The organism is Kluyvera sp. 1366, from assembly GCF_054823405.1.
Window position 1 is genome coordinate 401,533 of sequence record NZ_JBTRDW010000003.1, and the last position, 57,671, is coordinate 459,203.

General features: G+C 56.2%; 50 protein-coding genes (2 of these 50 only partly in view). 10 read left to right on the forward strand and 40 right to left on the reverse strand.

All coding sequences use genetic code 11. From position 1 onward, the window contains the following. From ACVLVH_RS08675 to ACVLVH_RS08685, 3 genes are all read left to right on the forward strand, one after another. A protein-coding gene (locus ACVLVH_RS08675; RefSeq protein ID WP_192233017.1) for a M4 family metallopeptidase crosses the window boundary here: on the forward strand, positions 1-452 show its 3' portion. It extends 574 nt beyond the left edge of the window; the window shows 452 of its 1,026 coding nt (coding positions 575-1,026); the start codon falls outside the window, past its left edge; it ends in the stop codon at positions 450-452. Continuing rightward, positions 437-763, forward strand: a complete 327-nt coding sequence (locus tag ACVLVH_RS08680; protein WP_192411393.1) for a protealysin inhibitor emfourin — start codon at positions 437-439, stop codon at positions 761-763. Before ACVLVH_RS08675 ends, ACVLVH_RS08680 begins: the two co-directional genes overlap by 16 nt. A 103-nt stretch (positions 764-866) precedes the next feature. Further along, positions 867-1,049: a con-10 family general stress protein gene (locus ACVLVH_RS08685; protein WP_045814915.1), complete on the forward strand. Its 183-nt coding sequence runs from the start codon at positions 867-869 to the stop codon at positions 1,047-1,049. An 86-nt stretch (positions 1,050-1,135) separates the two neighbouring features. Here the strand turns inward: ACVLVH_RS08685 and ACVLVH_RS08690 are convergent, their stop codons facing one another. From ACVLVH_RS08690 to ACVLVH_RS08750, 13 genes are all read right to left on the reverse strand, one after another. Continuing rightward, the gene (locus ACVLVH_RS08690; protein WP_192411392.1) at positions 1,136-3,574 is read right to left on the reverse strand and encodes a glucose/quinate/shikimate family membrane-bound PQQ-dependent dehydrogenase; all 2,439 of its coding nucleotides are present in this window, start codon (positions 3,572-3,574) and stop codon (positions 1,136-1,138) included. 327 nt (positions 3,575-3,901) lie between these two features. After that, positions 3,902-4,129: a zinc ribbon domain-containing protein gene (locus ACVLVH_RS08695; RefSeq protein ID WP_101763492.1), complete on the reverse strand. Its 228-nt coding sequence runs from the start codon at positions 4,127-4,129 to the stop codon at positions 3,902-3,904. Between the two features lie 93 nt (positions 4,130-4,222). After that, positions 4,223-5,713 (reverse strand): ribosome biogenesis GTPase Der, encoded by a 1,491-nt coding sequence (gene der, locus ACVLVH_RS08700; RefSeq protein WP_101763491.1) that lies wholly within the window; start codon positions 5,711-5,713, stop codon positions 4,223-4,225. Positions 5,714-5,891: 178 nt separating this feature from the next. Beyond that, a complete protein-coding gene (gene bamB, locus ACVLVH_RS08705; protein ID WP_192411391.1) occupies positions 5,892-7,073 on the reverse strand; it encodes an outer membrane protein assembly factor BamB in 1,182 nt (393 codons plus the stop codon). A gap of 19 nt (positions 7,074-7,092) precedes the next feature. Then, positions 7,093-7,710: a YfgM family protein gene (locus ACVLVH_RS08710; protein ID WP_101763489.1), complete on the reverse strand. Its 618-nt coding sequence runs from the start codon at positions 7,708-7,710 to the stop codon at positions 7,093-7,095. Positions 7,711-7,749: 39 nt separating this feature from the next. Next, positions 7,750-9,024 (reverse strand): histidine--tRNA ligase, encoded by a 1,275-nt coding sequence (gene hisS / locus ACVLVH_RS08715; protein WP_192233011.1) that lies wholly within the window; start codon positions 9,022-9,024, stop codon positions 7,750-7,752. 105 nt (positions 9,025-9,129) lie between these two features. Beyond that, entirely contained in the window at positions 9,130-10,251 is a 1,122-nt protein-coding gene (gene ispG, locus ACVLVH_RS08720) for a flavodoxin-dependent (E)-4-hydroxy-3-methylbut-2-enyl-diphosphate synthase (RefSeq protein WP_101763487.1), read from the reverse strand. A gap of 38 nt (positions 10,252-10,289) precedes the next feature. Beyond that, the gene (gene rodZ / locus ACVLVH_RS08725) at positions 10,290-11,306 is read right to left on the reverse strand and encodes a cytoskeleton protein RodZ (protein ID WP_192411389.1); all 1,017 of its coding nucleotides are present in this window, start codon (positions 11,304-11,306) and stop codon (positions 10,290-10,292) included. Next, on the reverse strand, positions 11,296-12,030 hold the full coding sequence (gene pilW, locus ACVLVH_RS08730) for a type IV pilus biogenesis/stability protein PilW (protein WP_192411388.1): 735 nt from the start codon (positions 12,028-12,030) through the stop codon (positions 11,296-11,298). Before pilW ends, rodZ begins: the two co-directional genes overlap by 11 nt. A gap of 75 nt (positions 12,031-12,105) precedes the next feature. After that, entirely contained in the window at positions 12,106-13,275 is a 1,170-nt protein-coding gene (rlmN, locus tag ACVLVH_RS08735; RefSeq protein WP_007884898.1) for a dual-specificity RNA methyltransferase RlmN, read from the reverse strand. Positions 13,276-13,463: 188 nt separating this feature from the next. After that, positions 13,464-13,895, reverse strand: coding sequence for a nucleoside-diphosphate kinase (gene ndk / locus ACVLVH_RS08740; protein WP_007884899.1), 432 nt, complete (start codon positions 13,893-13,895; stop codon positions 13,464-13,466). 168 nt (positions 13,896-14,063) lie between these two features. Further along, a complete protein-coding gene (gene pbpC, locus ACVLVH_RS08745) occupies positions 14,064-16,388 on the reverse strand; it encodes a peptidoglycan glycosyltransferase PbpC (RefSeq protein WP_192411387.1) in 2,325 nt (774 codons plus the stop codon). Between the two features lie 6 nt (positions 16,389-16,394). Then, the gene (locus ACVLVH_RS08750; protein ID WP_498949203.1) at positions 16,395-21,281 is read right to left on the reverse strand and encodes an alpha-2-macroglobulin family protein; all 4,887 of its coding nucleotides are present in this window, start codon (positions 21,279-21,281) and stop codon (positions 16,395-16,397) included. 147 nt (positions 21,282-21,428) lie between these two features. Between ACVLVH_RS08750 and sseA the strand changes: the two genes are divergently transcribed. Continuing rightward, positions 21,429-22,268, forward strand: a complete 840-nt coding sequence (gene sseA / locus ACVLVH_RS08755) for a 3-mercaptopyruvate sulfurtransferase (RefSeq protein WP_192411385.1) — start codon at positions 21,429-21,431, stop codon at positions 22,266-22,268. 30 nt (positions 22,269-22,298) lie between these two features. Here the strand turns inward: sseA and sseB are convergent, their stop codons facing one another. From sseB to trmJ, 5 genes are all read right to left on the reverse strand, one after another. After that, complete coding sequence (gene sseB / locus ACVLVH_RS08760) at positions 22,299-23,066, reverse strand: enhanced serine sensitivity protein SseB (RefSeq protein WP_192411384.1); 768 nt, start codon at positions 23,064-23,066, stop codon at positions 22,299-22,301. 49 nt (positions 23,067-23,115) lie between these two features. After that, on the reverse strand, positions 23,116-24,402 hold the full coding sequence (pepB, locus tag ACVLVH_RS08765) for an aminopeptidase PepB (protein WP_101763480.1): 1,287 nt from the start codon (positions 24,400-24,402) through the stop codon (positions 23,116-23,118). A 62-nt stretch (positions 24,403-24,464) separates the two neighbouring features. Beyond that, entirely contained in the window at positions 24,465-25,637 is a 1,173-nt protein-coding gene (locus tag ACVLVH_RS08770; protein WP_110868265.1) for an IscS subfamily cysteine desulfurase, read from the reverse strand. A gap of 88 nt (positions 25,638-25,725) precedes the next feature. Next, positions 25,726-26,223, reverse strand: a complete 498-nt coding sequence (gene iscR, locus ACVLVH_RS08775) for a Fe-S cluster assembly transcriptional regulator IscR (RefSeq protein WP_008108287.1) — start codon at positions 26,221-26,223, stop codon at positions 25,726-25,728. 135 nt (positions 26,224-26,358) lie between these two features. Beyond that, positions 26,359-27,102: a tRNA (cytosine(32)/uridine(32)-2'-O)-methyltransferase TrmJ gene (gene trmJ, locus ACVLVH_RS08780; protein ID WP_110868266.1), complete on the reverse strand. Its 744-nt coding sequence runs from the start codon at positions 27,100-27,102 to the stop codon at positions 26,359-26,361. A 121-nt stretch (positions 27,103-27,223) separates the two neighbouring features. On the opposite strand from trmJ, the gene suhB reads away from it, so the two are divergent. Beyond that, positions 27,224-28,027, forward strand: coding sequence for an inositol-1-monophosphatase (gene suhB, locus ACVLVH_RS08785; RefSeq protein WP_008108283.1), 804 nt, complete (start codon positions 27,224-27,226; stop codon positions 28,025-28,027). 35 nt (positions 28,028-28,062) lie between these two features. Here suhB and ACVLVH_RS08790 read toward each other — a convergent pair whose 3' ends face one another. The 3 genes from ACVLVH_RS08790 to ACVLVH_RS08800 form a co-directional block, all read right to left on the reverse strand. Further along, a complete protein-coding gene (locus ACVLVH_RS08790) occupies positions 28,063-29,076 on the reverse strand; it encodes an MFS transporter (protein ID WP_101763476.1) in 1,014 nt (337 codons plus the stop codon). 191 nt (positions 29,077-29,267) lie between these two features. Then, positions 29,268-30,248: a nickel/cobalt transporter gene (locus tag ACVLVH_RS08795; protein WP_498949205.1), complete on the reverse strand. Its 981-nt coding sequence runs from the start codon at positions 30,246-30,248 to the stop codon at positions 29,268-29,270. After that, on the reverse strand, positions 30,239-30,865 hold the full coding sequence (locus tag ACVLVH_RS08800; RefSeq protein WP_137386294.1) for a DUF1007 family protein: 627 nt from the start codon (positions 30,863-30,865) through the stop codon (positions 30,239-30,241). Before ACVLVH_RS08800 ends, ACVLVH_RS08795 begins: the two co-directional genes overlap by 10 nt. 155 nt (positions 30,866-31,020) lie before the next feature. Between ACVLVH_RS08800 and csiE the strand changes: the two genes are divergently transcribed. Continuing rightward, positions 31,021-32,289 carry a stationary phase inducible protein CsiE gene (csiE, locus tag ACVLVH_RS08805; protein ID WP_110868270.1) on the forward strand — a complete coding sequence of 423 codons (1,269 nt, stop codon included), beginning with the start codon at positions 31,021-31,023 and terminating at the stop codon, positions 32,287-32,289. On the opposite strand, the gene ACVLVH_RS08810 is transcribed toward csiE, so the two are convergent. Both ACVLVH_RS08810 and glyA read right to left on the reverse strand, forming a co-directional pair. Next, positions 32,286-33,425 carry a 3-phenylpropionate MFS transporter gene (locus ACVLVH_RS08810; RefSeq protein WP_192411383.1) on the reverse strand — a complete coding sequence of 380 codons (1,140 nt, stop codon included), beginning with the start codon at positions 33,423-33,425 and terminating at the stop codon, positions 32,286-32,288. The genes csiE and ACVLVH_RS08810 overlap by 4 nt on opposite strands. A 128-nt stretch (positions 33,426-33,553) precedes the next feature. Next, positions 33,554-34,807, reverse strand: coding sequence for a serine hydroxymethyltransferase (gene glyA, locus ACVLVH_RS08815; protein WP_101763471.1), 1,254 nt, complete (start codon positions 34,805-34,807; stop codon positions 33,554-33,556). A gap of 339 nt (positions 34,808-35,146) precedes the next feature. Between glyA and hmpA the strand changes: the two genes are divergently transcribed. After that, positions 35,147-36,331, forward strand: a complete 1,185-nt coding sequence (hmpA, locus tag ACVLVH_RS08820; RefSeq protein ID WP_498949207.1) for an NO-inducible flavohemoprotein — start codon at positions 35,147-35,149, stop codon at positions 36,329-36,331. 51 nt (positions 36,332-36,382) lie between these two features. Here hmpA and glnB read toward each other — a convergent pair whose 3' ends face one another. The 5 genes from glnB to purL form a co-directional block, all read right to left on the reverse strand. Next, on the reverse strand, positions 36,383-36,721 hold the full coding sequence (glnB, locus tag ACVLVH_RS08825) for a nitrogen regulatory protein P-II (RefSeq protein ID WP_007886217.1): 339 nt from the start codon (positions 36,719-36,721) through the stop codon (positions 36,383-36,385). 75 nt (positions 36,722-36,796) lie between these two features. Next, positions 36,797-38,128: a two-component system response regulator GlrR gene (gene glrR / locus ACVLVH_RS08830; protein ID WP_101763469.1), complete on the reverse strand. Its 1,332-nt coding sequence runs from the start codon at positions 38,126-38,128 to the stop codon at positions 36,797-36,799. A 2-nt stretch (positions 38,129-38,130) separates the two neighbouring features. Next, positions 38,131-38,802, reverse strand: a complete 672-nt coding sequence (gene qseG, locus ACVLVH_RS08835) for a two-component system QseEF-associated lipoprotein QseG (RefSeq protein ID WP_101763468.1) — start codon at positions 38,800-38,802, stop codon at positions 38,131-38,133. A gap of 3 nt (positions 38,803-38,805) precedes the next feature. Beyond that, a complete protein-coding gene (locus ACVLVH_RS08840) occupies positions 38,806-40,233 on the reverse strand; it encodes a sensor histidine kinase (protein WP_101763467.1) in 1,428 nt (475 codons plus the stop codon). A 610-nt stretch (positions 40,234-40,843) separates the two neighbouring features. After that, positions 40,844-44,734, reverse strand: coding sequence for a phosphoribosylformylglycinamidine synthase (gene purL / locus ACVLVH_RS08845; protein WP_498949209.1), 3,891 nt, complete (start codon positions 44,732-44,734; stop codon positions 40,844-40,846). Between the two features lie 270 nt (positions 44,735-45,004). Between purL and mltF the strand changes: the two genes are divergently transcribed. Then, positions 45,005-46,462, forward strand: coding sequence for a membrane-bound lytic murein transglycosylase MltF (gene mltF, locus ACVLVH_RS08850; protein ID WP_110868275.1), 1,458 nt, complete (start codon positions 45,005-45,007; stop codon positions 46,460-46,462). Here the strand turns inward: mltF and tadA are convergent. Further along, positions 46,459-46,953: a tRNA adenosine(34) deaminase TadA gene (gene tadA / locus ACVLVH_RS08855; protein WP_192411380.1), complete on the reverse strand. Its 495-nt coding sequence runs from the start codon at positions 46,951-46,953 to the stop codon at positions 46,459-46,461. The two genes, mltF and tadA, sit on opposite strands and share 4 nt — an antisense overlap. Before the next feature lie 64 nt (positions 46,954-47,017). Further along, a complete protein-coding gene (gene yfhb, locus ACVLVH_RS08860) occupies positions 47,018-47,656 on the reverse strand; it encodes a phosphatidylglycerophosphatase C (RefSeq protein ID WP_192232985.1) in 639 nt (212 codons plus the stop codon). Positions 47,657-47,823: 167 nt separating this feature from the next. Here yfhb and ACVLVH_RS08865 point away from each other — a divergent pair, with 167 nt between their 5' ends. Then, the gene (locus ACVLVH_RS08865) at positions 47,824-48,663 is read left to right on the forward strand and encodes a MurR/RpiR family transcriptional regulator (protein ID WP_101763462.1); all 840 of its coding nucleotides are present in this window, start codon (positions 47,824-47,826) and stop codon (positions 48,661-48,663) included. A gap of 55 nt (positions 48,664-48,718) precedes the next feature. Then, positions 48,719-48,979 (forward strand): YfhL family 4Fe-4S dicluster ferredoxin, encoded by a 261-nt coding sequence (locus ACVLVH_RS08870; protein WP_312464131.1) that lies wholly within the window; start codon positions 48,719-48,721, stop codon positions 48,977-48,979. On the opposite strand, the gene acpS is transcribed toward ACVLVH_RS08870, so the two are convergent. The 10 genes from acpS to rseA form a co-directional block, all read right to left on the reverse strand. Further along, complete coding sequence (acpS, locus tag ACVLVH_RS08875; RefSeq protein ID WP_101763460.1) at positions 48,966-49,346, reverse strand: holo-ACP synthase; 381 nt, start codon at positions 49,344-49,346, stop codon at positions 48,966-48,968. The genes ACVLVH_RS08870 and acpS overlap by 14 nt on opposite strands. After that, complete coding sequence (gene pdxJ / locus ACVLVH_RS08880; protein ID WP_210081456.1) at positions 49,346-50,077, reverse strand: pyridoxine 5'-phosphate synthase; 732 nt, start codon at positions 50,075-50,077, stop codon at positions 49,346-49,348. The genes acpS and pdxJ overlap by 1 nt, the downstream gene beginning before the upstream one ends. 70 nt (positions 50,078-50,147) lie before the next feature. After that, positions 50,148-50,876: a DNA repair protein RecO gene (gene recO / locus ACVLVH_RS08885; protein ID WP_008101510.1), complete on the reverse strand. Its 729-nt coding sequence runs from the start codon at positions 50,874-50,876 to the stop codon at positions 50,148-50,150. Between the two features lie 3 nt (positions 50,877-50,879). Further along, complete coding sequence (gene era / locus ACVLVH_RS08890; protein ID WP_008101512.1) at positions 50,880-51,785, reverse strand: GTPase Era; 906 nt, start codon at positions 51,783-51,785, stop codon at positions 50,880-50,882. Positions 51,786-51,834: 49 nt separating this feature from the next. After that, a complete protein-coding gene (gene rnc / locus ACVLVH_RS08895; protein ID WP_036620136.1) occupies positions 51,835-52,515 on the reverse strand; it encodes a ribonuclease III in 681 nt (226 codons plus the stop codon). A 118-nt stretch (positions 52,516-52,633) separates the two neighbouring features. After that, the gene (gene lepB, locus ACVLVH_RS08900; protein WP_101763459.1) at positions 52,634-53,605 is read right to left on the reverse strand and encodes a signal peptidase I; all 972 of its coding nucleotides are present in this window, start codon (positions 53,603-53,605) and stop codon (positions 52,634-52,636) included. A 9-nt stretch (positions 53,606-53,614) separates the two neighbouring features. Then, positions 53,615-55,414: a translation elongation factor 4 gene (lepA, locus tag ACVLVH_RS08905; protein WP_101763458.1), complete on the reverse strand. Its 1,800-nt coding sequence runs from the start codon at positions 55,412-55,414 to the stop codon at positions 53,615-53,617. A gap of 218 nt (positions 55,415-55,632) precedes the next feature. Beyond that, positions 55,633-56,097, reverse strand: coding sequence for a SoxR-reducing system protein RseC (rseC, locus tag ACVLVH_RS08910; protein WP_061718009.1), 465 nt, complete (start codon positions 56,095-56,097; stop codon positions 55,633-55,635). Then, positions 56,094-57,050 (reverse strand): sigma-E factor regulatory protein RseB, encoded by a 957-nt coding sequence (gene rseB / locus ACVLVH_RS08915; protein ID WP_110868278.1) that lies wholly within the window; start codon positions 57,048-57,050, stop codon positions 56,094-56,096. Before rseB ends, rseC begins: the two co-directional genes overlap by 4 nt. Then, on the reverse strand, positions 57,050-57,671 hold the 3' portion of the coding sequence (gene rseA / locus ACVLVH_RS08920) for an anti-sigma-E factor RseA (protein WP_101763456.1). Its footprint extends 35 nt past the window's final position; only the last 622 of its 657 coding nucleotides appear in the window; its start codon lies off the right edge, out of view; it ends in the stop codon at positions 57,050-57,052. The genes rseB and rseA overlap by 1 nt, the downstream gene beginning before the upstream one ends.

Genomic DNA, 57,671 nt, shown 5'->3' on the forward strand with positions numbered 1-57,671 from the left:
TGAAGCAATTTCACCTCAAGCAGAGCGCCGATCAGGCCGACTGGATTATCGGCGAAGGTTTACTGGCGCAGGGCATCAACGGGCGCGGATTGCGCTCGATGTCGTCACCGGGAACGGCTTACGATGATCCGGTGCTGGGTAAAGATCCGCAACCGGCCGATATGGCGCACTACATCGAAACGCGTGACGACAACGGCGGCGTGCACCTCAATTCCGGCATTCCCAATCGCGCCTTTTACCTCGCCGCTAAAGCGCTGGGCGGCTTTGCGTGGGAACAGGCCGGTCAAGCCTGGTACGACACGCTGTGCGACAAAACGCTGCCGCAGGATGCCGATTTCAGCACCTTTGCGCGCTTTACCGTGCAGCACGCCAATCAACGATTCAACAGCTCAGTGGCGGAAAAGATTCAATCCGCCTGGCAGCAGGTAGGCGTAACATGGACATCCAACTGACCGATGACGCAATCATCGAGCTGGCGCGGGAAGGCGGAATCGCTTTTATCCCTAAACTGCGCGGCGAACGGCGCTTTGCGCTGGGGGAACTGCCGGAACCGCAAAAGCAGCGCGTCTGCGAAGTACTGGAACAGGCAATGCCGTTGGGGGAAACGGAAGATCAGGCGGCAAATGTCGGTCGTGGCGATCAGCGCTACTACCGCATTCAAATCACCTATGCTACCCATCGCGAAGCGGGAAGTTTCGTGATTTTAATTCCCGAACAACTGGCGCCCCCCGAGCTGCAATCGCTGTGGCGAGACGGTGAATAGGTTATCGGAGATCTCTCAAGGCAGAGCGTAACTGATTGACTATACTCATTATGTGGCTAGCTAGTCCACGTCGAAGAAAACACCCTTAGATGAGGTCTCTGCTATGACACAAAAAAAGCAACGAGGTGGTGCCGGGAACTTTGCAGAGGACCCGGAGCGCGCCAGGGAAGCCGGTAGCGCTGGCGGCAAAGTCAGTGGGGGTAATTTCAGAAACGATCCTGAAAGAGCCAGGGAAGCTGGAAGAAAAGGAGGTCAAAAAAGCCGTCGCCCTTCTAAGCAGCAGTAATTAAGGTGCCTTAAAGGAAGAGATGTGCCACGGAGGGTTATAAAAAAAGGCCGACATCATGATGTCGGCCTTTCTCTTTTTTTAACTTACTTGCTGTCTGGCAGCGCGTAAGCAATCACGTAATCACCACGGTCTGGCGACTGACGTGCACCGCCTGCGGAGATCAGGATGTACTGTTTGCCGGTTTTCGGCGAAACGTAGCTGATTGGACCGCCCTGGCTGCCGACCGGCAGACGTGCTTTCCACACTTCTTTACCGGTTGAGCTATCGAAAGCGCGCAGATAGTAATCCTGCGTACCCGCGATGAACACCAGGCCACCCTGCGTTGCCAGCGTGCCGCCTAAGGTCGGCATACCAATTGGCATTTTCGCGCGCATTTTGATACCAAACGGACCGGTATCTTCTACCGTACCCACTGGCACCTGCCACACGATCTGACGGGTTTTCATGTCAATCGCTGACAGCGTACCGAACGGCGGAGCCTGGCACGGAATGCCCAGCGGCGACATGAAGCGGTTTTTGTTCACCGCGTACGGTGTGCCTTTCAGCGGAACCGCACCCATACCGGTGTTGATAGCTTCACCACCGTTGCTGGCCGCCGTTTTGCTGGTGTCTTGTGGGATCATCTGTACCCACAGGCCCAGACGCATGTCGTTAACGAACATGTACTGGTTGTTCGGGTCAAACGAGATACCGCCCCAGTTCATACCGCCCAGTGAACCTGGGAAGCTGAGGGATTTATCGGTATCCGGCACGGTGAACAGACCATCGTAACGCATGCCTTTAAAGGCAATACGGCACGCCAGCTGATCAAACGGTGTTGCACCCCACATATCCGACTCCGTCATTTTCTGGTTGCCGATATTTGGCATTTCCACAGAGTGCGGCTGAGTTTTGGTGTACTGCTCGTTCGGGATGTGACCCTGCGGCATCGGCAGCTCTTCAACTTTGGTCAAAGGCTTGCCGGTCAGGCGATCCAGCACCCAGATCATGCCGGTTTTCGCGCCGATAACGACGGCTGGCTTGTTGGTGCCATCCTTCATCGGGAAGTCGACCAGGCTCGGCTGCATTGGCAGGTCGAAGTCCCACAGATCGTTATGCACGGTCTGATAAACCCACTTCTGCTTACCGGTGGTGGCATCCAACGCCAGGATTGATGCGCCGTAAGTGTGATCCAGTTTGGTACGGTTCGCACCCCACAGATCCACTGACGAGCTACCCATCGGCAGGAACACGGTGTTCATTGCCGGATCGTAAGACATTGGCGCCCACGAGTTTGGCGTACTGCGGGTGTAATTTTTACCCGGCATCAGCACCGCATTGGGGTCGTCGTTGCCTGGGTCAAACGCCCAACGCATCTGACCGGTGATGACGTCAAAACCACGCAGCACGCCGCCAGGCATGTCGGTCTGTACGTTATCGGCGACACGACCACCCACAACAACAGTGGTGCCGGCCATCGCTGGCGGTGACGTCAGCTGATATTGCGGATCTGGCGCACTGCCCAGACCGGTTTTCAGGTCAACCACACCGTGCGTACCGAAGGTGTCGCACAGCTCACCGTTGTCGGCGTTGATAGCAATCAGACGCGCATCAATGGTGTTCATCAGAATACGACGCTGACAGGTGTCGCCAGCAGGCAGCACAGCGGCAGTAACCGGCGTTGAACCCGGCTCGGTTGGCTGCTGCAGCGGTTTAGTCGCATCGAAATAGGCTAAGCCACGGCAGCGGTTCCACACTTCTGCCTGCGCGTTGATTTCGCGTTTCCAGATTTCCTTACCGCTGTCTGCGGCAACCGCAATCACATTGTTATGCGGGGTGCACAGGAACAGCGTGTTGCCCACCTGCAGCGGGGTTTGCTGATCTTCCGCACCGTTACCGGTTGGGCTGATTGGCGTATCGCCAGTGTGGAAAGTCCAGGCGACCTGCAGGTCTTTCACGTTGTCGCGGGTAATCTGATCGATGGCAGCGAAGCGGTCGCCACCCGGCGTACGGCCGTAGCTGCTCCAGTCTTGCTGAGGTTTTGATTTATCGACCGGAATCAGCGGCAGCTGTTTACCGTCAAATGCCACGGTAGGATGCGGCTGGAACATCTGCACGAAAGTCGCCACCATGCCCACCACGATCACCGCAGACAGCACATAAGAGACTTTTGCCAGGGAGCTTTTGCCTTCGCTTTTACGCAGGGCTGGCCAGGTGAGGAATGCAAACAGCATCAAGCCGGCCGGCACCATCAAGCGCGAGACCAGCGGCCAGAAATGCAGGCCTGCATCAAACAGTGACCAAATCAGCGTGCCAGCAAACACCAGAATAAACAGGGTGACGGCGGATGATTTGCGACGGAAGAACTGAATGGCCGCCAGCAACATAACGATACCGGCGATGAGGAAGTACCAGCTGCCGCCCAGCGCGACCAGCTTGCCGCCGCCGATTGCGAAGAACAAGCCGATTGCCAGCAAGACCAGGCCAAACAGTACGGACCAGATGCTCAGCCCTTTGCCGGGACGAGCGGAATTTTCTGCCATAACAAAAACTCTCCTGAAAAAATAAAGCGCTGGCGCCGATAAATCTGTGGCAGCCGATGACAAGGCCCCAGCCGCAGCGGGAGACAGGAACTATTCCGTTACGCTTTATTTTATATCTATTGATACGGGTGCAATGCCCGTGATTCGGCGCTTGTGAGCGAGGACACAACGTAGGTGAGAGTGATTCTCGCGACAAGGCGGCAGGATTGTACCACCTGGTACAATAAAAAGTGAATATCCATAACGCGGCAGTCACTGGTTAATAGCATTTTTGCTACAAATCCAGGCGTAACTGGTTAATAACTCTAGGCGTGGAATCCGGAGTTTTTAATCTGCGATGAAGGCAGGCGTAAATTCGACGCGCTTTTTCGAGATTAGACCGTCGCCGTGCTGACAAAAGTAGTCGACAGCGCCACAGGCTTTCAGCACTTGTAACGGCTGATGGCAATCCGGGCATAAGGCGATACGATCGAAATGACGTTCACAATTGGGGCAGTCAAAACCGGTTTCACTGAGAGTGAGTGGTTGCTGACAGGTTGGGCAGGAAAAGTTCATCCATTGTCCTCTGCGCTTTGGATGGCGGTCGCCATAAATGGCGCCACCACAAGTTACAGGTGAAAAAAAGGGCCCTGCTGGGCCCTTCTCATCTTAACGCTTGTTCTTCTTCAGATGCGACATCAGACGCTGACGTTTACGCTGCTGCGTTGGCGTCAACAGGTTGCGTTTGCCCGCGTATGGGTTATCGCCTTCTTTGAACTGAATGCGAATCGGCGTACCCATAACGTTGAGTGAACGACGGAAGTAGTTCATCAGGTAACGCTTATAGGAATCAGCCAGATCTTTCACCTGGTTGCCGTGAATCACCACAATTGGCGGGTTATAACCACCGGCGTGCGCATACTTCAGCTTCACGCGGCGACCCCGCACCAACGGCGGTTGGTGATCGTCGGCGGCCATGGTCATGATGCGCGTCAGCATTGCGGTGCCCACACGTTTGGTAGAGCAGTCGTACGCTTCGGTCACCGATTCGAACAGGTTGCCGACGCCGCTGCCGTGCAGGGCGGAAATAAAGTGGATGCGCGCAAAATCGATAAAGCCCAGGCGGAAGTCCAACATCTCTTTGACTTCATCTCTGGCTTCCTGCGTCATGCCATCCCACTTATTGACCACGATCACCAGTGAGCGCCCACTGTTCAGGATAAAGCCGAGCAGCGAGAGATCCTGATCGGAGATTCCGGCACGCGCATCAATCACCAGCATTACCACGTTAGCATCTTCGATAGCTTGCAACGTTTTGATAACTGAAAATTTTTCGACGGTTTCGGTGATTTTACCGCGCTTACGTACGCCAGCGGTATCAATCAGGACATACTCACGTCCGTCACGTTCCATCGGAATATAGATGCTGTCGCGCGTGGTGCCCGGCATGTCGAAGACCACGACACGGTCTTCGCCAAGAATGCGGTTAGTTAGCGTTGACTTACCCACGTTCGGGCGGCCAACGATAGCGAGTTTGATCGGCAGTGTGGTTGGGTCGAAATCTTCTTCTTCCTCTTCCTCCAGCGCCTTCTCACTCTCTTCTTCTAAATCGGCCCAATAGGCGGCGTTCTCTTCTTCTTCAGTGAGCTCGACTTCTGGAACGATTTCTTCCATCCACGGCAACAGTGCGGTTTCCAGCAGGCTGTTAACGCCGCGGCCATGCGAAGCTGCAATGGCGTGAATCTCGCCTAAGCCCAGCGCATAGAAATCGAGCACCGCCGCTTCCGGGTCGATACCGTCAGTTTTGTTGGCGACAACAAAGGTGGCTTTCTCACGGGCACGCAGATGATTGGCGATTTGCTGATCCGCCGGCATCACGCCCGCGCGCGCATCCACCATAAACAGCACCACATCGGCTTCTTCAATCGCCAGCAGCGACTGCTCCGCCATGCGGTTTTCTACGCCCTCTTCGGTGCCATCAATACCGCCGGTATCAATAACAATGAATTCGCGCCCTTCCACTTCGGCGCGACCATATTTGCGATCGCGAGTCAGTCCAGGAAAATCCGCCACCAGCGCATCACGTGTGCGTGTTAAACGGTTAAATAGCGTAGATTTTCCCACATTGGGACGCCCAACCAGCGCGACCACAGGTACCATAACACTTGCCTCAGTTTTTAAAATAATTCGCCCGAATGGCGTGATTATAACGACATTTGACGCCAGGCGTCAGGCTGAAGGCGCAAAGAATACCATGCCTGACTAAAAACGAAACGGCCCCTGACGAATCAGGAGCCGTGTAAGCGAGCGGGAAACGGGTTCCCGCAGAGCCAAATCCTTAACGGGTGATGGCGTAAACTTCTCCGCCTTTCGCCTGGATCAGCAGCTTGTCACCGGCAACAACCGGTTCAGTCTGGAAGCCATCGCTGTCCAGTTTCTGCTGCGCCACGAAGCGGCCGTCAAGGGTGTTAATCCAGTGCAGATAACCTTCGCTATCACCGACAACCAGATAACCGTTGAACAGCACCGGCGAGGTCAGATTACGATGCAGCAGATCGCTTTGACGCCAGATGGCTACACCACCGTCAGCATTCAGGGCAATCACGCGGTCATCCTGATCGACCAGATAGATACGACCCGCATCCACCACCATGTCTTTCACGCCGCCAATCTCACGTTTCCACAGCACCTGACCAGAACGCAGTTCCAGCGCGGTGAGGTTACCGTTATACGCCAGCGCATAAACCACACCGTTTACCACGACTGGCGTAGTATCGACGTCGCTCAGGCGATCGATTTCCGTGGCGCCGCTTGGCTGCGAAATACGCTGCTGCCAAATAAGCTGACCTTGATTGACGATGACTGCGCTCACGCGGCCGTTATCGCCACCCACAATTGCGCCACCAAAGGCCACGGTCGGGGCTGATTCACCGCGCAGTGACAGCGCAGGCATATCAAGGTTAACAGTCCATTTGATCACGCCAGTGCTCTGATCAAGGCCTTGCAACATACCGTTGCTGGTGTGAACCAGCACTAAACCGTCGCTCACCACCGGACGCGACAGCGCTTCACCGGCGACCTTGGTCTGCCAGGCAATGCCACCATCGCTGGTATTCAACGCAAATACCTGACCACGTTCGCTACCGATGTAGATGCGATCGCCGCTGGCGGTGACGCCGCCAGAGAGCAGTGCCGAGATGTTTTTCGAGAAGAAGCCGGTTTTCTCAGAGAGATCGACTTTCCATTTCTCTTTACCATTGCTGGCATCAAGCGCTTTAACCACACCAAAACGATCCGCAGCATACACGGTACCGCCCAGCCAGGCTGGATGCAGATTGGAATAGAAATCACCAACGCCATCGCCAACCGAGGTGCTCCACGCGGTCTGCGGCGTAAACTGGTTTTCCACTTTAGGCAGCGGGGCCATTTTCACTACATCTTCTTCGCCGCTGAACAGCGAGCAACCGCTGAGCAGAGTGACTGAAATCAGCCCTGGCAGCAGGTATTTACGTAATTCCATGTGCGCTCTCTTGACTGGCTTAACTTAAGTTATTCATCTTCATCTGCAGCATTTGCTTCAGCGCAGGAGAGGCCTGCGATTCAGCACCTTTGCTCCAGGCATCACGCGCGCCCTGCTTATCGCCTTTGCTCAGCAGTGCTTCGCCACGAATGTCCGCCACAATGGCTGTCCAGCCATCACCTTTAACATTGTTAAGGGTAGAAAGTGCGGCATCGGCCTGACTTTGCTGCAACTGAATGCGAGCCAGACGCAGGTTAATCACCGCCTGCAGGTTGGCATCTTTGGTATCTTTCAGCCCACTCTGTAACAGAGTGATAGCTTTATCGAGCTGATTGGTTTCAACATACTGCTTAGCCAGATCCAGCGAAGCCAACGCACCATAGGTGTTGTTGTTTTCGCTGGCGAAAGTGGCTACCGCTTCCAGCGAATCAGGCTTGTCCGCCTGCATCGCACTGGTCAGCTGTTGATATTCGGCTGATGCCGCTTTATCGGTGCCTTCCTGATGACTGGACCAGAAACGCCAGCCACCCAGCGCAGCGATACCGATGATTACGCCAACGGCCAGAAATTTGCCATTGTTGGCAAAGAACTGACGCAGCGCGTCAACTTGTTCGTTTTCGTTGCTGTAAACTTCCACGCAATCCCTCTCTTTAAAATGGCTGTTGCAGTGCTGCGCTTACTGCAGCAGCGTGCGCAACGTCGCAGCGGCGTCGCTCTGAGCCAGCGTCTGTTGATCGCCGGTACGCAGGTCTTTCACCACAACCTGGCCCGCTTTCACTTCATCTTCGCCCAGCACCAGCGCGATGCGTGCGCCCCACTTGTCTGCACGGGCAAACTGCTTCTTGAAGTTACCGCCACCAAAGTTGGTCATCATCTTTAGTGCCGGATCAGCATCACGCAGTTTTTCCGCCAGTTGCATCGCGGCGGACTGAACGCCCTGCCCCGAAGCGATAACATAGACATCAACAATGCGCGTCGGTTCAAATTCTGGATTAACCGCTTGCACCAGCAACACCAGACGCTCCATACCCATGGCAAAACCAACCGCTGGCGTGGCACGTCCACCCAGCTGTTCAACTAAACCATCGTAACGTCCACCGCCGCACACGGTGCCCTGCGAACCGAGGCTGCTGGTCACCCATTCAAACACGGTACGGTTATAGTAATCGAGGCCGCGCACCAGGCGCTGGTTAATGCGATAGTTAATGCCCGCGTCGTCCAGCAAGGCGCACAGGCCGCTGAAGTGCTCGCGTGACTCCTCATCAAGGAATTCGCCTAGCGTTGGCGCATCGTTTAACAGTTTCTGGATGTCAGGATTTTTGCTGTCGAGCACGCGCAGTGGATTGGTGTACATGCGGCGTTTGCAATCTTCGTCGAGTACGTCCTGATGTTGCTCAAGGAATGCCACCAGCGCGCTGCGATAGTTGGCACGCGCGTCCAGCGAACCGATAGAGTTCAGCTCCAGCTCAACATGCTCGGCAATACCTAACGCTTTCCACCAGCGCGCGGTCATCATGATCAGCTCAGCATCTACGTCCGGGCCTTGCAGGCCGAAGACTTCGACACCCATCTGATGGAACTGGCGATAACGACCTTTCTGCGGGCGCTCGTAGCGGAACATCGGGCCGGTGTACCACAGACGCTGTTCCTGATTGTACAGCAGACCGTGCTCGATACCGGCGCGCACGCAACCTGCAGTGCCTTCCGGACGCAGCGTCAGGCTTTCGCCGTTGCGGTCTTCAAAGGTGTACATCTCTTTCTCAACCACGTCGGTGACTTCACCGATCGCGCGGCTGAACAACGGGGTGTGCTCAACGATTGGCAGACGGATTTCACTGTAACCATAGCTGGCCAGCACCTGCTTAAGGGTGCCTTCAATACGCTGCCAAATCGCGGTATCCGCCGGCAGGTAATCGTTCATCCCGCGAATCGCTTGAATATTCTTCGCCACGTTAGAATCTCTTAAGACAAAAAAACCTGAGCGGCATCATACCTTATGAGGATGAAACCGCACAGGTTCAATCACAAACTGGCACGCGACAGGCGCGCACCACGATTATTTTTCCAACTGCTGCACGTTGATACGGCGGCTTTCATCCAGCATGCTGGCTTTAGCGCGAATACGCGCTTCCAGCTGGTCGATCATGTCGTTGTTATCGAGACGATCGCGCTGGCGCACACCATCTTCGTAGAAGCCGCTTTTCTTGGCTCCGCCGGTCACGCCGAGGGTAGAAACTGTCGCTTCACCCGGACCGTTCACCACGCAACCGATAATGGAAATATCCATCGGTGTGATGATGTCTTCCAGCCGCTCTTCCAGCGCATTGACCGTACCGATGACATCAAACTCCTGACGCGAACAGGTCGGGCAGGCAATAAAGTTGATACCGCGAGAGCGGATGCGCAGAGATTTGAGGATATCGTAGCCGACTTTCACTTCTTCAACCGGATCGGCCGCCAGCGAAATACGCAGCGTATCGCCGATGCCTTCGGCCAGCAGTAAACCTAAACCGATCGCCGATTTCACGGAACCCGCACGCGCGCCGCCCGCTTCGGTGATACCGAGGTGCAGCGGCTGATCGATGGCTTTCGCCAGTAAACGATAAGATTCAACGGCAAGGAAGACGTCAGAGGCTTTGACGCTCACTTTGAACTGATCAAAGTTGAGGCGATCAAGGTGATCCACATGGCGCATCGCGGATTCGAGCAGCGCCTGCGGCGTTGGCTCGCCATATTTTTCCTGCAGATCTTTTTCCAGCGAACCGGCATTAACGCCGATACGGATCGGAATATTGTAATGACGCGCACAATCCACCACCTGGCGAATACGCTCATTGTTGCCGATGTTGCCTGGATTGATACGCAGACAATCCACGCCATATTCAGCGACTTTCAGTGCGATGCGATAGTCAAAGTGAATGTCCGCGACCAGCGGCACGTTGACCTGTTGCTTAATCAGTTTGAAGGCTTCAGCCGCATCCATAGTGGGAACGGAGACGCGCACGATATCAACCCCGACGCGCTCAAGCTGGCGAATCTGGTTAACAGTGGCGTCCACGTCAGTGGTGCGGGTGTTGGTCATTGACTGAACGGCGATGGGCGCACCATCGCCAACTGGCACCTTGCCGACGTAAATCCGTGTTGATTTGCGACGGATGATGGGTGCTTCGTTATGCATATTCTCTCTCCACAATTACCCGGAAAGCGCGCTGCGCGTTATTGCGCACCCAGCGTCAGACGGGCAACCTGGTTATTACGGATAAAACGACTTAAATCAACGGGCTGATTCTGATATTGCACGTCAACCGCACCCGGTGCGCCAATTTTCAGACGATACGGAGCCGTTCCGGACAAACTCAGCTTACCGCCGCTACGTTGCAAACCGCTGAACAACTTCTTGCCGGTCGCATCGCTGACTTCCAGCCAGCAGTCGGCTTTGAAGTTCATTACGATGGCATTCGGATCGCCTGCCGGTTGGCTGACTGCCGCATTCGCGGTAGGCATTTGACCAGCAGGAACACTGTTTGCTGGCGCCGGAGAGGTCGCTGCTGGCGGCGCTGTATCAATCGGAGCCTGGCTTGGCGAAACCACGGCGTTGTCGCTGCCGGTGGTTTGCGCATTGTTGCTCATGCTCGACGCAGGTGCGTCGGCGTTGCTTTCAGGCGTGGCCGCTGCGCCAGCACCGTTATCGACTGGCGTACCGGCAGCGTTAGTGTCCGCATCGGTATTGCTGTCGGTGCTGTTGTCGCCCAATGGAATGGACTGGCTATTGTCGCCGCTGCCGTTTTGATCGGCCATCGACACCAAGTCAGCCTGTGACGCTTTATGGTTTTGCCACCACCACGCACCGGTCAAACCGACTACGACGAAAACCACCAACCAGGTGAAGATCATCAGCCAGCCATCGCGCTTTTTACGACGCTTACCCAATGAGAAGCTCTGCATCGGCTCGATCCTGGCAGCGCGCACCGGAGCCTGTTTTGCCATCATCGGCAGCAGGTCATCTTCCGGCACATGCACCAGACGGGCATAGGAGCGAATGTAACCGCGCAGGAATGTCGAAGCCAAATCAGCTGGTGATTTATCCTCTTCAATATCACGCACGGTAGTAAGTTTCAGGCACAGGCGTTCAGCGACGTTTTGCTGGGTCAGCCCCATCTGCTCACGGGCCAGACGCAGGCGTTCACCTGTGGAATGTACTGCAGAATTCTCTTGAGTGGCTTCAGTATTCATTAGCTAAATAACGCTGGTACTGTATCGATTGTGGAAAACTTCGCGCCAACCGGTCGCCATAACGTGTAACGTCAGCAGCGTTTCCCTGTTGCGCGGCGAAACGTATCTGTAACCACAGGCTCTCTGCCGTTGCGGGCAAACGCTGGTGGTACACTTCTAAAAGCAGCGGAACCGACAGCTGTTCCTGCTGTTCAAGCCGCCTTTCCACTTCCCTCAGCAGTTGACTGCCCTGCTCCGGTGCGGCATCCAGCGCGTAACCTAACTGCTCGCGCGCTGCGGCACTCTCATCAGCCTGCAGGTAACAATAGCCCGAAAACAGGAATGCATCCTGACGAGCATCGATTTCCTGCGCCTCAATTGCCAGCTTAAACTGTTGATGCGCTTCGTCATACTGCCTTAAACCGCAGAGAAACGCACCGTAATTGTTAGCCACATAACCATTCAGCGGCGCTAACTGCTGCGCCTGCTGATAGTGCCAGCGGGTTTGTGCGCTGTTCTGCTGCGCCTGCGCCACACGGGCCAGGGCCAACGGCACGCGATAATCTTTCGGCGCTGCCTGCTGAGCACGCAATAAATTGCGCTGTGCAGCGGCATAATCCTTCACCGCCAGATAATGCAATCCGAGCTGCAAACGGATATCCGCTGCACTCTGCTTTGCAGGGTGATTGACACAACCGGTTACAACAAAGCCAGCCAGAATCGCGGCGGGTAATCCTTTACGCATTTCAGTCTCTCCATGAAAAATATGTGGAGAGACTGACATGAGTTACGCCCGCTGAATATCAGCAGGCGCTGGCTTTCAGAGCGCCTTCACAGAGATGGCTTCGCCCGCCATTTTCTTACGTAGCGTGCGCTTGGTACGGTCAATCACATCGCCCGCCAGCTGACCACAAGCGGCGTCGATATCATCACCACGGGTTTTACGCACGATGGTGGTGAAACCGTAATCCATCAGCACTTTGGAGAAGCGGTCAATACGGCTATTGGAGCTACGGCCATACGGCGCGCCCGGGAACGGGTTCCACGGAATCAGGTTGATTTTGCACGGCGTCTCTTTCAGCAGTGCCGCCAGTTCATGCGCGTTGTCGGTGCTGTCATTGACGTGATCCAACATCACATACTCGATGGTCACACGGCCCTGATTGGCGTTGGACTTGCCGATGTAGCGTTTGACCGCCGCAAGGAAAGTCTCGATGTTGTACTTTTTGTTGATCGGCACGATCTCATCACGAATTGCATCGTTCGGCGCGTGCAGTGAAATCGCCAGCGCTACGTCGATCATGTCGCCCAGCTTATCCAGCGCCGGCACCACACCTGAGGTTGACAGCGTAACGCGACGTTTTGACAGGCCGAAACCGAAGTCGTCCAGCATGATATCCATCGCCGGCACCACGTTGTTCAGATTCAGCAGCGGCTCGCCCATGCCCATCATCACCACGTTGGTGATCGGGCGCTGACCGGTAATTTTCGCAGCACCGATGATTTTCGCGGCGCGCCATACCTGGCCGATAATTTCTGATACGCGCAGGTTGCGGTTAAAGCCCTGCTGCGCCGTCGAACAGAATTTGCACTCCAGCGCACAGCCTACCTGCGAGGAGACGCACAGGGTTGCGCGATCCGCTTCCGGGATGTAGACGGTTTCAACCAGCTGGTCGCCCACGCGAATCGCCCATTTAATGGTGCCATCGGTGGAACGCATCTCTTCCGCCACTTCCGGCGCACGGATTTCAGCGCGCTGCATCAGCTTACCGCGCAGCACTTTGTTGATGTCGGTCATCTGCTCGAAATCATCGCAGCAGTAGTGGTACATCCACTTCATGACCTGATCGGCACGGAACGGCTTTTCGCCCATCTCAAGAAAGAATTCGCGCATCTGCTGACGGTTAAGATCCAGCAGGTTAATTTTTTCGTTTTTTGGGGAAACAACCACGGGGGAAGCGGACGACGGCGTCACAATCTGTTCGGACATAATGTTCTCTGGCCTCGTTGTTACACGTTACGGCTCTGGTTAATAGTAGGAAAAAAACAGCGCCCTCGCTGAGGCTGGCTCAACAAGGGCGCATAATTGTACTACATCTGCTGCATGATGCCAGGGGAACCGTTTAACAGAGGTTGAACAGCTGTAAAGACGGGTGTCCGCTCAGGCCATCAACGCACTTAGCGAGTGCGTGGGCAGACTTCGTTTTCTGCGAAGAAGTAGGCGATTTCGCGTGCTGCAGATTCAGCAGAGTCAGAACCGTGGGTCGCGTTCTCGGTGAAGCTGTCCGCGTAATCCGCACGCAGAGTTCCTGCCAGCGCGTTGTCTGGGTTAGTTGCACCCATCAGATCGCGGTGACGCTGAACGGCGTTTTCGCCTTCCAGTACAGAAACCACAACCGGACCAGAAGTCATGAATTCAACCAGACCATCAAAGAATGGACGGCCTTTGTGCTCAGCGTAGAAGCCTTCAGCCTGCTCTTTAGTCAGGTGCAGCATTTTTGCGCCAACGATTTTGAAGCCCGCGCTTTCAAAACGGTTATAAATTGCACCAATCACGTTCTTAGCGACGGCGTTTGGTTTCACGATTGAGAAAGTACGTTCGATTGCCATGTTGACCTCTAGTTAGCATCCTGAAGAATCCGGGAGCTCCTCCCGGTAAGAAAACGCGCCGATTATAGGGATATCGCAGCGCGTTGCCTATTAGCGATTTGCGGAATTATTGAAAATAATTGATTTTTGTCGGGGCGCGCAGGCAAAAAGTATGCCATATCCATGCACTTAACCGCGGATAAATGACACCGATGAGAGTTGCCCCGCTTCATCCATCACCACCAATTGATAACTGCCCGGCTCATCCAGCACCAGCGCCGCACTCTTATTACTCGCGTCCCGCTCAAGCGGCTCTCCGTTTAAGAACCACCAGCGCTGCTCACCTTGCCCGCCCTGCACCGCAACCGGCATCACCAGCACCACTTTACCCGGCAGAGGCTGTACGCGCTGGCCGTTGATCACACCAGTAATCACCATCGGCGGCGCATTGCCCTGATTGCGCGGCGGACAAGCGGGATCGATCGGCGGCAAGCGCTGCGCACGGCGTTCAGCAACCGGCAGCCAGGGTTCAAGCGGCAGCGGCCACATCAGGCGCTCCCTACTTTGTGCATCCGGGCAATCGGCCGCCACACGCCATCCCCGGCTGTTCTGCCAGTAGCGCTGACGCAAGCCATTGACGCCTTCCTGCCCCGGCGCCAGCAGCGTCGGTGGCACAGTTTGATTCAACACCCAACTCTGACGACGCTGGCGACAGTTCTCGTCGCCGGGAGGCAACGGCTGACCGCCAGGCCAGCAAATGCTCATGGCGCTGACCGCAAGCGGACGCGGATCGCGCGGCGCACCGCTCACCGGCATGTGTCCCGCCAGCACATTATTGACCTGATTCATCACCGGCACCGCCGAGGCAAAACCAAATTGCCCGGCGACCGGCGTGGCATCCGGCCGCCCAACCCACACGCCAATCAGATAGCGCGGCGTGATGCCAATCGTCCATGCATCACGGTAGCCGTAACTGGTACCGGTTTTCCACGCCAAAGGCACAATCTCCGCCACCGCGCCGCTGGCCGGAGGTTGCGCCGCGCCAGCCAGAATGCGCCGCACAATCCATGCTGCGCCCGGCGACAACAGCGGCCTCTCCTGCAGCGGCTGTGTCGTCAGCCAGCGCAACTGCGCCGCATTGCCGTGACGGGCAAAGGCGCTGTAGGCCGCCACAATCTCATCCATGCGTGCGCCGGTGCCGCCCAGCACCAGCGACAGATTGGGCTCTGCGCCAGCGGGAAAGCGCAGATTTAATCCCACGTTACGCAAGCGCGCAGCGACACTTTTTGGCCCCAGCGCATCCAGTAACTGCACCGCCGGGAGATTGAGCGATCGCTCCAGCGCAGCGCTGGCGCTCACCGGCCCGTGAAAGCCCGAGTCAAAGTTGCCGGGACGATAGTCGCCAAAGCGGCGCGGCACATCCTGCAGCAGTGATTCGCCATGAATCAGCCCATCATCCAGCGCCATGCCATAGACAAAAGGCTTCAGCACCGATCCCGGCGATCGCACGCTGGAGATCATATCGACATGACCAAAACGGCTGTCGTCATTGAAATCCACCGATCCGACATAGCCGCGCACTTTCATGTTTTGGTGATCCACCACCAGCAGCGCCAGCGAGGTGCGCGGCGGTAAGTTGTTTTTCAGCGACGTTGCCAGATTCTCCAGTTCGCGCTGCAGCGACACATCAATGGTTGAGGTGATTTTGGTGTCGGGTGACAGCGACAATAGGCGCCGGGCCAGCAGCGGCGCACGTTGCGGCATCTGGCGCGGCGGCAGCCACACCGCTTCTTGTTTGATATCGGCGACATCCTGCGCTGACCAGACGTGATATTGCGCGAGGCGATCCAGCACTTTATTGCGCGCGACTTCGGCGCGCTGTGGCCAGCGGTCCGGACGCAGGCGGCTTGGTGCCTGTGGCAACACCGCCAGCAGCGCCGCTTCACCTTGGGTGAGCTGGGACGGCGGTTTCCCCAGCCACATCCAGCTCGCCGCGCCAACGCCCTCAACCGTGCCGCCAAAAGGGGCGCGATTGAGATAGAGCGTGAGGATGTCGCGTTTAGAGAGATGATATTCGAGCTGCAGCGCGCGCCACGCCTGCACCACTTTTCCGCGCAAGGTGCGCGGTTGCGGATCGATAAGCCGCGCCACCTGCATAGTCAGCGTGCTACCGCCGGAAACCACGCCGTGATGCAACACGTTCTGCCCGACTGCACGCACAATCGCCATCGGATTGATGCCGGGATGATGCCAGAACCAGCGATCTTCGTAGGTCAGCAGCGCCTCAATATAGGCTGGCGAGACATCCTCCAGCGTCACCGGATAGCGCCAAATGCCTTGCGGGTCAGCAAAGCGCCACAGCGGCGTACCGTCCTCAGCCACCACCACGCGCGCCGGCTGTAACTCATGCAGCGGTAGCGGTGTAAGGCGATCCAGTAGCCACAGCGCGGCCAGCAGCAGCAGTAAAAAAAGCGGCAGCCAGCGCCACCGCTTTAGTCGCTTACTTCCAGACATCAATGCTTAACGCACATTGAGTTTTTCCGGCGTGCTGCCAATCGCGCGCCATTCCGGCACATACATCGATTCCACCTGCGGCGGCGGCAGGCGATAGCTGCCCGGCGTCACCGCACGCGCCAGATACAGCAGCGTGCCCGGCGTGTAGCCATCGAGCGCCAGCGCGGCGACAAAGCGGTCGTCACGGAATTCGATGTGCTTGATGTTGGCTTGTTGCATATCCATCATGCTCTCTTTCAGCGCATCGGCACTGTCGCCTAAACTGGCGCTGCTGTCGCTCAGGTTCTGGTTTTCCAGCTCCAGTCCGGCAGGCAGCAGATCCACCACCAGCGCATCACTGACGCGCTCGCTGGCCGCGACTTTAAGCCGCACCACCAGCAGCTCGCCACTTTTCAGGTTGGTGAGATCCGCCGGCTTACCCTCCAGCGTGAAGTACTCACGACTGATCTGCAGCACGTTGCTCATCGGCGACGGTGCGGTGCGCGGATACCCCACCACATTCAGCGTGCCGTAAAGCGGCGATGCGTTGTCGCTTTTCACCGACACGCCCTGACGCAGCTGATCTTCCGTCATGCCAATATTGAGCGGCTGATCACTGCTGAGCGGTTCCGCTTTACCCTGCAGTGTCGCCTGCCAGCTTTCGCCTTTATGCTGCTGCAAGGTGCGGGCGGCGAGGAACAAGGCGTTGTTTTCCTGAGTCGAGAACCAGCGCTGTCCGTGTACGGCTTTCGCCAGATCGATCAGCAACGGACCTTGCATCTCCGGCAGCAGCTGGTTTTCTGTCAGCAGCGACAGAATCAGCGCGCGATCGCGCACCGGGCTGCCGTAATCGCCGAGCCAGCTGTTGGGTTTACGTTCCAGGCCAATGCCCTGCGCCAGCGCCAGTTGTGCGCGCTGTTGATCGCCCATCAGCTTCAACGCCACGCCAAGCTGCACCATCGCCAGGCCCGATTTAGCCCGATCGCGTTTTTCATACAGCGCACGCAACGCACCGAGCGGAGCCTGCTGCTGACGCGCCAGCACCAATCCGGCATAAGCCTGCACGCTGAAACGCAAGCCATCGGCATCGCTGCTCCAGCTGGTTTCGATCTGCGCGGGATCCTGCAGGTAGCGCAGCAGACGTTCGTCGGCACGGGTAATCACGCCATCCGGCACGCTGTACCCGGCTTCGCTGGCGCGCAGCAGGAAATCGGTGACGTAAGCCGTCAGCCAGAACTCTTCCTGACTCTCCTTGCTCCACAAACCAAAGCTGCCGTTGCCGCGCTGCATGCCGGCAAGACGCGCGATGCCGGTATCAATTGAGGCGCGACGCGCTTCATCGTTACTGGTTTTGATGCCCATCGCCGTCAGCTGCGCATGATTGGTGAACACCGACGGCCAAATACCGCTGGCGGTCTGTTCAAGGCAACCATAAGGATAGGCATACAGCGAACGGATATAGCTGGCGATATTCAGCGGTGGACGGTTACTGAGCGACAGCTGTCCGCTCAAGGTATCCTGCTGCAAGCCATTGAAGGCGCTGGCCATCACCTGCCAGTTCTGGCCGGTTTGCATCACGTTATCGAAACTCAGCGTTTGTGCCGGATACGCCGGTCGCACACCAATTTTCCATTTACGCTCGCTCGCTGCCAGCGTTTCACCCGGCAAACTCATGCCGGAAACCCTGACCTGTACCTCGCCTTCACCGAAGCCGCCCAGCGCTTTGACTGGAATTTGCAAGGTGGTGCGCGCGCCTTGCGCCAGCTGCACGCTGGCAGGGATTTTGCCGTTCAGGGCGATCTGGCCGCTGGCGCTGACGTTGATTTTCAGCGCTTGCGGTTGATCGGTGAGGTTAGTGAGATCCAGCGCCAGCGTGGATTGATCGCCGCTGGCCAGGAAGCGCGGCGTCGCCAGTTCACTGATCAATGGCGCGGCAACCACCAGCTTACGATCGGCCGACCCGAAGCTGTCGTCGCTCCACACCTGCGCCATCAAACGCAGTTCGCCGTTAAACGCCGGAATCGGCAGTTCCAGCGTGCCTTCGCCATTGGCATCCAGCGTTACGGGCTGCAACTGCTGCGCCACGATCTGCACATCAGTGACCGGTTTTTTGCCGCCGCGCGACAGCGCATCCGCATCGTCGCCGTCACCACCAAAGCGCAGCGCGGCCAGTTTGCCACCGCCTTCAATCAGTTGACCAAACACATCGTATTGATCGGCGTTATAACGCTTGCGGCCAAAGAACGCTTCCCACGGATTCGGGGTTTTGTAGTCAGTGATGTTAAGCACGCCGCTGTCCACCGCCGAGAGTAATACCTGAACCTGCTTCGGCAATGCGCCACCTTCACGGCTGGCTTTGACCTGCACTTTTAGCGTCTGCTCAGGACGGATCTTATCCGGCGCGTCGAGCGCTAAGCTGAGGCGGCGCGCTTCGGTCGCCATCGGCAGATGCAGCAAGCCCACCGCGCGTTTCGGCGTGACGCCGCTGGCCTTGTCGCCGTCGCGCACCACGATGGCGCTGAGATAGAGATCGTGTCGCTTCCAGCTGTCGCTAATCGGTACATCAATGGTTACGCCGCCCGCCGGAACCTCCAGCGGTTGCCACCACAGCGTGCCGCTGCTGGATTCCACCATCAGATAGCCTTTGCCGGCAGCAGGCGATTCCACCTGCACATGCGCGGTGTCGCCCGCCTGATAGGCGGTTTCATCAATTTTCAGTTTGACCTGATCCGGACGCAGCGCGCCGGTGCCGTTGGTATTGTCCTGCCACCCATATCCGGCCTGGAAGCGTACGCTGCTCATGATGTTGTTGCCGGCATGCACTTCCAGGCGATAGGTGCCCCACTCCACCGGGAAACTCACTTTTTGGTTGCCGCCCGCCGCAATAGAGATGCGCTGCTGATCCTCCTGCAGATCCTTTTGATCGAAGCGCGATTGCCAGCCTTCGCTATCAGAGAAGCTCCAGTAATAGTCGCGGCGTTCGTGGATCAGGCGCACATCAAGATCTGACGCCGCCAGTTTTTCGCCCTGCGGATTGGCGTAGACCACGTCGAATTCCGCGAGGCTGTTTTCTGCCACGGTCGGCTCATCGTGATAACGATCGCTGCGATAGTCATATACCGATTCACTGCTAAACAGCGGACGGATGCCGGGCAGCGCCGCTGCCGGCCAAATCGCCTGAGTCGCGCGGCGCGTCACCGGACGGCCGCCGGTTTCCAGCAGGCTGGCTTGCAGAATCAGATTGAGCGGCGAATGGCTCTCTTTCCAGCTGCTCTCAACGTTAAGCTGCAGCTTGCCGCTCTCATCCAGCTTCTCATCCACATCATCGAGCGAACGTTTCAGCTCTTCAGTGATGTCGCCAAATTGATAGCCGGGCAGCGCGGCCACCGCTTCACGCGCAGGACGCAGCAGCAGCTGCCCTTGCAGCTCGTTACCCGCAGCCGGCGCGCCGTACAGATAGCGGCCTTCAACAGCAAAGGTGACGTCGTCATCCGGCGCCAACGGCTGCGCGCTGTTGGTCAAATCCAGCGCCATGCGCTCCGGCAGGAAGTCTTCGACGTGGAACGGCCAGCTGCGCGGCTGGTTGTCGCCACTGTTCATACGCAGCGTCCATTCGCCGGTCATCGCCGCAGCCGGTATCGCGAAGCGATGTTGATAGACGCCGTTCTCCGGCTGCCAGACAAAGGTCTGCGACACTTCGCCATTCGGCTGCACCACGTCGGCTTTCACCGGCTGCGGCGGCAACGGTTTGCCATCTGCATCACGCAGCAGCGCGTTGACGATCACCGTTTCACCCGGACGATAGAGATCGCGCGGACCAAATACGAACAACTGTTTGTCGTAGCCTTGCGGTCCATCAATCGGGAACTCCGCCAGATCCAGCGCCGGACGATTAAGATCGATCAGCGAGGTTTGGTCCTTTTGTGTCGCCAGCAGCAGCTTGCCTTTAGCATTCGCCGGTAAGCGCAAATGACCGTTGCTGTCGCTGGTGCCACTGGCGAGTTGTTTGCCTTTTTCATCCAGCAGCTGCACGCTAACGTCACCAAGCGGCGCGCCATTGGTCAGGCTTTGGGCAAACAGTTCCAGCTGTTCAGGGAATTGGTGCAGCGACAAACCGATGTCGCTCAACGTAAACAGTGTCGCCGGTTGCGTGTAGTTGTAGGTTCCGGCCTGTTTCATCACCGCCAGATAAACGCCCGGCTGCTTCAGCGCATCGACATCGCCCAGCGGCAGCTGCATTTTCTCGCGCGTGTTGCGTGCCGGATTAAGATCGAAGCGGGCGCCGTAAACCAGATCGGCATTTTTCAGCAGCTCGCGTGATTCCCAGTACGACATATTGTTGCCGTAATTCCACTGCGCTAGAAAATCGGCCAGCGAGGCGTTTTTCACGCGGAAGAAATCGACGTCGACGTTATTCACATTCAGCGCCAGCACCGGCAATCCCTGCGTCAGACGCAGCGGCAGCAGCGATCCGCGACTGGCAAAACCCACCATCGGCTGGATATCGCGCGTGGTGAGCGATTGGCTAAACGATTTCGATAAGGTGCTGCCATCGGCCGCTTTGAGAGCGGCATCGACGTTAACCGTCAACTTGCGCGACGGTTCAGGATGACGAAAACGCAACGCTTTACCGTTTGGCGCCAGCTCCCAGCCGCCATCAACCTTGCCGCTTTTCTCATCGATAATCTGCACGCGCGCAGCGAAATCCTGCTTCGCTTCAAGCGGCGTGTTGAAGGTCAACACCAGCGCGGCGGCGCCGTCGAGTTGCAGCTCGGAGAGATCGATAACTGACAGCGATTTCTGCGTTGCTGTTGCGGTTGCCGCTTCCTCCGCGTGTATCGTCAAGGTCCCGCCGCCCAGTAATCCAGCACCGAACAGCGCGCTGAGCAGCAGCCGGTTAAAACGTTTTGCCATGGTAATTCCCTCACCAGTCCCAGAAGTTAAGAAAACGTCATTCCGCGCAATTTCACATCAACCCGCCAACTTTAGCAATCACACCCTTGAGATAGCGTTCACATTCCCGGAGACTGGTCGTTTCCCGTTTGCTGAGAAGAGGTTGCTATGACAGCCATGTTTGTGTCCGCTGATTGGTTGAAAGAACATTACATCGAGGAAACATTGCAGGTGCTTGATGCCCGCATGTTACCGCCTGGCCAGGAAGCCGTACGTGATGTGCAGGCTGAATATCTGGCTGGTCATCTGCCGAATGCGCCGTTCTTCAATATTGAAGCCTTGTCCGATCACACCAGTGCTTATCCACACATGATGCCCCGCGCCGAATCCTTTGCGGTGGCAATGCGCGAATTGGGCGTCAGCCAGGACAAACATCTGGTGGTGTATGACGAAGGCAACCTGTTTTCGGCTCCGCGTGCGTGGTGGATGCTGCGCGCCTTTGGCTGCGAAAACGTGTCGATTCTGGCCGGAGGATTACAGGGCTGGAAGGCAGCCGGTTTCGATGTCGCCACCGGACCGGTTAGTTTGCCGGAGGGTGAATTCGAAGCGACTTATGATAGCGCACAGGTGAAACGTCTGACCGATGTGCTGCTGATCAGCCACGAAGGCGGTGCGCAGATTGTCGATGCCCGTGCGGCGAACCGTTTTAACGCCGAAGTGGATGAACCGCGTCCGGGCTTGCTGCGCGGGCATATTCCCAACAGCCTGAACGTGCCGTGGAACAGTTTAGTGGTAAATGGTGAATTGAAACCGGCAGCGGAACTGCGCGATCTGTTTGCTCAGGCGGGGGTAAAACTGGATCAGCCGGTGATTGCCAGCTGCGGTTCGGGTGTCACGGCGGTGGTGGTGATTCTGGCGCTCACCTCGCTGGGTGTGCGGGATGTGACGCTGTACGACGGTTCGTGGGGCGAATGGGGCAGCCGCGACGATTTACCGATCGAGAAGTGATAGCAGGTCGCCATCAATGGCGACCGCGCATTATATAATCCGCTGACTGCCCTTAAAATCGCGCAGGAAACTGCCCCAGCGACGTTCATAGAACGGCGTGATGTGGGCAGTAAAGAAGTGGCTCACGCCGCGATCTTCATTAACCACTTCACAGATATCAATGGGCGCATCATCCGCAAGCGTATCCGTCGCTACACCGCCCGCCGCCTGAATAATCTCATCGATATCGCTATCAGCTTCGATACCAATCAGCAGGTTCGGTGCTGCGCTAGCGCTTTCACGAATGCTGGCGATGTAAGCACGGCGTACCTGTTTGTACTTGGCAAACAGTTGCGTTAACGAATCAATCATCTGCGCTGGCGGCTCGGCCACTTCGGACAACAGCAACGCATGACCGCCTTCCAGCACGGTTTGCTGGCTCAGCGCACTGCCCTCTTCGCCAATCAAATGGGCGATTTCACCCGGCGAAAACTCTTTACCCGCAGGCAGTTTCGGATTGAGGAACAGCGTTTCGCCTTGCGTGATTTCAAACAGCGTGCGCACCGGCATGCGCAGGTAAGGCTGTTCATCTTTGATGGCCTCGCCCATCGCCTCTTCCGAGGTGAAGAACGGGATCACGCTGCCGCCACCCTCTTTTTCCCAATGCTGTAATTCGACCGGCGAAGTCGCATCAAACTGTTCGGCGGGACTTTCGCCTGGCACCCACACATCGGCTTCCAGCAGCAGCTGGAAAAATTCCGGACGGTGCGCAGGCTCAGTAGCCGCCAGCTTCAGCACCTCTTCAAGACGGTTACTCATTTGTCGTATTCCAAAAAAGACGGCAAGCTTGCACCTGCCGTGATGAGGATTATTTCAGTAACAGATTGGCGACGGTGCGTACACCCAAACCGGTCGCACCCGCGGACCACTGATCCACCGCGCTTTTGCGGTACGTCGCGGAGCAGTCAATGTGCAGCCAGCCTTGCTGATATTTGCTGACGAAATGCGACAGGAACGCCGCCGCACTGCTGGCACCCGCCGCATGTGACGGGCTGGCGATGTTATTCAGATCGGCAAAGTTCGAAGGCAGATGGCTGCGATGGAACTCGGCCAGCGGCAGACGCCAAAATGCTTCGTTTTCGCCGGTCGCGCTGCCAAGCAGCGATTCCGCCAGCACATCGTCAAAGGTAAACAGCGCGTGATAATCGTTACCCAGCGCGGTTTTCGCCGCGCCGGTCAGCGTTGCCGCATCGATCAGCAGTTCAGGATTTTGCTCGCTGGCATCGATCAGGCCATCGGCCAATACCAGACGACCTTCCGCATCGGTGTTCATCACTTCCACGGTTTTACCGTTGCGATAGCGAATGATGTCGCCCAGACGGAAGGCGTTGCCGCTGACCATGTTGTCTGCGCAGCATAGATACAGCTTCACGCGCTTATTCAGACCGCGTGAAATCGCCAGCGCCAGTGCGCCAGTCAGCGTTGCCGCGCCGCCCATATCAGACTTCATTGAGTCCATGAAAGCGCTCTGCTTCAGGCTGTAACCGCCGGTATCAAAGGTGATGCCTTTACCGACCAGACAGGCGTAAACCGGCGCATCTTCATCGCCAGTTGGATTGAAATCCAGCGCCAGCAACACCGGTGCGCGCGTGGAGCCGCGGCCCACGGTGTGGATACCGGCGTAACCCTGAACACGCAAATCGTCACCTTTGGTGATGCGATAGCTGACTGCTTTGCCGCCCACTTCGTTGATCAGATCAACCGCGTTGTGCGCCAGCTGTTCCGGGCTAAGATCTTCCGCCGGCAGGTTGATGGTGTCGCGCACCCAGTCAACAATCTTCAGACGACGTGCAAATTCAGCCTGATCGTCCTCATTGAATTCCGGCCACTCGACCTGACGTTTGCCTTTCGGGCTGCGGTAGCCTTGCCAGAACGCCCAGCACTTTTCCACATCCCAGCCTTCGCCCTGCAGCGAGACGTGACGAATGCCCTGGCCGTCCAGCTTGCGCCCCGCGCGCTGGATGCTCATCAGCGCGTCTGCGCCAGTCAGGTGAACGGTCATGCCACTTTCGTTGCTGCTCAGCAGCGCTTTGTCACCCCAGCGCGCATCGGCGGCCTGGGAGCTGAGCGTAATTATCATCGGTTGTGTTGTCATCGCGTGGCTCCGTTTGCGTTAGGTGTCACCTTGCGCCAGAACCGGCGCAAGGGGTGCATGAATTAGCGGGCGTTTGCCGCAGGCGAAAGTGCCCGCAGACGTGTTACCGCTTTGTTGACCAGCTCGATAGCGTACTCAATTTCCTCTGCGCTGGTGAAGCGCCCGAGCGAAAAACGCAGCGAGCTGTGTGCCAGCTCCTGCTCAACGCCCATCGCGCGCAGCACATAGGAAGGTTCGAGACTGGCCGAGGTACAGGCGGAACCGGATGACAGCGCCAAATCTTTCAGCGCCATAATCAGCGATTCGCCATCGACGTGGGCAAAACTGATATTGAGGATGTTCGGAGCGCCCTGCTCCAGCGAACCGTTGAGGTTCACGTTACCCAATTGACTAATACCGCGCCACAGACGCTGGCGCAGCTCGGCCAGACGCGCCATTTCGCTGCTCATCTCTTCACGCGCAATCCGGTAGGCTTCGCCCATGCCGACAATCTGATGCACCGGCAACGTGCCCGAACGCATGCCGCGCTCGTGACCGCCACCGTGCATCTGTGCATCAATTTGCAGACGCGGTTTACGACGCACCCACAGCGCGCCGATGCCTTTCGGTCCATACAGCTTGTGCGCTGAGAACGACATCAAATCCACCGGCAGTTCAGTGACGTCAATCGGCAATTTGCCGACGCTTTGCGTGGCATCAACGTGAAACAGGATGTCACGTGCACGGCACAGCGCGCCGAGTGCGGCGATGTCCTGAATCACACCGGTTTCATTATTGACGTGCATCAGCGACACCAGCACCGTGTCGTCGCGCAGTGCAGATTCGAGCATCTGCGGCGTAACGATACCGTCGCTGCCCGGCTGTAAGAAGGTGACATCAAAGCCTTCGTGCGCCAGTTGCTGGCAACTGTCGAGCACCGCTTTGTGTTCGGTTTGGCTGGTAATAATGTGTTTGCCGCGCGCCTGATGGAATTGCGCGGCACCTTTGATCGCAAGGTTGTCCGCTTCGGTCGCGCCGGAGGTAAAAACGATTTCACGGGGATCGGCATTGACCAGCTCAGCAACTTGATTGCGAGCCACATCAACAGCTTCTTCAGCCTGCCAGCCAAAACGGTGGGAACGGGACGCGGGGTTACCGAAAGTGCCATCCATTGTGAGGAACTGCATCATTTTGGTGGCAACACGCGGATCCGCAGGCGTAGTGGCTGCGTAATCCAGGTAAATCGGTAATTTCATTGCGCTAAAACTCCGTATAAAAAATCATACGTCTTTATAGCACATTCGGCCTCGCCCGTATGAACAGGAAAGGCCGAAGGAGAACTGATTAAGCGCGCAGATTAACGTTGATGGTTTCTTGCACACGATGCTGCTGGAAACGACGATTGTCGACGGTGTTCTGACGATCGGCCACTTCGAGGATTTCCTGATTATTCACCAGTTCCGCCAGCGTAATGTTGTTGAGGAAGTCGCTGATGCGCTCACTCAGATCACGCCACAAAACGTGGGTCAGGCAACGCTCGCCGCCCTGGCAGCCCTCTTTGCCCTGGCATTTGGTGGCATCGACAGATTCGTCAACGGCGGTAATAACCGCGCCCACAGCAATCGCGCTTGAATCCTTGCCTAACAGATAACCGCCACCTGGACCACGAACGCTGGCCACTAAGCCGTGCTTACGCAGACGTGAGAATAACTGCTCCAGATAGGACAATGAGATGCCCTGACGCTCAGAAATGTCAGCTAGCGGCACCGGGCCCTCATTGGAGTGCAGTGCAACGTCCAGCATAGCGGTTACGGCATAACGTCCTTTGGATGTCAGTCTCATAGCATACAACCTCGTAAGCGTCCGTCCGGTTATCGGCGGGTTATCTGAAGAATTGACGCCAGTCTGACATTCCTGAGTAAAACGGTCAACTATTTAACCAAGTAAATTGCTCAACTATTTAACCAACTGTTTTACTCAACTATTATCCACATTACCTTTGCGCTTTTCGAACGATGCCATCATGCCGCGCAGGATGTTCAGTTCATCGCGTTCGGGGCGCGCACGTGTATATAAACGACGCAGCTTGCTCATCACCTGGCTTGGCGTGCCTTCGCGGATAAAGCCGCTGTTCAGCATCATCTGTTCGATGTGCTGATAGAAGCGCTCCAGATCGTCAACCAGCGGATACGGTGATTCGACAGGCTCTTCCGTCGGCGCGGCTTTTTCCTGCGCGTCCAGCCAGGCCATGCGCACTTCGTAAGCGATAATCTGCACCGCCATCGCCAGATTCAGTGAGCTGTATTCCGGGTTCGCCTGAATCGCGACGTGATAGTGACATTTCTGCAACTCTTCGTTAGTCAGGCCCACGCGCTCGCGGCCAAACACCAACGCCACCGGCGCCTGCTGGCCCTCTTCCACGCTTTTAATGCCGCACTCGCGTGAATCCAACATGGGCCACGGCAGTGAACGTGAACGTGCGCTGGTGCCAACCACCAAACTACAACCGGCAATGGCTTCATCCATGGTATCGACAATGCGCGCATTACCAATGACATCGCTGGCACCGGCGGCGAGGGAAATGGCCTGTGAATCTGGTTTCACCAGCGGATTGACCAGATAAAGGTTGGTTAAGCCCATGGTTTTCATCGCGCGTGCGACGGAGCCCATGTTGCCGGTGTGCGACGTTTCTACCAATACGATTCGGATATTCTGCAGCATAATTAGAGGCGGTCAGGGAAATGATGGCGCGCATCCTAACATAAAAAGAGGACATTTGCTGAACACGCTGATATACTCCGCGCCGTTTTCCCCGTTCTTTAACATCCAGCGAGAGATACCGATGCATCCGATGCTCAACATAGCCGTGCGCGCCGCGCGCAAGGCCGGAAATTTAATTGCCAAGAATTATGAAACCCCGGACGCTGTCGAAGCCAGCCAGAAAGGCAGCAACGACTTCGTTACCAATGTTGACCGTGACGCAGAACGTCTGATTATCGAAGTAATTCGTAAATCGTACCCGAAACACACCATCATCACCGAAGAAAGCGGTGAGCTGGCGGGCGAAGATCAAGACATTCAATGGGTAATCGATCCGCTGGATGGCACCACCAACTTCATCAAACGTTTACCACACTTCTCCGTTTCTATCGCTGTGCGCATCAAAGGCCGCACCGAAGTGGCTGTGGTTTACGATCCAATGCGTAACGAACTCTTCACCGCCGTACGCGGCCAGGGCGCACAGCTGAATGGCTATCGCCTGCGCGGCAGCACGGCGCGCGATCTGGATGGTACCATCCTGGCGACCGGCTTCCCGTTCAAGTTGAAGCAGCACGCAACCCCTTACATCAACATCGTTGGCAAACTGTTCACCCAGTGCGCTGATTTCCGTCGCACCGGTTCGGCGGCGCTGGATCTGGCTTACACCGCTGCAGGTCGCGTTGATGGTTTCTTTGAGATTGGCCTGAAGCCGTGGGATTTTGCGGCGGGCGAGCTGCTGGTGCGTGAAGCGGGCGGCCTGGTGACTGACTTTACCGGCAACCACGGTTACGTGATGTCAGGTAACATCGTTGCGGGTAACCCACGCGTAGTGAAAGCAATGCTGGCATCGATGCGTGAAGAGTTGAGTGAAGCGCTGAAGCGCTAAATGCGAGAAGGCGGCTGAATCAGCCGCCTTTTTTGTTACCGACGTTCGTGGCTTAATACCTGACGCGGTTGCGTCCTGCGACCCACGCGCCCCAGCAATGCTGCCAGTACTGCTTCAATCACCAGCATAAAGAAGGTGAACCAGCTCGCTTTCGCCGTTGCGGCCGCCGCTTGCTCAGCCACTTCACGGGCTTTTTGCTCCGCCTGCTGTTTCAACTCCTGATACTGTTGCACGGCTTTTTTATAGCTCTCCTCGGTTTGAGTCACAATCTGCTCAACCTCTTGATCGCTTTTACCGGTGCGCGCTTTGATAATATTTTTCAGCGCATCACGATCGGCAGCTTGCAATGTATCTGAGTGACGATTCATAACGCCTTTCAACCAATTAGCCAGATCATTATCAGCATTCTGTGGATTTTGTGCCGTTTGCTCTGCTTGATTTTGCGCGTTATTGGCTTCGTTATTTACATCCTTTTGCAGATTCTCAGGTTGTAATTCTGTCTTGCCGGTTTGACGCAGTGTAGTTTGTAATTCGTTTTTTAAATCATCTAAATTGATATTACTTTCCTGCAGCTTCTCTTTTGCCATATTGGTCAGTGATGGCGCCGCTGCGGAAATTCCATTACCAACAGCATTTACGCCGGCGCCTAAAATATTAAACGCACCGCCAATAACGCCAGTTGCCAGGGTAATCGCGAGCCATAATGTCAAAATGGTGCTAACACCAAACATCAACAAACCATGCATCGCCCCTTCGCGCTGCGCCAGACGCCCCGCAACGTAGCTACCTACGCCCATGGCAATCAGCATACTCACGCCGGTCCAGATTAACGCGCCGGTTCCCAGATGCTGCAGCGGATTTTGTTCCTGTTGTGGATCGATGGTTGTTGCACCAATCGCTGTACCCAATATCCCCAATAAAATATGAATGATTAGCGCAGCGATAACGCCGGCAAATACTGCGCTCCATGAAATACGTTTTAATGGTAGGCCGCCATGCACGTCGTGCACCGTATCTACGCTGCCATTATTAATCCGAGTTTCAGGCATCGTTTTCTCCTCGCAGAATATTTCGCTGAAATTTTATAATTGCTAATCCACCAGGATATTGACTGGTGTAATTGAGCTTAGACAGAGAAATCTATTTTCACCAGCGCGCTAAGCGGAGATATTTAATTAACTGTTGAGGGGGAGAATACTTGCAACAGTGGAATATTTACACTACCCAAATATCCTTAATGTCAGAAAGGACGAATTCCACCGCCGATGCCCGGCGAGGCACTTTGCCATAATGCAACGCCCGCAACGATTAACAGCACGCTACCTAACATGGCGAGCAGCGGCACCAGCAGCCTGGTCGCAGGATGAGTACCGCCTGCCTGCCCTAAGCGCTGAGCCAGCAGACGGGAGCGCTGCACTAACAAGCCGAGCGCCGAAACCGTCACAGCAGTGCCCAACGCCATCGCCACGGCAGAGGCGACGCCCCACGCATACACACCAATCACTTTGGCAAACAGCAGCATCATGATGGCGCCGGAACAGGGCCGCAGCCCCATGGAAAACACCACCAGCGCCTGCGTTTTAGCGCTAACTGCCTGATCCATCTGCGCAGCGCTGGGCAGATGCGCATGTCCGCAGCCGCAGTGTTCATCGTGCTGATGCGCTGGGCGAATAGCGTGGATCTGCAACTTTGGCTGAGGACGCCATTGCTGGCGCAGCGACCGCAGTGCACGCCAACCGACCCAAATACCCAGCGCGACGACTAACAGATAACTGCCCTTCTCTAGCCAGTAACTGCCGAGATGCATCTGACGCGACGAGGTTTGCAGCACCACCAGCATCAGCGTTACCAGACCAATCGCCACGCCGCCTTGCAGCAAAGCCGCCAGCAGCGTTAGCTTCATGCTGGTTTTCAACCTTGCCGGATGGGTGGCAAGAAAGGTAGTGATCACCACTTTGCCGTGTCCCGGCCCCAGCGCATGCAGCACGCCGTAAGCGAGGCTGAACAGCATCAGCGTCACGCCCGCCTGCTGCGGTTGTTCAGCCACCTGCTGCAAAAGCTGCGTCATTTCGCGATTGAGGATTTTTTGCCACAGCACACTTTGCAGCAAAATCTGCGACCAGTGCTGCCACAGCAGCACGCCCGCCAGCAGCAATAACACCGCCATCAGCCACAGCGGCCATAAACGACGTGAACGGGAGGGAAGCGAAATCAGTGACATGTCAGTGTTACCGTTTGGGCGAATTGCTGGCCAAGATCCATATCCTCTGGCGGTGCATCGGCTTTATCCAGCGACAGCGCATATTGCTTCAGCGAGTCATCCGGTTTCGGCGTATGCAGATCGATCTGGCAATGCGATTTAACGGTGTCGTCCATGGTTAATGCCTGTGGATTATCGTAATACATATCAACAAAGTAGCTGGGATCAAAAGTCTGAATGCGATACTGCTTCGCACTCAATAGCTGAGGCTCGCCAAACGGCACGATAAACTCCAGCACCGCTTTGTTGCCGTTGCGCGATAAGTTGTACTCTTTCGGCAGATTGAGAAACTTAACCCGATTTCTGTCCTGCCACACTTCGGTGAAATAGTGCTGACCGAGCACATTTGCCATCACCTGCGCCGCCAGCTTTTTCCACACCACATCACCGGGCTTGGCTTTACCTGCGTCGTACAACAGATCGGCGGAGGTTATCTCATCCATGGTCCACACCATTTTCATGCCGCTAAGATGTTGGTTGTCACTGATGAACTCGGTTTTCATGTCAATAAAGCTATGCGGATGTGACCAGGCTGCGGTGCTGAACAACAGCGTAAACGTAATGAGTGCAATTTTCATGTGTTATAAAGTAACAATTTTAAAGTGAAGTGTAGAGTGGCCCAGAAAAATTGTGACCCGCCCTAAAGCTCTGAACAAAAGTCACGACAAAGTGCAAGGTTACCGCGTGGAGTTAGCTATTCTTAGCTCAAAAGTGACCTGCGGATAAACCATTGATGAGTTCTGCACCCTCCTCTGCACCACTCTTCAGCCGTTCCCAGCGTCGTTGTCATCTGTTACTGCTGCTATTTCTGCCCGCTCCCGCGTTGACGCTTGAAAAGCTCTGCCAGTTGAATGGCGTGGCGCCTGTTGTCGCCCGACAGGATATCGCGGATGTGGGAGAGGAGATACAGCGTTACCATCAACTGGAGCTACACCAGATGGTCGATGGCAGCTTCCGCATTCACGGGACGGAACTGGACAGGCGGCTGTGCCTGATCCACTGGCTGCGACGCGCGCTGCGTTTGTCGCAGGATTTTGTCTGCGAGCATTTTGCCCCGGTGCTGCGTCAGCGCCTGAAAGTCCTGAAAATCGAGAAAGCGCTGTGGGATGAAACTAACCTGCAGGCGCTAATTCAGCACTGCAGCCTGCGTCTGGCGCGCGACTTTAGCCCGCGCGACCGCCTGTTTCTGCAAATCTTCATGAAGTATGCGCTGTGCCAGCGCCAAAACGCTTTGTTCAATGACGGACAGCGCGCGTGGCTGGCGGAAAAAGTCGAACGTGCTGCCGCCGACGACGTAATCCATCACTGGCAGAAGCGCTGCCACTTAGCGCCGGATGTAAGCGAGACCGACTTCTGGACGCTGCTATTTAGCCTGATTCACGCGCCAACCGCTACGCAGCTGGAGCATCCGCAGGCAGTAAAGCTGATGCAGTCAGTGGAAGCGCTGATTGCGCGCTTTGAGCAGTTGGCACAAACCACCTTCAGAAATCGCGCCGAACTCACTCAGCAACTCTTTACGCATCTGGCGCAGGCGCTGGATCGCAGCCATTTTGCCATCGGCATCGATAACAGCGTGGCGCTGGATGTCGCACGACTCTACCCGCGTCTGCTGCGTACCACGGAACGCGCACTTGAGCATTTCAGCCGTAACTTTGCCACACGCTTTAGTGCTGAAGAGATAAGTCTGGTGGCGGTGTTATTTGGTGCCTGGCTGATGCAGGAGAGTGCATTGCAGGAAAAGCAGGTGCTATTGCTGACGGGCGCGGATGCGGCGCTGGAGCAGTTGCTGGAGCAGCAGCTGCGGGAAATGACGCTGCTACCGATTAACATCAGCTATCAGGACGTTGTGCATTTTCAGCGTGAAGGCGCGCCGCGCGATATCGCGCTGGTGATTACGCCGTACGCCATTTCATTGCCGCTGTTTTCACCGCCGCTGATCCAGGCTGAGCTGCCGCTGAGTCGTCATCAGCAGCAGCGTATTCTCCAGTTGCTGGAGAGTTAAGCGGCACGCGGACGCAGGAACAGCGCCGGCAGCGCCACTAATGCCATCACCCAGAACAGATGTCCTTGCAGATGAGAAAACAGCACACCGCAAATCATAGTCATCACCGCAATACCGCCGCCCATGGCCAGCGCCGAATAGAGCGATTGCAGACGAATCACTTCCGCGCCTTTGCGCGCGGCAATAAACCGCATCGCCGCTAAATGGCAGACGGTAAAGCTGCCGCAGTGCAGAATTTGCGCCACGATCAGCAACGGCAACGCGGTGCTGGATCCCAGCATTGTCCAGCGGATAATGGCGCACACGCCTGATAACAGCAGCAGATCGCGCGCACTCCAGCGGCGGAACAGTCGGCTGCTGAGAGCAAAAATGATGATTTCAGCCACCACGCCCAGCGACCACAAGTAGCCAATAATCGACGCGGAATAACCGCTCTCCTGCCACCAGATCGCGCTGAAGCTGTAGTAAGCCGCATGCGCGCCCTGCAACAATGTCACGCATAACATGAAACGCCACACCGCATTTTCGCGCAGCAAATCACGCCATGCCTGCCAGCCACCATCGGTTGACGTCTGACGTTCACTGCCCTGCGGCTTCGTCGCTGGCGTTAACATCATCCCACCTAACATGCCGATCGCGCCCAGTGACAGCAGCACCAGAATCGCCTGCGATGAGAACGCCGTGACAAGCATGCCGGTTAAGGCAGAGCTGATGACAAACGCCAGCGAGCCCCACAAACGAACCGGGCCATATGTCAGACCAATTTGCTGCGTCCAGGTGGCGGCCAGCGCATCACTCAGCGGCACCAGCGGTGAGAAAAACAGGTTGAAGCCGATCATCACGAACAGCAGCCACATCCACTGTTGTCCCAGCCAATAACCGATAGCGAACAGGCACGTCATCAGCGCCAGCAAGCGCAGCGCAGTGATCAGCTGTGAGGGATTTTTTACCTGCGAGGCAATCAGCAAACTGCCGACAAAGCGCGCCACCATGCCGCACCCCAGCAGCAGACCGATTTTTTCTGCATCGAGTCCGGTGCCTTTGAGCCACACGCTCCAGAAAGGAAGGTAAATGCCGTAACAGAAGAAGTAAGTGAAGTAGCCCAAACCGAGCCATTTGGCGGAGCCGATTGCCATATTCCCTCCAGCAAAAATGCTGCTGAGCAGCACGAGTGGGCGCTACTTTGTCAGAGCACTGCTGCGACGGCAATAAAAAAGGATGGCTTGCACCATCCTTTTTTGCACTGCATCGAGAAGCGTAAAGCTTACGCGTACACCGGCAGACGGCTGCAGATTTCCAGCACTTTCTGTTTGGTACGTTCGATGGTCGCTTCGTCGTTGATGTTGTCCAGCACGTCAGCGATCCAGCCAGCCAGCTCGCGAACGTCAGCTTCTTTGAAGCCACGACGCGTCACCGCTGGGGTACCGATACGCACGCCAGAGGTCACGAACGGGCTCTTCGGATCGTTAGGTACGCTGTTTTTGTTCACGGTAATGTTGGCGCGGCCCAGAGCGGCATCGGCTTCTTTACCGGTCAGGTTTTTGCTGACCAGATCGATCAGGAACAAGTGGTTGTGTGTACCACCGGAAACGATGTTGTAACCGCGCTCCAGCAGAACTTCCACCATCGCTTTCGCGTTCTTAGCCACCTGCTGCTGATAAGTCTTGAACTCTGGCTCCATCGCTTCTTTGAACGCCACCGCTTTACCGGCGATCACGTGCATCAGAGGACCGCCCTGACCACCCGGGAAGACCGCGGAGTTCAGTTTTTTATACAGCTCTTCGTCACCGTTTTTCGCCAGGATCAGGCCGCCGCGCGGACCCGCCAGGGTTTTATGGGTGGTTGAAGTCACGATGTGGGCATGAGGAACTGGGTTCGGATAGACGTCTGCGGCGATCAGGCCCGCAACGTGTGCCATATCGACGAACAGGTAGGCGCCAACGCTGTCTGCGATTTCACGCATTTTGGCCCAGTCGCACACGCCAGAGTAAGCAGAGAAGCCGCCGACGATCATTTTTGGCTTGTGGGTTTGTGCCAGCTCAGCCAGTTCTTCGTAGTTGATTTTGCCGGTTTCATCGATGCCGTAAGGGATAACGTTGTACAGCTTACCCGACAGGTTTACCGGGGAACCGTGCGTCAGGTGACCACCGTGCGCCAGGTTCATACCCAGAATGGTGTCGCCCGGCTGCAGCAGCGCGGTGTAAACCGCGAAGTTGGCCTGAGAACCGGAGTGCGGCTGCACGTTAGCGAAATCTGCGCCGAACAGCTCTTTAGCGCGATCGATCGCCAGTTGCTCAACGATATCGACGTATTCACATCCGCCGTAATAGCGTTTGCCCGGATAGCCTTCGGCATATTTGTTGGTGAGCTGTGAACCTTGGGCCTGCATTACGCGTGGGCTGGTGTAGTTTTCAGAAGCAATCAGTTCAATGTGCTCTTCCTGACGCACTTTCTCTTGCTCCATAGCCTGCCACAACGCGGCATCATAATCGGCAATGTTCATATCACGCTTTAACATCCGGACTCTCCTGACTCAGCTAACTTTTTAACGGCAGTTTAGGCCCCGGCTAGGGGGCGAAGGCGAACAGTGTAAACGGTTTTGACAGGTGACGGTAGCGTCAATCCCCTCTTTTTGCGCAAACGATTGGCATGGCGCTGGAACGGGTTTTTTACGCTTTTTTGCAAGCCAGAAAATCACGAAATTTGCTCACTTTCATGGCGAAAGAATTTCAGCTTTGCGCGCCAGCCCGCACCTTTCTTGCTTAATCCTTAATCACAACAAGGGATTTACAGGCGCTTCGATTACCCATAAGATGCATTTAAAATACATGTTTAAATTCACTCTGAGGATTTCACCATGCTCGACGCGCAAACCATCGCTACCATCAAATCGACCTTGCCCGCGATTGCCCAGGTTGGACCGCAGCTGACCGGCCATTTCTACCAACGTTTACTGACGCAACATCCTGAACTGAAAAACGTATTCAACATGAACAATCAGCGCAGCGGCAATCAGCGGGAAGCGTTGTTTAACGCCATTGTGGCTTATGGCAGCAACCTGGAAAATTTGGCCGTACTGTTGCCGGCGGTGGAGAAAATCGCGCAGAAGCATGCCAGCCTGAACATTCAGCCCGAGCAGTATGCGATTGTGGGTGAAAACCTGCTGGCGACGATTGATGAGCTGCTGCATCCGGGTGAAGAAGTGCTGACCGCATGGGGCAAAGCGTACGGCGTGCTGGCCGATGTGTTTATCCAGCGTGAAGAAGCCATCTATTCGGCCTCCGAAGAGAAAACCGGCGGCTGGCGCGGTGCGCGTGATTTTCGTATTCGCGCTATCAATCAGGAGAGTTCGGTGATCAAGAGTTTTGAACTGGTGCCAAACGACGGTAAGCCGGTGGCAACCTTTCTGCCAGGGCAGTATCTGGCCATCAGCCTACAACCGGCAGGCTGTGAAAATATTCAGCATCGCCAGTATTCGCTGACGCACCAGCCAAATGGGCAATTTTATCGCATCGCGGTTAAACGCGAAGCGCTGGGCAGCGTGTCGGGCTGGCTGCATGATCGTGCGCAGGTGGGCGATATCGTGCAGTGCGCAGCACCAGCCGGTGATTTCATCCTGCAGGCTGAAGCCGCTACGCCGATTACGCTGATCTCTGCTGGCGTCGGCCAAACTCCAATGCTGGCGATGCTGGCTACTCTGGCGCAGCAGCAACATCCGGCGGCGGTTAACTGGCTGCACGCCGCGGAAGCTGGTTCGCAGCATGCGTTTGCTGAAGAGGTGAAATCCCTCGGCGCACGCCTGCCAAACTTCACCAGCCACGTTTGGTATCGGCAACCAGAAATTGCCGATGCCGGGCGTTACGACGCGCAGGGCTTGATGGATTTGGCGAGCGTGTCCTCCGCGCTGAACCAGGCCGATCGTCAATTCTGGATCTGTGGCCCGCTACCGTTTATGCAGTTTGTCGCACGTCAACTGGTCGATGCCGGCATCAATGCCGATCGCATCCACTACGAAGTATTTGGCCCGCACAAGGTGCTGTAAAACAAAAAAGCCTGCGCAAGGCAGGCTTTTACAGGCAATGCGCGAAGGGGCTTAAATCGCCTCTTCGTCCTCTTCACCGGTACGGATACGCACTACGCGCGCCACGTCAAAGACGAAGATTTTGCCGTCGCCGATTTTGCCGGTCTGCGCGGTTTTCATAATGGTTTCTACGCAGGTATCGACGATATCGTCACCTACCACCATTTCGATTTTCACTTTTGGCAGAAAATCGACCATGTACTCAGCGCCGCGATACAGCTCAGTGTGACCTTTCTGGCGACCAAAGCCTTTCACTTCACTGACGGTCATCCCGGTGATGCCTACTTCAGCTAAGGCTTCACGTACATCATCGAGTTTGAATGGTTTGATAATTGCATCGATCTTTTTCATGACAGATCCTTTTTTACTCCCTCCATGATGGACGGATACCGTTAGTATAATTGTTCCTGACGCTGCCGCAGCAAGCTACTCTTTAAATTCGCTGGCGTCCAATTCATGGCGCGACAGCAGCTTATAGAATTCAGTGCGGTTACGTCCAGCCAGACGCGCAGCGTTGGTGACATTTCCTTTGGTCATCTGCAGCAGTTTACGCAGATAGTTCAGCTCAAACTGATTTCGTGCTTCGACGAAAGTCGGCAGCGCGGTATTTTCCCCCGCCAGCGCCTGTTCAACCAGGGCATCACCGATGACCGGCGCGGTACTCAAGGCGACGCACTGTTCAATCACGTTGACCAGCTGACGTACATTGCCCGGCCAGGCGGCGCTGACCAGCCGCTTCATCGCATCAACCGAAAAGCTACGCACGAAAGGTTTATGGCGATCGGCGGATTGGCGCAGCAGATGATTCGCCAGCAGCGGGATATCTTCAGCGCGCTCGTGCAGCGCGGGAATTTTCAGATTCACCACGTTAAGACGATAGTAAAGATCTTCGCGGAAACTCTTCTTCTCCATCGCTTTGGGCAAATCGCGATGCGTCGCGGAAATAATCCGCACGTTGATATCCAGATCGCGGTTGCTGCCTAACGGCCGCACTTTGCGCTCCTGCAGCACACGCAGCAGTTTCACCTGCAGCGCCTGTGGCATGTCGCCAATCTCATCAAGAAACAGCGTGCCGCCTTCCGCCGCCTGGAACAGACCTTCACGTGCGCTGACCGCGCCGGTAAAGGCGCCTTTAGCGTGGCCAAACAGTTCGGACTCTAAAAGTTGTTCCGGCAGCGCACCACAGTTGATGGCGATGAACGGCTTGGTGGCGCGCGGGCTGGCGGCGTGAATCGCCTGCGCCAGCACCTCTTTACCGGTGCCACTTTGGCCGTTAATCAATACGCTGACGTCAGATTGCGCCACCATGTGCGACTGCTCCAGCAACCGCAGCATCTGCGGATTGCGCGTCACAATCGCTTCGCGCCAACCGTCATCGCTGATCGGTGCGCGCTGGGCCAGCGCTTCATCTATTGCTTTATACAAAGCGTCACGATCGACCGGTTTGGTCAGAAAACTGAACACGCCTTGTTGCGTGGCGGATACCGCTTCCGGGATCGAACCGTGCGCGGTGAGAATGATCACCGGCAAGCCCGCATGACGTTTCTGCACTTCGCCGAACAGCGCCAGACCATCCATTTCGTCCATGCGCAGGTCGCTGATCACCAAATCGACCTTCTCTTTCTGCAGATGGCGCAGGGCTTCCGGCCCGCTGGCGGCCGTCGCCACCTGATAGCCTTCGCTGCTCAGACGCATGCCGAGCAGTTTCAATAAGCCCGGATCATCATCCACCAGCAATAAACGCGCGGCTTGTTTCATGGTTACTGATCCTCACTTTGCACATCGCTGCCGCCGTGCGATGTGTCGCTGCTATCAGGCGCTTTACGCGACGACAGCTGGCGTTCAATGTCGGTTAAACGCTCTAACTTGCGTTGGGTATCGGCCAGCGACTGACGCATTTTGGTTTGCTGCTGGCGCAGGTTATCCATCTCCGCGTCATTGCTCTGCTGCAAAGCGGCGTAGCGTCCACGCGCTTCGCTCAGCTCCAGTTGGGCCGCCTGATTGCTGCGCCACAGCTGTAGCAACGGACGCACCGATGCAGGATAAGCCGCGCTGTAACCGTCTAAGGTAGTGACGAAATCACGGCGCTCAACTGGCGTGACGTTACCGTTCGCGAGCAAGATGCCCTGCTTGAAGGCGCGCGCCCAGCCTTGTACCGGCCAACGACGCGCTTCTGCACGCGCTTCGGCCGGCGATAAGCGCTCGGCGCAATCCATGGCGCGCTGCCAATAGAGCGGATTGCCTGCAGCGGCTGGCGTTTCGATTTGCCACACGTTTTGGCAATCGGTCGCCAGATAATCCGGCAGGCGTACCTCCGGTTCAGGCACGCTAACGCCATTATGCTGCGTACGATCTTGTGACGGTGCCTGGCAGGCGCTGAGGCCGAAAACCAGCACTGCACTGGCCACAAGTTTGAATAGGGTTAGTTTCATTAATCAGGCATTCCCGGCGCTGGTCGTCAGAATGATACGAAAACAGACATCCGCATCCTTGCGCGTTACCAACTGCAGATCGCCGTGCATCCTGCGCAGGCAATCTTTGGCGATGCTTAAGCCCAGCCCGCTGCCTTTGACCGGCCCTTTGCGCTGTTGGCTGCCCTGATAAAAGGGCTCAAAAATCATCGCCTGCTCTTCAGCCGGAATCGGTGTGCCGGTGTTTGCCACCTCAATCCACACCTGGTTGCCCTTCTGCTGGCTCTGCAGCCAGATGTTACCGGATTCACTGCCGTAGTTCACGGCGTTCGAATAGAGGTTATCGATCACCCGCTGCAGCAGCGTCGCTTCCGCCAGACAATGATGCACTTGCAGATCAACGTGGGTGGTCATCTCACGCGCATTGGCTGGCAACGAGTGCACTTTTACCACCGAATCAATGATCTCATTTAGCGCCACGGGCTTCAGCGCCATCGGTCCATCGGCCAGCTTGCGGTTGTAATCGAGCAACTGCTCAATTAGCCGCTGTAAATGACGGCTGCTGGTATCGAGAATCGCCACCACTTCCTGCTGCTCGGCATTCAGTGGTCCAGCGACCTGATCGGCCAGCAGTTCTGTGCCTTCACGCAGACTGGCAAGCGGCGTTTTCAGCTCATGCGACAGGTGGCGCAAAAATTCGTGGCGCTGCTCTTCCAGCCAGCTTAACCGCTCACTCAGCCAGACGATGCGCTGCCCCAACGAACGGATCTCACGCGGACCACGGAAACTGCCGCTATCGCCCAGCGCCTTACCTTCGCCCAATCGATTAATCATGCGTTCAACCCGCTTCACCGGACCGATGATCATCCCCGTGAACAGCAAAACCAGCACCAGGCTAATCAGGAACAGAATCAGCGCCTGCCAGCCAAAAAACTGACCGCGATCGGCGATTTCACGCTGCAGCTGTAAGCCGCGCGAAAATACCACTTCACGCGTTGCCTGCACCATTTGCGTGTTGGTATCGGAAAAACGCTCCAGCGCGCTGGCGGCTTGCGCCTCAGGATTGCCGTTATCGCACTGCAGTTGCTGCAGCGAAGGCAAGGTGGTTTGCAGCACTTTGAAGGAAGGCAGATCGGGCAAACTGGCAGCGTGACTGCTGAGCATTTGGCCGTAGCGCGTCCACTGCGTTTGATACAGCTTCGCCAGCGACGCATCGCCGAGCACGCAATATTGGCGGTAGCTGCGCTCCAGCTCCAGCGCGGTACGCGCCATCGCTTCGCTGCGACGCACATCGGTAAAGGTATTGCGGTTGGTATCCGCCGCCTGGTTGCTTAACGCCGAAAGACTTTCCCACGCTTGCCACGCCAGCACCAGTAACGGTAGCAGTACCAGCAGGAAAGCCATTAACACTAACTGCCGCAGGGATCGGGGAAACAGACGCCATTTCATCACAACCGCGCTTCCTTAAATGTGAGCTGCAGGCATGCTAGCGAAGTATCAAAACGGAAGAAAGGCCAGATATGAAAACGGCAGGCCTTTTGGCCTGCCGTGAGAGCGACGCCGCAGCATCGCTTGCAAAATAGGTGGAGCCTAACTCAACGTTGCGTCCGATGTTTGATAACGTTGCAAAGCAAACGATTATCGGTGAGGTGGACGACAGGCTCCGTTTGGTGCGTCATTCGGTTTTTATGAGCTCAGCCGCTGAAGCGGGGCAATCATAAACAGGTGAATGAGCCACGTAGGGAGTATAGCAAGTATCGTGCCAATAAATAAATAGCGTTTATTATCAGAGGAATGCCAGAGACGAAGCACTCTCCCAGAGAAAAGCGGACCGGACGGTCTGTGAAAAGTGTCGCTGATTAGCAACGTGTTTGTCGTGGTAATTTACTTGCTATATAAATCAATCAGTTAAATGTCACCTTTTGACGACAACGTATTGGCGGGATTGTCGTTATTTTCCGACAGTTTAGAGATTATGCGGATTTTAGTAAGGTCGCCATGAATGGCGGACCTGCAAAACGCGCAGAATAAAAAAGGCCGCTGTTTAGCGGCCTTTGTTTTGTTATCCCAACTGCTTACGCGCGTTGCGGAAGATACGCATCCACGGGCTGTCTTCGCCCCACTCTGCCGGATGCCAGGAGTTGCTCACGGTACGGAACACACGCTCTGGGTGCGGCATCATAATGGTGACGCGTCCGCTCTCGTTGGTTACCGCAGTGATGCCGTTAGGCGATCCGTTCGGGTTAGCCGGATAGCTTTCTGTCACTTTGCCGAAGTTATCGACGAAGCGCAGCGCCACCAAACCTTTGCTCTCCAGCTGTGCCAGATGCGCGCCGTCACGCACTTCGACATAACCTTCACCGTGCGATACCGCGATTGGCATATGCGATCCGACCATGCCATCCAGCAGCAGCGATGGGCTCGCCGCTACTTCAACCAGGCTGAAACGCGCTTCGAAACGCTCGGACTGGTTGCGCACAAAGCGTGGCCACAGCTCGCTTCCCGGAATCAGCTCGCGCAGGTTCGACATCATCTGACAACCGTTACACACGCCAAGTGCCAGCGTTTGTGGACGATGGAAGAAGTTTTCGAACTCATCACGCACGCGACCGTTGAACAGGATGGATTTCGCCCAGCCTTCACCCGCGCCCAGCACGTCACCGTACGAGAAGCCACCGCAGGCGACCAGCGCCTGGAACTCTTCCAGACCGCGACGGCCCGCCAGCAGATCGCTCATATGCACGTCAACTGCAGTAAAGCCCGCACGATGGAAGGCGGCGGCCATCTCTACGTGTGAGTTAACGCCCTGCTCACGCAGCACTGCCACACGCGGACGTGCGCCCGTCGCAATCATCGGTGCCGCAACATCTTCTTCTGGCTTGAAGGTCAGATGGACGTTCAGACCTGGGTCGTTATCGTCTTTCTTAGCTTCATGCTCCTGGTCGGCACAGGCTGGGTTATCACGCAGACGCTGCATCTGCCAGGTGGTTTCTGCCCACCAGGTACGCAGCGTGCTACGGCTTTCGCTGTACACCGCGCTGTCGCCAGAGCGGATCACGAAGCGATCGCCTGGCAGGGCTTTACCAATCACGTGCAGGTTAGCGCTCAGACCGTGGTCAGCGAACACCTTCTCGACGGCTGCATGATCCGCTGCGTTGATCTGCAGCACCGCGCCCAGCTCTTCGGTGAACAATGCGGCTAACGCATCGCTGCCCAACGCGGCAATATCGGCTTCGATACCGCAGTGACCGGTGAAGGCCATCTCCGCCAGCGTGACCAGCAGGCCGCCGTCAGAACGGTCGTGGTAAGCCAGCAGTTTCTGCTCGGCCACCAGCGCCTGAATGGCGTTGAAGAAGCCCGCCAGCTGCGTAGCATCACGCACGTCGGCAGGCTTATCGCCCAGCTGACGATAAACCTGCGACAGCGCAGTCGCGCCAAGGGTGTTCGCGCCGTTGCCGAGATCCACCAGCAGCAGCAGGTTGTCTTGATCCGCCTGCAGCTGCGGCGTCACGGTGCGACGCACATCTTCCACGCGCGCAAAGGCGGTGATCACCAGCGACAGCGGCGAGGTCATTTCGCGCTGCTCAGTACCTTGCTGCCAGCGGGTTTTCATCGACATCGAGTCTTTGCCCACCGGAATGGTGATACCCAGCGCGGGACACAACTCTTCGCCGACCGCTTTAACCGCCGCGTACAAGCCCGCGTCTTCGCCTGGATGACCGGCGGCGGCCATCCAGTTCGCAGAGAGCTTAACGCGTTGCAGCGAACCAATGGAGGTTGCGGCGATGTTGGTCAGCGCTTCACCGACGGCGAGGCGACCTGAAGCCGCGAAGTCGAGCAATGCGACGGGTGCACGTTCACCAAGCGAGAAGGCTTCACCGTGATAGCTATCGAGGCTGGCGGTGGTGACGGCGCAGTTCGCGACCGGAATCTGCCACGGTCCTACCATCTGATCGCGCGCCACCATGCCGGTTACGCTGCGGTCACCAATGGTGATCAGGAAGGTTTTTTCCGCCACGGTCGGCAGGTGCAGCACGCGATTCACCGCATCCGCTACGCTAATCCCGTCACGCTGCAGCGCTTCGCCGTTGGCCTGCTGGCTGGCAACATCACGCGTCATCTTCGGTGTTTTGCCCAGCAGTACGTCGAGCGGCATGTCGATTGGCTTGTTGTCGAAATGGCTGTCGGCGAGGTTCAGATGCAGCTCTTCGGTGGCTTCACCGATGACCGCATAAGGCGCGCGTTCACGCTGACACAGCTCGTCAAACAGCGCCAGTTTCTCCGGCGCGACCGCCAGCACATAACGTTCCTGCGACTCGTTACACCATACTTCCAGCGGACTCATGCCTGGCTCATCGCTTAGGATGTCGCGCAGGTTGAAGTTACCGCCACGATTACCGTCGCTCACCAGCTCTGGCATGGCGTTCGAAAGGCCGCCCGCGCCGACGTCGTGGATGAACAGAATCGGGTTGGCTTCGCCCAGCTGCCAGCAGCGGTCGATCACTTCCTGGCAACGACGTTCCATCTCTGGGTTGTCGCGCTGTACTGACGCAAAGTCGAGATCGGCATCCGATTGGCCTGATGCCATTGACGATGCCGCGCCACCACCCAGACCGATGTTCATAGCCGGGCCACCCAGCACGATCAGCTTGGCGCCGACCACGATCTCGCCTTTCTGCACGTGATCGGCACGGATGTTACCGATGCCGCCCGCTAGCATGATGGGCTTGTGATAGCCGCGCAGCTCCACGCCATTGTGGCTGTTGACGCGCTCTTCGTAGGTACGGAAGTAGCCGTTGAGGGCTGGACGACCAAATTCGTTGTTGAACGCCGCGCCGCCCAGTGGACCTTCGGTCATGATATCCAGCGCGGTGACGATGCGATCCGGCTTACCGAAATCCTCTTCCCACGGCTGTTCAAAGCCTGGAATACGCAGGTTCGATACCGAGAAACCGACCAGACCGGCTTTGGGCTTCGCGCCACGTCCGGTTGCGCCTTCATCACGGATTTCGCCACCAGAACCGGTCGCGGCACCCGGCCATGGTGAAATGGCGGTTGGGTGGTTATGGGTTTCGACTTTCATCAGGATATGTGCGGCTTCCTGATGGAATTCATATTCGCCCTTCTGCGCATCGGCGTAGAAGCGGCCAACCTCAGAACCTTCCATTACCGCAGCGTTGTCTTTATAGGCAGACAGCACGTGCTCAGGATTGTGTTCAAAGGTGTTTTTAATCATTTTAAATAGCGACTTCGGCTGCTTTTCGCCGTCGATAATCCAGTCGGCATTGAAGATCTTGTGACGACAGTGCTCGGAGTTTGCCTGCGCAAACATGTAAAGCTCGATGTCGTTTGGATTGCGGCCCAGCTTAGTAAAGGCATCAAGCAGGTAATCGATCTCATCATCAGCCAGCGCCAGGCCCAGCGTGGTGTTGGCCTGCTCCAGCGCGCGGCGGCCTGCGCCCAGCACGTCAACGCTTTTCAGCGGCTGCGGCTGATGGTGAGCAAACAGCTGCTGCGCATCGTTGAGATCAGCGAACACCGTTTCCATCATGCGGTCATGCAGCAGGCTCGCCAGCTGCTGCCACTGTGCTTCCGTCAGCTCAGGTGCCTGCACATAGAAGGCCATACCGCGCTCAAGACGCAATACCTGTGGCAGATCGCAGTTATGGGCGATGTCGGTGGCTTTCGATGACCACGGTGAGATGGTGCCGGGACGCGGCGTTACCAGCAACAGACGCCCTTGTGGCGCGTGTTCGGCGAGAGAAGGACCGTATTTCAGCAGGCGTTGCAGGCGGGCTTGCTCATCCGCGCTGAGCGGTGCACTAACATCGGCAAAATGGACGTACTCGGCGTAAATATCACTCACCGGAAGGTGAGCGTCCTGAAAGCGGGTCAGCAGTTTGTTTACACGAAATGCCGACAGAGCGGGCGAACCACGCAGAATTTCCATCATTAAAGATCTCTCGTCTTTGAAGTGCCGGGCGACGCTTCATTGGGCGCAACAGGGGAAAACGGGCGGTATTATAGAGAAACAGCTCGGGTTACGAAACCGTTTGCGCATAAATTCTGGCGCCTGGCGTTTGGCTGAATTTTGCACAATTCTTGCTATAAAAGTTGCCCTGCCCCTTTTTGTTGCGCAAAATGCCCCTCGCTCTGGGAGTTAAAACAACATAAATACTGCCTTTAAAAGACAGAGGCCTGTGAGCCATTACGAGACAACTATTTGAAACGCCTAAAAATAAACTATCTGTTTATCGGTCTGATCACCGTGCTACTTGCGCTAGCATTGTGGCCTTCAATCCCGTGGTACGGGGGCGGAACAGACGCGCTATCACAGATCAAATCACGCGGAGTGCTGCGCATCAGTACCGTTAACTCTCCGCTGACTTACTACACCATTAACAATGCACCAGCCGGTATGGATTACGAGCTGGCGAAGCGCTTCGCCGATTACCTTGGCGTAAAACTGGAAGTTGAGGTGCGTCCTAATCTCGGCGATCTGTTTGACGACCTCGATGACGGTAAAGCGGATTTGCTGGCGGCCGGCTTGATCTACAACAGCGAGCGCCTCGCACACTACCAAAGTGGCCCGAGCTACTATTCGGTGTCCCAGCAGCTGGTGTACCGCATCGATAAGCCTCGTCCGAAGAATCTCGGCGATCTCAAAGGCCGCCTGATTGTGCAGTCCGGTTCGGCATATCTGTCAACTTTACGTTCCGCCAAAGCTGACAGCTATCCCGATCTCGACTGGGCGATCTCCACCGATCAGGGTCAGAAAGCGCTGCTTGAAGCGGTTGCTGACGGCAAACTCGATTACACGGTGGGCGATTCGGTCACCATCGGCCTGCTGCAGCGCATTCATCCGCAGCTGGCGGTGGCGTTTGATGTGACTGACGAAGAGCCGGTCACCTGGTATTTACCGCGTAACGAAGACGACAGCCTGAGTGCGGCGATGCTCGACTTCTACAGCCAGATGGGCGAGGAAGGCACGATGGCGCGGCTGGAAGAGAAGTATCTCGGCCACGTTGGCACCTTCGATTACGTTGATACCCGCACCTTCCTGCGCGCCATTGATAACACGCTGCCGGATATCAAACCGCTGTTTGAGAAATATTCCGCCAGCATGGATTGGCGTTTACTGGCGGCGATCTCTTATCAGGAGTCGCACTGGAATCCGCAGGCCACATCGCCAACCGGCGTGCGCGGCATGATGATGTTGACGCGTAATACCGCCGACAGCCTTGACGTCAACGATCGCCTCGATCCCGAACAGAGCATTCGCGGCGGCAGCGAATATCTCAAGCGCATGATGGAGAAAGTCCCGGAAACGATTCCTGAAGATGAACGTATCTGGTTCGCGCTGGCGGCATATAACATGGGCTATGCGCACATGCTGGACGTACGCAAGCTGACGGCGAAACAGGGCGGCAATCCCGACAGCTGGGCCGACGTGAAGCTGCGTTTGCCGATGTTGAGCCAGAAGCGCTATTACACGCAAACCACCTACGGCTACGCGCGCGGCCACGAAGCTTATAACTACGTGGAGAATATCCGTAAATATCAGATCAGTTTGGTAGGATATTTGCAGGAACAGGAGAAGCGTTTAGCGCAGCAGTCGGCACTGGAAGCGGAGTTAGGCGCCGGTTACCCGGCGGTCGAACCGAAAATTGCGATGAATTAACCGGTGCGCTGCGCCTGACGCAGCGCCTTCTTCTGCTCGCGACGCATGCGGAAAAAGTCACTCAGCATCCCGGCACACTCTTCCGCCAGCACACCGCAATCAATCTGAATTTGGTGATTCATGCCGGGATGACCAATCACATCCAGCAGTGAACCGGCCGCGCCGGTTTTCTCATCTTTAGCGCCGTACACCAGCCGCGTGATGCGGCCATGCACCATCGCACCGGCGCACATCACGCAGGGTTCCAGCGTGACGTACAGCGTGGTATCCAGCAGACGATAGTTTTCCAGTACTTTGCCGCCCTGACGCAGCGCCATAATCTCGGCATGTGCGGTGGGATCGTGCTGACCAATCGGCCGGTTCCAGCCCTCGCCAATCACCTTGTCGCCCTGCACCAGCACCGCACCAACCGGCACTTCGCCCTGCTCCCACGCGCGCTTCGCCAGTTCCAGCGCATAACGCATCCAATATTCATCAGTTTGTGGGTTCACCGGGCAACTCCTGCGGGCAATAAAGGCGGCGCATTATAGCGATGCTGCTGCCGGAATCGAAGCGTTATTCCAGCTGTTGCAGCTCACCGCGCGGCGTGACGCGCCAGCGGTGCTGACAGAAGAACAGCAGCGGGTTGTCCTGTTTGCTGTCGCTGTAGCCGCTATACAGTTGCAGCGGCGTGCCGATTTTCTCCTCCAGCTGTGCCACCTTTTCATGGCCGAGGCAGCGCATCGACAGCAAACGTCCGCCGCGGCCCGGTTTCATCTGGCTGGCAATCAGCTGTACGCGCGGCAGGAAGGCCGAGTCGAAATAGACTTGCTCCACCAGCGACTGCGGCGAACCGGTAATCAGCCAGACATCGGCATCGCTGCTGCTGAGATAGTCGGTGAGCCGCTGCTGCACCACCGGAAACGCAGTAACACGCTGGCGGAACCACTCAGCGAATTCCGCCTCACGCTGGCGCAGACGTTTTTCGCTGTGGCCAAAGGTAATCGCCCACAGTAACAAACTCATTGGCCAGCGTGCGGCGCGGCCTTTGATCAGCATGCCAAGACCAATCACCGGTAACAGCGGCACCACCAGCAGCAGATTGATCGGCTGACGTCGCAGCAGATAGCGCATAAAGGTGCCAAACATGTCTTGCTGATGCAGCGTGCCATCGAGATCGAAAAACACCACGCGTCGTTGTGTACCCTTTGTCAAACAGCACTCCTTCTCTATCCTTCGTGGTTTCTGCACTACAGTGTAGCCAGCTTCGGCGTTCAGGGCGAAAGCTGCTATTTTTAATTCCAGTGACTACAATGCCATTTGAATAGTTTATTCTTCGCGTTTACGCGCTGTTTGCGGATAAAGGAATTAAGGATCGAACCATGAGTTCATTGCTGCGCATTCGTCAGCTCTACCCTCGACTGGCGCTAAATGAGCGCCGGCTGGCGGATTTTTTGCTGTCGCAGCCGGATCGTGCACGGCATCTCAGTTCACAAAAACTCGCTGAGGAATCGGGCGTTAGCCAGTCCAGCGTGGTGAAGTTTGCCCAGAAGCTGGGCTACAAAGGGTTTCCAGCGCTGAAGCTGGCGCTGAGCGAATCGATGGCCGATCGCGATGCGATTACCGTGCATAACCATATTCTCAGCGACGATCCGCTGAAAGTGGTCGGCGAAAAGCTGCTGACCGAAAAGATCTCGGCGATCCGCGCCACGCTGGACATCAATAGCGAAGAGAAGCTGCTGCAAACCTTGCAGCTGCTGAAAAATGCCAATCGGATTTTGCTGGTTGGCATCGGCGCGTCCGGTTTAGTGGCGAAAGATTTTTCGTGGAAGCTGATGAAGATCGGCATCAATGCGGTGGCGGAGCAGGATATGCACGCTTTGCTCGCCAGCGTGCAAGCGATGGCGCCGGGCGATGTGCTGCTGGCGATTTCCTATACTGGCGAACGTCGCGAAATCAATCTGGCGGCGCAGGAAGCGGCGCAGGTCGGTGCCGATGTGCTGGCCTTTACCGGCTTTACGCCGAATGCTCTGCAGCAGTGCGCCACGGTTTGCCTCTACACCGTGGCGGAAGAGCAGAGCACGCGCAGTGCGGCGATCTCGTCGACCAGCGCGCAGCTGGCGTTGACCGATCTGCTGTTTATGGCGCTGGTACAAAACGATCCTGAACGCGCCTCCAGCCACATTCGCCACAGCGAAGCGTTGGTGAAAAAGCTGGTCTGATGAGATCAGGCGCGTATAATAGCCGCGCCTTTTCTGCTGTTATTGGACTTCTGCTATGGCCTTGCTCATCACCACTAAATGCATCAATTGCGATATGTGCGAACCTGAATGCCCAAACCAGGCAATCAGCTTAGGTGACGCGATCTATGAAATTGATGTCGACCGCTGCACCGAGTGCGTGGGCCATTATGATATGCCGACCTGCCAAAGCGTCTGTCCGATTGATAACACCATCATTACCGATCCACAGCACCCGGAAAGCCGCGAGGCGCTGTGGGAGAAGTTTGTGGTGTTGCACACCCTTAGTTCTCGATAATCACCGTTGCGCAGGCGTAATGGCGTTCATCTGCTAACGTCACATGCACATGCTTCACGCCGAGCTGGCTGGCAATCACCCTGGCCTGCTCAAAGAAACGTAATCCCGGTTTGCCCAGCGCATCGTTGTACACTTCGAACTGATTGAAGGCCAGGCCACCGCGAATGCCGGTGCCAAACGCTTTCGCTGCCGCCTCTTTCACCGCAAAACGCTTAGCCAGAAAGCGCACCGGTTGCTGGTGCGCCTGATATTGCTGCCACTCGGCTTCGCTTAATACGCGACGCGCCAGACGGTCGCCGGAGCGCTCAATGACGCCAGCAATGCGCTCGATCTCTACGATATCGCTGCCGAGTCCGAGAATCGCCATTAGCGACGCGCTTCCCGCATCAGCAGCTTCATTTCGCTGACCGCATCGGCCAAACCGCTGAACAGCGCGCGGCCTATAATCGCATGGCCGATATTCAGCTCATGCATCTCCGGCAATTCAGCAATCGGCTGCACGTTGTGGTAAGTCAAACCGTGGCCGGCATTCACTTTCAGGCCGAGGCTGGCGGCGAAAGTCGCGGCTTTGCGGATGCGCGACAGCTCAGCCTGGCGCGCGAGACCTTCGGGCGCTTCGGCATAGGCACCGGTGTGAATTTCGATATAAGGCGCGCCACTGGCAACCGCCGCTTCAATCTGGCGGTGATCGGCATCGATAAACAGTGACACCAGAATGCCGGCGTCGCTTAACAGGCGCACCGCCGCATTGATTTTATCCTGCTGACCCGCCACATCCAGCCCGCCTTCGGTGGTCACTTCCTGACGCTTTTCCGGCACCAGACAAACGAAGTGCGGCTTGATTTCGCAGGCAATGTCGATCATCTCGTCCGTTACCGCCATCTCCAGATTCATGCGCGTCTGGATGGTGTCACGCAAAATGCGTACATCGCGATCGGTGATGTGACGGCGATCTTCACGCAGATGCACGGTAATGCCGTCAGCGCCGGCCTGCTCAGCAACAAACGCGGCCTGCACCGGATCGGGATAGTTTGTACCACGTGCGTTACGTACGGTGGCAATGTGGTCAATGTTGACGCCTAACAGCAACTCAGCCATGACAATCCTTAAATGTGTTCAGTGTGTTTGCAGTGTACCGCGCTGAATATATCAGGCGGTACGACCAGCGCTAGTCGTTTGCCACATCGGGTTTCTTTTTTGGCACAAACTGGCGAAACAGTTCCTGACTCTTCAGCGGCTTGCCGCCAAGATAGGGTTTGAGCGCCATACGCGTAAAGCGTTTAGCGGCGCGCAGCGTATCAGCATCCGGGAATTCGCGCTCCCACAACGCACGCAGCTGGCGGCCGGTAAAGCTGCGTTGATTGACCACCAAACTGGCGATAAAACCCTTCTCTTCCCGGTAGCTGTAGGTCATGCCATCAGCCACCTCTTCGCCGCTGCCGGCACAGTGCAGAAAATCCACGCCGTAACCGAGATGCCCGAGCAGCGCCAGCTCAAAGCGGCGCAGTGCCGGTTCAGGCGAGCCGTTGCCTGCCGCCAGCGTTTGGATGCAATTCAGGTAATCAAAGAACATATCAGAGAAGGGAATTTGCTGCTCCAGCACGCGCGACAGCAGCTCGTTGACGTAGAGCCCGCAATAGAGCGTAATGCCGCTGAGCGGCAATGCCAGCGAAACGGCTTCGGCATTGCGCAGCGTTTTGACGTCACCGCGTCCGCCCCAGCGTACCAGCAGTGGCGTAAAGGGTTGCAGTGCACCTTTTAATTGGGAGCGGCGCGAGCGGGCGCCTTTGGCAAGGACGCGGACGCGCCCTTCGCTTTCGCTGAACAGATCGAGGAGTAGGCTGGTTTCGCTGTAAGGGCGACTATGCAGCACAAAGGCGCGTTGCCAGCCTTCCATTACTTAACCTTCGTCAGAGTAACCTAAGCTGCGCAGCGCACGTTCATCGTCCGCCCAGCCCGATTTCACTTTAACCCACAGTTCGAGATGCACTTTCGCTTCAAACATCTCTTCCATGTCTTTACGCGATTCAATGCCGATGGTTTTGATCTTGGCGCCTTTATTACCGATGACCATTTTCTTCTGGCCTTCGCGCTCAACAAGGATCAGGCCATTGATGTCGTAGCCGCCGCGATCGTTCGAAACAAACTGCTCAATTTCTACGGTAACGGAGTAAGGCAGTTCTGCACCCAGGAAGCGCATTAACTTTTCACGGATGATCTCAGACGCCATAAAGCGCTGCGAGCGGTCGGTGACATAATCTTCCGGGAAATGATGCTCAGATTTTGGCAGGCATTTGCGCGCAATCGCCGCAATCGCGTCGACATTTTTGCCGCTTTCCGCTGAGATAGGGACGATTTCAAGGAAGTTCATCTGCTGGCTAAGGAACTGCAGATGCGGTAACAGAATGCTCTTGTCCTGGATGTTGTCGACTTTATTGATCGCCAATACCACCGGAACTTTGTTATCACGCAGCTTGTTGAGCACCATCTCGTCGTCTGGTGTCCAGCGCGTGCCTTCAACCACAAAGATCACCAGCTCAACGTCACCAATGGAGCTGCTGGCGGCACGGTTCATCAGGCGGTTGATCGCCCGTTTCTCTTCCATGTGCAGCCCTGGCGTATCCACGTAGATCGCCTGATAAGCGCCTTCGGTGTGGATGCCCATAATACGGTGACGCGTGGTTTGCGGCTTGCGCGACGTGATCGACACTTTCTGCCCCAGCAACTGGTTCAGCAAAGTGGATTTACCGACGTTTGGTCGGCCTACAATCGCGACAAAGCCGCTATATGTTTCGAGTTCGCTCATTCGAGTCCTGACTTGGGCAGCGCCGCTTTCGACGCTGCAATGTGACTATTTATTCGAGGCCAAGCTTAATTAACGCCTGTTCGGCGGCTGCTTGCTCGGCTTTACGGCGGCTGGAGCCAATGCCCACCACCGGTTCTGCCATGCCACTCACCTGACAGTGAATGGTGAATTCCTGATCGTGGGCTTCGCCACGCACCTGCACCACCAAATACGACGGCAGCGGCAGATGACGTCCCTGCAAATACTCCTGCAGGCGCGTTTTCGGATCTTTTTGCTTATCGCCCGGACTGATCTGTTCCAGTCGTGAGTGATACCAGTCGAGAATTAACTTTTCGACGGTTTGAATGCTGCTATCGAGGAAGATGCCGCCAATTAAGGCTTCAACGGTATCCGCGAGGATCGATTCACGACGGAAACCGCCGCTTTTCAGCTCGCCCGGACCGAGGCGTAAACATTCGCCAAGGTCGAACTCTCGCGCCATCTCCGCCAGCGTATTGCCGCGCACCAGCGTGGCACGCATACGGCTCATGTCGCCTTCATCCACACGCGGGAAGCGGTGATAGAGCGCATTGGCAATCACGTAGCTGAGAATAGAATCGCCAAGAAATTCAAGACGTTCATTGTGTTTGCTACTGGCGCTACGATGCGTCAGTGCCTGCTGCAATAAATCCGGATGAGTAAAAGTGTAGCCCAGTTTGCGCTGCAGCTTGTTAATGACGATGGGGTTCATGCTATTCCAGTTGTTCTGTGCGCCTATCACTGCATACGAAACAGGGCTGAGGTTCCAACCTGGTCTGTTTCGTGTGCACTGGCCTCCCGAAAGAGAGGCCAACCTTTTTTGAAGCTAATTAGTGAATCCCACCAATGCGGCTAAAGCGCACGCCGGTCGGCCACTGTCCTTCTTGTTTCTCGAAGCTCATCCAGATGGCCACCGCTTTGCCGACCAGATTCTTCTCGGGCACAAAGCCCCAGTAGCGGCTGTCGGCGCTGTTATCGCGGTTATCACCCATCATGAAATATTGCCCTTGCGGCACAATCCAGGTCGATTGCGGCTGGCCCGGCTGCTGATAATACATGCTTGCCTGACTTTGCGCTTCGTTTACCAGCAAGATATCGTGCGTTACGTTGCCCAATGTCTCTTTGCGGGTGCCGAGACGCAGGCCGCCCTTCATGGTTTCGCCCTGCGGCGCCTGGAAGAAGCCGTTGCCGGTTTCATTGCCATCAAAGCCGCTGAAGGTTTGAATGAAGTTGCTTGGCTCAACGTTAGTGTAAGTCACTGGCAGCGCCGTGTCGCAACTGCCGCTGCTGCAACCCGGATTGATGGTCAGGGTTTTGCTGTAAGGATCAAACACCACTTTATCGCCCGGCAAGCCAATCACGCGCTTGATGTAGTCCACGCTGGGATCTTTCGGGTATTTGAATACCGCGACATCACCGCGCTGCGGATGGCCAGTTGGGATCAGTGTGGTTTGGGTAATCGGATCTTTAATACCGTAAGCAAACTTCTCCACGAGGATGAAGTCACCAATAAGCAGCGTTGGCATCATTGAGCCCGAGGGAATCTGGAACGGCTCAAAAATAAACGAACGCACGATCAACACCACCGCCAGCACCGGGAACACCGATGCGGTGGTTTCAACCCAACCCGGCTGCGCGGCTACTTTCGCCAGCGTTTTACTGTCGAGTGCGTTGCCGGCCTGCGCTTGCGCGGCAGCCTGCTTCGCACGACGCGCCGGTGCCCATTTAAAGCGATCGATACACCAGATAACGCCAGTGATCAGCGTTGCGATCACTAAAACCAGGGCGAACATGTTAGCCATTAAAAATCCTTATTTGCTGTCTTTACCGACATGCAGAATGGCAAGGAATGCTTCCTGCGGCAGCTCAACGTTGCCGACCTGCTTCATTCGCTTCTTACCGTCTTTCTGCTTCTGCAACAGTTTCTTCTTACGGCTCACGTCACCGCCATAGCATTTCGCCAGGACGTTTTTACGCAGCTGTTTTACCGTTGAGCGAGCGATAATGTGGTTGCCGATTGCCGCCTGAATCGCAATATCGAACTGCTGACGTGGGATCAGATCTTTCATCTTCTCCACCAGGTCGCGGCCACGATATTGTGAGTTATCACGGTGAGTAATCAGCGCCAGCGCATCAACACGTTCTGAGTTAATCATCACGTCGACACGCACCATGTCAGAGGTCTGGAAACGTTTGAAGTTGTAATCCAGCGAAGCATAACCGCGCGAGGTTGATTTCAGACGGTCGAAGAAGTCAAGAACCACTTCCGCCATCGGGATCTCATACGTCAGCGCAACCTGCTTGCCGTGGTAAACCATGTTGGTTTGCACGCCACGTTTTTCAATACACAGCGTAATGACGTTGCCGAGGAACTCCTGCGGCAGCAGCATGTGACACTCAGCAATCGGCTCACGCAGCTCGGCAATATTATTCAGCGGTGGCAGCTTCGACGGGCTATCAACATAGATAGTTTCACCGTCGGTGGTTTCCACTTCATACACTACGGTTGGTGCAGTGGTGATCAGATCCAGATCGTATTCACGCTCCAGACGTTCCTGAATGATCTCCATGTGCAGCAGACCAAGGAAGCCGATGCGGAAACCGAAGCCCAGCGCCGTTGAGCTCTCTGGCTCGTAGAACAGTGACGCATCGTTCAGGCTCAATTTGCCCAGCGCATCACGGAACGCTTCATAGTCGTCAGAACTGATTGGGAACAGACCGGCGTAAACCTGTGGCTTCACTTTCTTGAAGCCAGGCAACACTTTCTCCGCCGGATTGCGCTGCAAGGTTAGCGTATCGCCCACCGGTGCGCCGAGGATGTCTTTAATCGCACACACCAGCCAGCCTACTTCACCGCAGTTCAGCTCGTTGCGATCAACACGCTTCGGCGTGAAGATGCCGAGACGGTCAGCGTTGTAGCTTTGACCGGAGCTCATGACTTTAACTTTGTCACCTTTACGCAGCGTGCCGTTCTTAATACGAATCAGCGATACCACGCCAAGGTAGTTATCGAACCAGGAATCGATGATCAGCGCCTGCAGCGGGCCTTCCGGATCGCCTTCTGGCGGCGGGATGTCACGCACCAGACGTTCCAGCACGTCGGGTACGCCGACGCCGGTTTTCGCCGAGCAACGCACCGCATCGGTGGCGTCAATGCCGACGATATCTTCAATCTCTTCCGCTACACGTTCTGGATCGGCGGCAGGCAGGTCGATTTTGTTCAATACCGGTACCACTTCCAGATCCATTTCCATTGCGGTGTAGCAGTTTGCCAGCGTCTGAGCTTCAACGCCCTGCCCTGCATCGACCACCAGCAATGCTCCTTCACACGCCGCCAGCGAGCGGGAAACTTCATACGAGAAGTCAACGTGACCGGGAGTATCGATAAAATTGAGCTGGTAAGTTTCACCGTCCTGCGCTTTGTAATCGAGCGTCACGCTCTGCGCTTTGATGGTAATGCCGCGCTCGCGTTCCAGATCCATGGAATCCAGAACCTGCGCCGCCATCTCACGATCGCTCAGGCCACCACAAATTTGAATCAAACGGTCAGAGAGCGTTGATTTGCCGTGGTCAATGTGAGCGATGATGGAGAAATTTCGTATGTGCTTCATTTATATGAATATCTTCACGTAGAAAATCAGTGGGAAACTTGAGCACGAACACATTCAGGAAAGTGAGCTTAACCCGGAACCCTGTCGGCCTCATTAATGACGACGCATATTACACTGTTAACGCCGCGCGTTAAAGAATGGAACTGTGGGGAATCGCAACAGATTTCAGCGGTTAAGCTGATTGGGAAAGGCCGCATCAAACGCGGCCTGGACGGGGATCAAGCTTCGCTTTCCACGCGCAACGCATCAGGCGGTAACGCAACGCTGAGAATCACCGGCTGGAAAGCCTCGCGATCGCCGAAAAGTTTGGATACCCCTTTCGCCACGATAAAGCCGCCAATGCCGCCCAACAGCGCGCCACAGGCCGCAGCCAGATCGCTGGCGAACAGCATCTGGAAGATGCCAGCCACTAAAAACAGGCCAAACAGCGGCGTCATGTAAACCAGCAAGGCAGAACCCAGTAGGCTGCTTTCGCGGATGCCTAACTCAATGCGCTGGCCGGGTTGCAACGGCTCCGCGCTGGCGATAGTCATCACGTGGGCATTTTTCGGCCCCAGCTGATTAAGCGCATGGCTGCCGCAGCCTTTACGCGCCGAGCAGCTGTTACAAGACGTTTTCGCTTCCGTGTGCAGAGTGGCAATGCCTTCTTTCCACGCCACCACGGTGGCCCATTCTTTCATCATTTTGGTGAACCCGAATCTATGCTGTCCGCAATACGTTTGGCAGTGGCTGGCGGTAACTCGCCCACCACCGTGATTTCGTTATTATTGCGCACTTCTGTCTGCACCGTGCGACGTCCAGTGCGCAATGCCTGCACGCTGCTGCTTTTATCTGCTGGCGTAACGTTGATGGCGAAGCTAAACAGGCCATCGCTGTACAGGCGCGATTCGACAGTTTTGTTCATCGACGGGATATCGCGGCGACTTTGCGAGATCAGTTTCATGCCCGCCGGAAGCCAGTTTGGCTGCCAGCTGAGTTCCACTTTGTCACCGGCCGGTAACGACAGCGATGGCGGCAAGTTGGCCTTCTCCAGCCCTTGCATCAGATTGCGTACGCCTTCATCGACGGCAAAGCTGATGACGCGGAACTGTTCCAGCGTTTCACCGTCCCGATCAAGCAGATCGATACGCAGCGGCAATTTAGTGTCCACATCCAGCCACACGACATAGCTGTAACGCGTGCCATCACGTGACACGATGCGCACCACTTCGCACATCTGATCGGCCATGCGCGAACGGCCCACCGGAATGAAATCGTAGGCCTCACCCAAACGGGAGAAGTCGGCGAACATCAAACCAGGTAAAGCATCGATGATGTGATTGCCCGGCAGCGAGAAGGGATCTAATCCCGGCTCGAAATAGCTGATGTCGTTTCCGCGCTGAATCACTTCACGGCGCGGCCCGTCCATCTGCAACAGTTGGGCGAAGATACGATTGTCGATAACCGCGTGACGATAACGCAGAGATTCAATGCCGAGACGCGAGACATTGATGTAGGCAAATTCGTAGTTGAGGTTCTGGCTTGCCTGCTCCATCTGTTGCAACAACGCCCCGGACGCAGAGGTCTGCGCCGAGGCGATAGATGAGCAAAACAGGCTGCCTGCCAGCAGGCTAACGGCACACCAAAGCTGCTTCATTACTGCTGCTGAGTTCCTAACGACTGATTTCCGGGAACATTAGCCTGAGCCTGTTGCGGATCGTTTTTCTCAAACTGAACCTGATCGGCATGCAGACGACGTTGCAGTTCATAATCCTGCAGCATGGCATTCACGCGACGACGCTGTTCCTGCACCTGCTGATTAGAGCTGTTGGTGTCGAAGGCTTCAGAAGGCACGCCTAAGCTGACCGGCGACGCTTTACCCATCATCGGCAAGGTATTGAATGCCGGTGAATCAGACGCTTCAGTTGCGCTGCCGGTAGGTGAACTGTTGTAGTGCTGAACACCGACAATCACCGCCAGTGAGACGCACGCAGCCACACCAACTTGCGTCAGCTGTGCCGCCCAGCTGCCACCACGACGCCAGAACGGCATCTTCTCGTAGCGTGACGGTTCAGGCTGCGCTTCAGGGATCAGCGAAGTGACTTTGCGTGCCGGCTCGTTTTCGATGGCCGCCGCCACACGTGCGGAGATATCAAAATGCAGCACTTCTCCGATATCACCGCGTAAGGTGTCGCGAATGAGATGGTAGCTTTCCCAGCTGTGCTGAAGATCCGCATCCTTCGACAACGATGCCAACAGCTCGTTATCTAAAGTTTCA

Coding starts and splice junctions, on each gene's coding strand:
- ACVLVH_RS08680 (WP_192411393.1), top strand. CDS start 437: ATGGACATCCAACTGACCGATGACGCAATCATCGAGCTGGCGCGGGAA.
- ACVLVH_RS08685 (WP_045814915.1), top strand. CDS start 867: ATGACACAAAAAAAGCAACGAGGTGGTGCCGGGAACTTTGCAGAGGAC.
- ACVLVH_RS08690 (WP_192411392.1), bottom strand. CDS start 3,574: ATGGCAGAAAATTCCGCTCGTCCCGGCAAAGGGCTGAGCATCTGGTCC.
- ACVLVH_RS08695 (WP_101763492.1), bottom strand. CDS start 4,129: ATGAACTTTTCCTGCCCAACCTGTCAGCAACCACTCACTCTCAGTGAA.
- der (WP_101763491.1), bottom strand. CDS start 5,713: ATGGTACCTGTGGTCGCGCTGGTTGGGCGTCCCAATGTGGGAAAATCT.
- bamB (WP_192411391.1), bottom strand. CDS start 7,073: ATGGAATTACGTAAATACCTGCTGCCAGGGCTGATTTCAGTCACTCTG.
- ispG (WP_101763487.1), bottom strand. CDS start 10,251: ATGCATAACGAAGCACCCATCATCCGTCGCAAATCAACACGGATTTAC.
- rodZ (WP_192411389.1), bottom strand. CDS start 11,306: ATGAATACTGAAGCCACTCAAGAGAATTCTGCAGTACATTCCACAGGT.
- pilW (WP_192411388.1), bottom strand. CDS start 12,030: ATGCGTAAAGGATTACCCGCCGCGATTCTGGCTGGCTTTGTTGTAACC.
- rlmN (WP_007884898.1), bottom strand. CDS start 13,275: ATGTCCGAACAGATTGTGACGCCGTCGTCCGCTTCCCCCGTGGTTGTT.
- ndk (WP_007884899.1), bottom strand. CDS start 13,895: ATGGCAATCGAACGTACTTTCTCAATCGTGAAACCAAACGCCGTCGCT.
- pbpC (WP_192411387.1), bottom strand. CDS start 16,388: ATGTCTGGAAGTAAGCGACTAAAGCGGTGGCGCTGGCTGCCGCTTTTT.
- ACVLVH_RS08750 (WP_498949203.1), bottom strand. CDS start 21,281: ATGGCAAAACGTTTTAACCGGCTGCTGCTCAGCGCGCTGTTCGGTGCT.
- sseA (WP_192411385.1), top strand. CDS start 21,429: ATGACAGCCATGTTTGTGTCCGCTGATTGGTTGAAAGAACATTACATC.
- sseB (WP_192411384.1), bottom strand. CDS start 23,066: ATGAGTAACCGTCTTGAAGAGGTGCTGAAGCTGGCGGCTACTGAGCCT.
- pepB (WP_101763480.1), bottom strand. CDS start 24,402: ATGACAACACAACCGATGATAATTACGCTCAGCTCCCAGGCCGCCGAT.
- ACVLVH_RS08770 (WP_110868265.1), bottom strand. CDS start 25,637: ATGAAATTACCGATTTACCTGGATTACGCAGCCACTACGCCTGCGGAT.
- iscR (WP_008108287.1), bottom strand. CDS start 26,223: ATGAGACTGACATCCAAAGGACGTTATGCCGTAACCGCTATGCTGGAC.
- trmJ (WP_110868266.1), bottom strand. CDS start 27,102: ATGCTGCAGAATATCCGAATCGTATTGGTAGAAACGTCGCACACCGGC.
- suhB (WP_008108283.1), top strand. CDS start 27,224: ATGCATCCGATGCTCAACATAGCCGTGCGCGCCGCGCGCAAGGCCGGA.
- ACVLVH_RS08790 (WP_101763476.1), bottom strand. CDS start 29,076: ATGCCTGAAACTCGGATTAATAATGGCAGCGTAGATACGGTGCACGAC.
- ACVLVH_RS08795 (WP_498949205.1), bottom strand. CDS start 30,248: ATGTCACTGATTTCGCTTCCCTCCCGTTCACGTCGTTTATGGCCGCTG.
- ACVLVH_RS08800 (WP_137386294.1), bottom strand. CDS start 30,865: ATGAAAATTGCACTCATTACGTTTACGCTGTTGTTCAGCACCGCAGCC.
- csiE (WP_110868270.1), top strand. CDS start 31,021: ATGAGTTCTGCACCCTCCTCTGCACCACTCTTCAGCCGTTCCCAGCGT.
- ACVLVH_RS08810 (WP_192411383.1), bottom strand. CDS start 33,425: ATGGCAATCGGCTCCGCCAAATGGCTCGGTTTGGGCTACTTCACTTAC.
- glyA (WP_101763471.1), bottom strand. CDS start 34,807: ATGTTAAAGCGTGATATGAACATTGCCGATTATGATGCCGCGTTGTGG.
- hmpA (WP_498949207.1), top strand. CDS start 35,147: ATGCTCGACGCGCAAACCATCGCTACCATCAAATCGACCTTGCCCGCG.
- glnB (WP_007886217.1), bottom strand. CDS start 36,721: ATGAAAAAGATCGATGCAATTATCAAACCATTCAAACTCGATGATGTA.
- glrR (WP_101763469.1), bottom strand. CDS start 38,128: ATGAAACAAGCCGCGCGTTTATTGCTGGTGGATGATGATCCGGGCTTA.
- qseG (WP_101763468.1), bottom strand. CDS start 38,802: ATGAAACTAACCCTATTCAAACTTGTGGCCAGTGCAGTGCTGGTTTTC.
- purL (WP_498949209.1), bottom strand. CDS start 44,734: ATGATGGAAATTCTGCGTGGTTCGCCCGCTCTGTCGGCATTTCGTGTA.
- ACVLVH_RS08865 (WP_101763462.1), top strand. CDS start 47,824: ATGAGTTCATTGCTGCGCATTCGTCAGCTCTACCCTCGACTGGCGCTA.
- ACVLVH_RS08870 (WP_312464131.1), top strand. CDS start 48,719: ATGGCCTTGCTCATCACCACTAAATGCATCAATTGCGATATGTGCGAA.
- acpS (WP_101763460.1), bottom strand. CDS start 49,346: ATGGCGATTCTCGGACTCGGCAGCGATATCGTAGAGATCGAGCGCATT.
- pdxJ (WP_210081456.1), bottom strand. CDS start 50,077: ATGGCTGAGTTGCTGTTAGGCGTCAACATTGACCACATTGCCACCGTA.
- recO (WP_008101510.1), bottom strand. CDS start 50,876: ATGGAAGGCTGGCAACGCGCCTTTGTGCTGCATAGTCGCCCTTACAGC.
- era (WP_008101512.1), bottom strand. CDS start 51,785: ATGAGCGAACTCGAAACATATAGCGGCTTTGTCGCGATTGTAGGCCGA.
- rnc (WP_036620136.1), bottom strand. CDS start 52,515: ATGAACCCCATCGTCATTAACAAGCTGCAGCGCAAACTGGGCTACACT.
- lepB (WP_101763459.1), bottom strand. CDS start 53,605: ATGGCTAACATGTTCGCCCTGGTTTTAGTGATCGCAACGCTGATCACT.
- lepA (WP_101763458.1), bottom strand. CDS start 55,414: ATGAAGCACATACGAAATTTCTCCATCATCGCTCACATTGACCACGGC.
- rseC (WP_061718009.1), bottom strand. CDS start 56,097: ATGATGAAAGAATGGGCCACCGTGGTGGCGTGGAAAGAAGGCATTGCC.
- rseB (WP_110868278.1), bottom strand. CDS start 57,050: ATGAAGCAGCTTTGGTGTGCCGTTAGCCTGCTGGCAGGCAGCCTGTTT.